Origin of the sequence: Paenibacillus rhizosphaerae (genome assembly GCF_014192015.1) — a bacterium.
Classification (GTDB): domain Bacteria; phylum Bacillota; class Bacilli; order Paenibacillales; family Paenibacillaceae; genus Paenibacillus_AQ; species Paenibacillus_AQ rhizosphaerae.
The window spans coordinates 57,672-115,342 of the sequence record NZ_JACHXJ010000007.1 but is presented as its reverse complement, the minus strand read 5'-3'; the positions used below and the strand labels follow the sequence as shown (position 1 = coordinate 115,342).

Here is a 57,671-nt window from a genome sequence, read left to right as displayed (position 1 = left end):
GATCATATTTTCCGGTACAGTGGCGGAGGACCTACGGATTTTAGGGACGGTCAAGTATTCTATTCGACAACTGAGACTTCGGACGGCGGTTTTTGGGTGGTGGGGAGATACTATGATTCCTCTACATCCTATCCTTTATTGGTCAAATATAATGCCTCAGGAAAACTGATATCCAAGCGCATAAAAGAGAGTTTGGACTGGGGGAGGCTGGATTACAAGCAGATCATGCCCTCTGCCGATGGAAAGGGCTATATCATGCTGAATGCCGAAGGCCTCTGGGAAATCGACCGTTCCGGAAATACGCTGTGGAACCTGAGATTAACCGATTCTTCGCCGGAACTGAACAATATTTCGTTCTTGCAAATGAACCGGGTCGACGACGGTTATCTTGTCTTCGGCAAGGATCAAACGAGCGATGACCATGTGATCCTGAAGCTTAACGCCGAAGGGAAAACTGTGGATGTCCTTCACCAGGAGATCCCCGGGTATACGGGAAATTTCAATGTTGCCTCCCTTCTTCAAAGCGGTGGATTGGCCTATTTAAATAGTATCGAGTCCTCCGCTTATCTTCAGCTCACGAAGTTCAAGCTCGTTTCTCAAGGCGAGCAGCCCGTCGAAGGCGAATTTTTTCTGGATGACAGCGAGTACTCCGTGACGGTAAACGACATGATTGATATCGTCGCCTTGTATAAAAAACCGGACGGAACCGTACTCCCGGTCACCAAAGAGACCCGGTTTTCAATCGAAAACCCCGAGATCGCATCGATTGATGAAGAGGGTAACATTATCGGGCTGGCACCGGGCCTAACGAGCGTGAATGCCGAATATAACGGACAGACTGCCGCCGCCTCCCTGCTGGTCGTCAAACCATACGTCCCAAAACCGGTTGACATCCTTAGCGAAGAGACCCGTCCAGCCGAGCCGGAGCCGACCGATCCGGGTTCCGTTGTTCCGGGCAGCACGGATCCAGACTCCTCCAAACCGGCCCCGGCCGAGCCGGACGATTCTTCTCCAAGCACGCCCAATCCAGAAAATGTTGATCTTGACTCGTCCGAGCCAAGCACGCCCGATCCGGCAAGCGCCGAGCCTGGCACAACTCAGCCATAAGGGATCCCGCATCCCGGCGATAAGACCAACCTATTGTGTACCATCATGACTTTCTCACCGCGCTTCAGCTGCTTCTATTTAAAAAGACTGGATCCTCGTGGCTTTCCCACAGATCCAGTCTTTTTTACTATCCAGCCGAAGATGCTTTTCCATCCCCCGTATGTTACAATAATGGAAATTAAATGTAATTTTAAACAATAAAGGAGCTGACCCCCATGGACCCTAACCGCCCCCGTTCCGCCAGTCCGCAAGGAAAGCCCGCAATTCACGAGACGAAGCCCGCAAACGAAACCGCTGCGGCCCTCGAACACGAGGTTTTTACCGATGAGCAGCTCAGAAATATCCAAACCATCGAAAGCGGCGGCCCGCCCAAAAAGGTGAATATGGACCAGCTCCCCGCCCCGATCCGGTATTTCGGCTACTTTTGTATGTCGGGTATCGCCCTGTTTGTCGTGATCTCCATCTTGATCAGCATTTTCAAATAGAAGCTATTTCTTATCCATCTGCCTCAAACCAAGTTTTTGCCGTAATAAATCTCGTCCATTTCCAGCGTAATCCGCTCCGTGATTTCTTCCTGCTCACTTTCGCTCAGCGTATCCTTCGTATAGCCGAACAAGTAATTGTCCAGGTCAAATTCCCGCAGCTTGCATTTGGTGTGAAAAATATGCTCCTGATACACATTCACGTCGATCATGTCGTACATATCCTTGACCTCATCCGGGATATAGTTCTGGATCGAATTGATATCGTGGTCGATGAACAGCTTATGGCCGCTAATATCCCGCGTAAATCCGCGAACCCGGTAGTCGATGGTCATAATATCCGTGTCAAAAGAATGAATGAGATAGTTCAGTGCCTTCAGCGGCGAAATTTCCCCGCAGGTCGATACGTCGATATCGGCCCGGAAGGTGCTGATGCCCTCGTCCGGGTGGAACTCCGGGTACGTATGAACCGTAATATGGCTTTTATCTAAAGCCATGACGACTGAATCCGGCAGCGGCCCGGGTGATTCGGAATAGGATTCCTGCGGGACCTCCACCACCGGCCCTTCGGAGACAAGAATCGTCACGCTTGCCCCCTGCGGCACGTAATCCTGTTTGGCTATATTCAGCACGTGAGCCCCGATAATATCCGACACCGTCTTCAGAATCGTCGTCAGACGCTCCGCATTATACTGCTCATCGATGTATTCCAGGTAAGCCTCGCGCTCTTCTTTGGTCCGCGTATAGCAGATATCGTACATATTAAAGCTGAGCGACTTCGTCAAGTTGTTAAACCCATGCAGCTTAACATGCTGCTCCGGTATTTCCTTCATTGCACATTCACCCCGCTGTCTTCATGTCCACTGCCTAATATTCCCTGATCATGGTGCATTATCCGTTGAACGGCAGCTTTTGTTTATTTACACTTTTTACCCTAAATGGGGTATAGGCAAACAAAGCCGGATTCGCGGATAACGAAATAAAGGAGCCCTCATTAGAGAGTCTCCTTTTGATTTATTCTCCCAAGGGAATGGCCCTTCCCTGTTCACTTCTGTACAAAATGTTGTCGTACGAATTCACACCCGCTTTTTATACGCCCTCATTGCAAAGGCATATGCCACGAGCATGATTCCGACGCACCATGCAAGGGCGACCCATATATCGTTGCCCACCGGCTGACCTGACAACAGCGAACGGATCGCTTCCACGATCGAGGTCACCGGCTGGTTGTCGGCAAAGGCCCGAACGACCCGGGGCATCGAATCGGTCGGCACAAACGCGGAGCTGATAAACGGAAGGAAGATAATCGGATAGGAAAAGGCGCTTGCGCCATCCACGGATTTGGCGGACAATCCGGCAATCGCCGCGACCCATGTTAGCGCCAGTGTAAACAGCATCAGTATGCCGGCAACGGCAAGCCATGGCAGCAAGCCTGCCGACGAACGAAAACCCATGACGAGCGCAACGAGAATGATGACAACCACCGATATGGCGTTGGATACCAGCGAGCTGATCACATGTCCCCACAGCATGGTGGAACGTGCGATCGGCATGGAGTGGAACCGCTCAAATATGCCCCGCTGCACATCGATAAACAGGCGGTAAGCCGTATATGAAATACCGCTTGCAATCGCAATAAGCAAAATGCCGGGCAGCAAATAATTCACATAGTTATCCGTGCCGGTTTGAATGGCGCCTCCGAACACATAAACGAACAGCAGCATAAATGCGATTGGCATAATCGTGACCGTAATGATCGTGTCCCAGCTGCGGAAAATATGGCGCATGGAACGTCCGAGCATGACACCCATATCGCTGAAGTAGTGCTTTTTTACCGCTTCCATTTACTTCTCCTCCTATTTGCCAACGATGGCAAGAAATATTTCTTCCAATGACGGCTGCTTTTCAACATACTCCACCTTTGCAGGCGGGAACAGCATTTTCAGCTCCGCGAGCGTGCCGCCCGCAATAATCTTGCCTTCATGCAAAATGGCGATTCGATCGGCAAGCTGTTCAGCTTCCTCCAAATACTGCGTGGTCAGGAATACCGTTGTGCCGCCGTCGGCAAGTTCTTTGACGATCTTCCAGACCTCGATGCGCGCCTCGGGATCAAGCCCGGTCGTCGGCTCGTCAAGGAAAATGATCTGCGGTTTTCCGATCAGGCTCATGGCGAGGTCGAGCCTGCGGCGCATGCCTCCCGAATAAGCGGATACTCTCCGGTTCGCGGCATCCGTTAAGCCAAAGCGGAGAAGCAAATCGCGTGCAATCACACGCGGAGCTGTGAGATGGCGCAGCTTGGCGATCATGATGAGATTTTCCTGCCCGGTCAAATTCTCGTCCACGGCGGCAAACTGACCGGTCAAACTGATCGACTGCCGTACATGGTCCGGCTTTGAGGCGACATCGAATCCGTTGACGGTGGCGGTTCCGCCGTCAGGCTTAAGCAGCGTGGTAAGGATTTTTACGGTTGTCGTCTTTCCCGCCCCATTGGAGCCGAGCAGGGCGAAAATGCTTCCCTGATCCACCTCTAAATCCACACCTTTTAGGACCTGCTGCTGCTTGTAGGATTTTTGCAGTCCTTTAACTTGAATCGACTTGTTTGGCATATTCCTCTCCTCCTTTTTAGATCACCGTAACTTTTGACAAATTGGCTTCCATGCCCTTAAGTGCGGCAAAGGTTAACTTATCCATCGCTGCCCCGTCAAAGCAGATCGTTTTAATGGCACGGTAATATTTCTTGGACAACATGGACCCTTGGAAAGACACGTTTTTGAGCGTCGCGCCCTTGAACGAAACTGCCTTCAACCCCGCTCTGTCGAACTTGACACCAATGAAGATTTGACCGTCAAAACGCTGCCCTGTCAGATCGGAAGATGTGAAGTCCACTCCGTCGAACACACAATTTTCAAAAACGGTTTTTGTGAGAGCGGTCATCGTCATTTTAACGTCGGTCAGGTGGACGCCTGCGAATTTGGCTCCGGCCAGCCACGACTTGCTGAAGTTGGTTCGTACAAGTGTAGATTGGTTAAAGCTTGCATTCGCCAGGTCCAGGGTGGTCAGGTTGCAGTCGGTCAGGTTTGCCCCGTCGAAACGGGCATCCTTCACGTCGCTGCTCTTCAATGAGCTGCCGGTCAAGTCCGCATTCGTGAAGTCGGAACCTCGCAGCGTGCTTGATGTAAATTTTCCTTTATGTGCGGTAACGCCTGCAAAATCGCTGTCCGCCAAGTTGCTCGCGCTGAGGTTGGTCAGCACCTGCCGCTCCAGCGAACGGGAGAGGTTTGCCACCTCCAGTACGGTTTGCTCAATGTCGCCGATGCTGTCAATGGTCATCTCAAATGCCGTTTCATCGTCCCTGCCCTCGGCTTTCAGCTCACGGAACCGCTCCTGCAGATCGGAGTGCAGGTCCGCCTTCAATTCGCTGACGCTTCTTACCCCGTCGTATGCAGCAAAAGCCTCATTCAGATAGTTCGTCAATTTCTCATTCATCCCATCATCTCTCCTTATACTAAGTTTTCAAGCACGCGCTGAGCGTACTCCCAGTTGCTTTTGTTGTGTTCATAAGTTGCCTTGCCCTTCCCGGTCATCCGAAAATATTTGCGTCGTCCGCCCTGCGATTCATCGCCCCAATACCACTCGATATCTCCGTCTCCTTCAAGCCGCCGAACGCTGGAGTACATCGTGGCTTCCTTTAATTCATACTCGCCGCCCGAACGCTCGGCAATCAGCTTCACAATTTCGTAACCGTAGCGGTCGGCTTCGGATAAAAGTCGTAATATCATCGTGTCGGTATGGCCTCGCAGAAGATCGGATGTGATTTTGCTGTCGCTCATCCAATCACCTCCATATCTGCATGATACGATATACTACTATGACTGTCAAGGTAATTTGTTAATAAAAATACTTTGCCGAAAATATGTGTTGCTTGAAGAATAAGAAACGGCGCATATTCATCAATGACGGACCGCGTTTAGCGGAAGTTTTCTTACGGTTAAACGGCTCAGCCCTTCCGAAAATTGAAAACAGCGGCAATCTAAGACTTCAGTTTCAGTCCTAGTCCACCGCTGTTTTTTAGCATTAGCCTTTGTTGACAGCCTGCTGCAAAAGGGGCTGCCGCCCTTCAACTTTTCTTTGCCTGTATCAACCGACAACATATTTTCCGGGAAATGACCCATTTTTCATTCAGCCATGACCCTTCTATCGAAATCCGGAATGGAATATATATTACAAGCCTTAGTCTGAAAATCAAGCGACATCCTGAACACCACTTTCCTTTAGGAGGATCTAGGAGGAGTGTATCAATGAACGAATATATTCCGCAGGGAATGGTTCAAAAGCAGTATCGCTGGGAATGGGTCAATTATTTTCTGTACCGGCATCTACAGGAGAATAATCCGTTTCCCAAGCTGCAGGCACCGCTGGATGAATTGCTGAACAAGCAGGAAAAGCAATTGGATGCATTGAGGAAGCTCGCTGCTTCACTGGGGATATCCAGCCCTTCTGCAACGGTGAATATTCGGTATAATCCGGTTCTGGAGTGCATTAAAGAACTCCACCATCGGGAGTATGAATTATTACAGGAGTACATCAGCTACCACGATTACTTTTTGCCGGTTTCTTCGAATCGATTAGGGATCGAAGACTTGATGAAATCTCAGCTGGCGCAGGTCAATACACTAACAGCATTAAAGGAGACCTTTGGTCAGCTTTTCAAACCCCAACATGAAACGCAAAAGCCTGATTACATATTGGAAAAGGGGTACCGGTTAACGCGGATCGCCACGGGGCTAACGTTTCCGACGGTCATGACATTTGACCCGCAAGGAACCGTCTATGTTGCCGAAGCCGGGTTTGCCTACGGGACTGAACCAGGAATCGGCCGCGTGCTTCGACTGGAAACGGATGGATCCTTTACAGAAATCGCTTCAGGTTTCGGAGGTCCTGTGACAGGCATTGCCTGGCATCAGGGGGATTTGTATGTAGCTGCAGGAAATTTAGGGGAAAAGCCGGCAGACGGATGCGGAGAAATTATTCGAGTATCGCCGAATGGCACGAGGCAAACGATTGTCAGCGGGCTCCGTACATGCGGGGACCATTTTACCGGAGACATTCTGTTCGGCCCTGACGGAAAACTGTACTTTTCCGTGGGTACGGCCACGAACTCGGCTGTTGTAGGACTTGATAATATGCTGATCCTGAAGCATCACCCGCAATTTCACGATGTGCCGGCCAGAGACCTGGAATTGACCGGCACCAATTTTATTTCCCGGGATCCGCTATCTGATCAGCCAGAGGCGGCAGTAACAGGCGCATACCATGCCTTTGGAGTTCCGAGTAAAGAGGGGGAAATCGTACAAGGCCGGCTGTTGGCTAACGGGGTCATCTACCGCTGTAATCCTGACGGAAGCCACCTGCAGATCGTCGCAGACGGCTTCCGGAATACGTTCGGTCTAAGATTTTCCCCAATGAACGGGAAGCTGATCGTAACGGACCATGGCGCGGATCCGCGGGGGAGCCGGCAAATCAGGCTGGATTGGGATAAAATTTGGGAGGTCACCCCTGGGGGGTGGCACGGATTTCCGGAATTGTTTAGCGGTTTGCCCGTCACTCTCCCCCACTTTCATGCTGCGGAACAAGCGAAGCCTACCTTTCTTATCCGCAACCATCCACCGCTCGCCGCCCAACCGCTGGCCCGTCTGCAGCCGCATAGCGCTTCCATGAAATTTGATATTTGTACGAACGCTGAATTCGGCAGTCCAGGGGAGCTGTTTGTCGCTCAGTTTGGAGAGTCCGGTTTTGAAAAAACCGAAGAACTACCTGGATTCAAAGTGGTTTCAGTCAACCCGGAGACCGGGCAAATTTCAGACTTTCTGACCAATCCAAATGGCGAATCTACGAAACAAGGGCCGATCCGGCCCATTGATGTCAAATTTAATGCCGAAGGAAATGAGCTTTACCTTGTCGATTTTGGCCTGATGGGTAAGCATAACCCAACGCCTGGAACCGGGAGCCTGTGGAAGATCGTTAAAATATAACGGATCGGCTTTACTCCTCCTCGTTCCCTGTCCTGCCTCCGTACCGATGCGAATGCGGGATTCTGCCGTTAACGGTCGTGTAACCCGAAAAATCGTGGTAATGCCCGCCTCCCGGCAAAGGAATGGCCGGTCCCGTCGTCCCTTGAATATAATGAACATGCTGATCATTAAAGGATGTTTCCACATGATAACGGTGGACATGGGGAACGCCGCTGGGGGCGGGTTCCGTCGTTCCGGCGTAGTGATGATAGTGCCCCACATCAAACGAAGTATCCCCTGAAATCGGATGAACATGAACCCTGACCGGCCTTCCATCCCACGACGTAATAAGCAGACTGTGATGATGTTCGGAACCGGAACCTTCAGAATGAAACAGCAACCCTGTGATTGGGATTTCCAATAGACTAACCTCCTATTTTTCAAGTTGTATGTCCGGTAAAGCAAACTCACTTCGGCTTCCTCATACGCAGAAATCATATGGCGTTAGCCTGTTCCAATATGCAGCATTTTGTATAACTGCGAAAAATCTTACAAACGGTTGATGCGTTCAGCCAAGGCGGTCATCGATTCGATAGGTAGGCAGCAAAAAACCTGCCGATTCACGACACCAGTTTGTCGTGTATCGGCAGGTTTTTTTGTAGATTCTAGAATTCATACTTTTCAGCGGAGCTGAACCCATGCGGTCTGTCTCCGGATGAAAGTACGTCGATAGACTTCTCGAAATTATTCTATAACGTATTCGCGATATTTCTCAAAGTCCTGAAGCCGGCATTCCAGCGAGAGCCGTGTACCTTCATTTTCATACTCGGTTGCGTGGATGCTGGCATGCTCGTTCAAATAGGAAACCACCTGGCCCCGGTCATACGGGATCAGCATTTCGCAGGTGACGTAATCTTTGAACACGGAGCTGCGGATCAGATCCACCAGCTCGGTCATACCGATTCTTGGCTTGGCTGCCAAATAGACGCTTTTCTCCTTGACCTTTGGAATGTCCACGCCCGCCAGATCGCATTTGTTATAAGCAAAGATGGTGGGAATGTCCGTTACGCCGATGTCCTTCAGCGTGTTCTCCGTAATTTGGATCAACTGTTCGTACTTCGGGTTCGAGTAATCCACGACATGGATGAGCAGGTCTGCCTCGGACACTTCCTCCAGCGTCGATCGGAACGCCTTGACGAGATGGTGAGGCAGCTTGCTGACAAACCCGACCGTGTCGGTGAGCAGAAAGGACTTATGATCCTCCAGCTGTATGCTCCGCACGGACGTTTCCAGCGTGGCGAACAGCATATCCTTCTCGAATACCGCCTTCTCGCCGGTCGACCCGGCCGCAGCATAGGTCTCCAGCATGGCATTCATGATCGTCGATTTGCCCGCATTCGTATATCCGACCAGCGACACGACCGGAAGCTCGTTTTTCTTCCGCTGCTTCCGCTGCGTCTGCCGCTGAAATACCAGCGATTCCAGCTCCTTATTCAAGGCGCTGATCTTCTCCTCGATCCGGCGGCGATCCAGCTCCAGCCGGGTCTCGCCTGAGCCGCGGTTGTGCATGCCAACGCCGCCGCCCTGCCGTCCGAGGGACTCGCGCAGGCCTACGAGGCGCGGCAGCATATACTGCAGCTGAGCGACCTCCACTTGAAGCTGGGCTTCCCGCGTTTTGGCCCTTTTTTCGAAAATATCTAAAATCAGGATCGTCCGGTCAATAACCTTGCACTCGAGATCCGCTTCCAGGTTGCGGAGCTGGGACGGTGAGAGCTCGTCGTTGAAAATGATCAGATTCGCCTCGAGTCCCCGGAATAAGCCGCCCAGCTCCTCGACTTTCCCGGTCCCGATGTAATGGGATTTGTTGACGCGCTCCATATTTTGCGTCAGCTGCCCGACGACCTCCACCTCGCAGGCTTCGGCCAAATTGCCGAGCTCCTCCATGGAGTATTCGAAATCGGACTGGTTGTTCAGGTTCACGCCGACCAGTATCGCTTTTTGTTGAATGGGTTCCATATATTTTACCTCCGAGTTAGCTAGAATGGTTCGATGAAACGAAAAAACCGCAGGCTGTACCCTGTGGTTTAAAGCGAACGGATATGACAGCGCTGGAAAAGAAGAACCCCCTTGCTCGATGACAGTTGCCCGTCAAGCTTAAGGTGTCCTAAGCATTCTCCAATCAGGCTGGTTTTATGTTATTGCATGAGGAACGCCCTATGGCTGCCTGAAGACAGCAAAAAGAGGGCGGATCGCCCTCCCTCTCATACACCCGGCATACTCAAAAAATGAGCACACTCGGCACGTATATATCGGGTTCCAAAAGATATGCAGACCAATCCCGTTCGCTCCGCACAGGGGCAGAGCCTTTGAGCACTATTCAGTTAGCGGCACAAAGTGAAAAAACGGAATTTGATGTAGTACATATCTTATTACAACCCTCCGATCATTATAGGTATCCCCATGTTAACACAGCCGCACGGCGGACACAATTCCCAATTGGCAAAAAGATGAAATGTTTTTTTCGCTACCTTCCCGCCCTTGCCTGCGTAACCTTCGCTTCCCCCGACAGCGTGACCCGGTTGCGGCCTTCCGTCTTGGACCGGTACAGCGCCTCGTCCGCTTTCAGAATCAAATCGCGCGGTGAGCGCCCATGCTCGGGATATGCCGCTACGCCGGCCGAGATCGTCACCGGCACGCCGATCGGGTTCGCGGTTCTCTCCATCTCTTTTCTTAACCGCTCGGCCACCACGCCGGCTTCCCTCGGTCCGCTGTCCTGCACCAGAATCCCGAATTCCTCGCCCCCATAGCGGAAGCACAAATCCCCTTCCAAGGACACGTTTCGCATCAGCTGGGCCAAGTGCTTCAGCACCTGATCGCCGAGCACATGCCCATAAGTATCGTTGACTCCCTTGAAATGGTCAATGTCTATTAAAATGACTGCAAAGGGCACGTGGTACTCGGTCCACTGCCGCAGCACCGTATCGAGCGTCCTCCGGTTGGCCAGCCCGGTCAGCTCGTCGACGCCCGCTTCGTTCCGAAGCTGGGTTAAATCCTGATTCATGTGCTGGAACGCGATTTTGACGCTTTGCGACAGCAGCCTGACCTCATAATAAGCCGATTTAATGTCGGGAACGTTCTGCGGGCGTGCCGAGCCGAGCGTGGCCTGGTCGGAAAATTGCGCCAGCGTATTGAGCGGCTTGGCAATCCGGCTGGCCACCCACCATCCCAAAATGAGGATCAGCAGCAGGAACGGAAGGGAAGCGAGAAGCACCCTTTTGATCAAATCATGAAGCGGCTTGGAAATGACCGACGTCGGCGTCTGGGAAATAATCCCCCAGGAGCTGCTCGGTTCATAAGCATAACCCGCAAAGAATTGGCCCCCTTCGGAGTTGGTCACCTGCTGCGATCCGCTTTTTTTCATCAGGACGTTCTTCACAACGGGATTGCTGATGACCGATTCGCCGATCCGCTGCTTATTGGGATGAAAAATGATTTCCCCGTTCTTCTCCACCACATAGACGTATGACCCGTTGCCGAAAAAATGCTCCTTCAGCATCGTGCTGAGTACGTTTTTATCTTCGAGATAAATCGTTCCGCCGACAAACCCTTGATAATCGCCGGATGCATCGACGATCGGTGCCGATATGAGGATAATGTACCTCCCTGTCGTCGCCCGGTAGGGGTTCGAAATAAAAGGCGCTTTCAAAGAGACCGCCATTTTGCTCTGGGCCGAAGTCAGCTGATCCCCGACCTCAATGCCGATCGTGTGCGGACTGAGCGCCCGGATGATGCGGTTGGCGTCCGCGACGACAATCGAGTTAAAATACTGCGTGTTCTCCTGAAACAGATCGTCAAAGAGCTGGGCGTCCATCTCCTGGCTCCGCCCGGATATTTTGGCGATCGCATTGATATTTTGCTGCATTGTAACGAGAAGCTCGTTCGTATTGGAAGCCAGCTTTCTGGCATACTGCTCGTTATTCTGAAGATAATTGCCGATTAAGGAAGCGCGGTTGACTTGAACGGCTGAAGTGATACTGGTCAGCATCGTAAGAAGGATTGCGATAACCACAAGCAGGCTGATCGTGAACCGGAGCGTAAAACCTTTTTGGATCAAATATTTCAACGTTATATCCACCCTGAGTCAAAAATATAGAAAAATTTGTCGCATCATGACGCTTTACATTATACATGAACGCCGGAAGTGCATCTATAGCGTGTTGCGCCATCTGCTGTAAAAAAAAGGGCAGCCTAATCGGCTGTCCTGAGATGTCCGGAAGTAGAGCGGCGTTATGCCGCATCTTAGATTCTGAAAAAGCGCCGGGTCGTCCGGGTCGTGGCCGCGGCCAGCGCCGCAGGCTCTTCCCCTCTGCAGTCGGCGATAACCCCAAGAATGTGGGCCAGGAAAGCAGGCTCGTTCCGTCCGCCCTTCGGCTTCGGCCGCAGATCACGCGGCGTCAGATAAGGCGCATCGGTCTCGATCATCAGGCGCTCCAGCGGAATGTCCCGAACGAGCTCACGTAGATGCCCGCCCCGCCGCTCGTCGCAAATCCAGCCGGTGATGCCGATATGCAGCCCCATCTCTAGGTAGGCGTAAAGCTCTTCTGCGCTTCCCGTAAAACAATGCACGACCGCGCGCCCGATCAATGCCGGGTGGTCTCTCAGCATCGCAGCAAAATCGGCATGCGCGTCCCGTTCATGCAGAAACAGCGGCATGTCCAGCTCTTCCGCCAAACGCAGCTGCTCCTCAAACCATCGGCGCTGCACGTCGCGAGGAGAAAAATCCCGGTTGTAGTCCAGCCCGCATTCACCGATCGCCACCACCTCGGGCAGACCGGCCAGCCGACGCAGCCGCTCTATCGTATCCAGTCCGCAGTCCTTGGCGTCATGCGGGTGAACGCCTGCCGTCGAGAACAGCCTGCCGGGATACGACTTTGCGTATCGCGCCGCCTCCTCGCTGCTTTCCACGCACGTTCCGGTGATAATCATCTGTTCCACGCCCGCCTCAGCGGCCCGGGCCAGAACCTCCTCGCGGTCCCGGTCAAACGATGAATTCATCAGGTTAACACCGATATCGATGATCGGTAATGTCATAGCTGCCAAGTCCTTTCGTTATATATCTTAAAACATCTACCTTAAAGTCAAACCATAAAGTACGGCAACAATATTATATGGGACAACGACCTCCCACACAAGGAATCTGGGTATATCAAATGAAATCTTGCATGAATGTTATATGATCGAAGTTGAATTGAAAAACCGAGGAGGAAAACTTCATGGGAACGGATCATTTAGCTTTGACGCACCAGGGCTTAAAACCCGGCGATATCCTTACGTTCGGCACATATCCGCGGTCTGCAGACGGTCAAGAGCTGGCGATTCAATGGCGTGTTCTTCATCATTCAGGAAGCGAGCTGTTTGTTTTGAGCGAGTATATTTTGGACTGCAGGAGGTATCATGGCAAGAGCCCGGATCTGAAGTGGCGTGAATGCACGGAAATGACTTGGCATGACTGCGATTTGCGCGAGTGGCTGAACGGCGAATTCTATAACGCCGCATTTAGTGACGCCGAAAAACAGTTCATAAAGACGACACACTGCACGGACAATGGAGAGGGCTGCCCGGACACGGAGGACAAGGTTTTTCTGCTTAGCGTTGCCGAGTTAAAGAAATTATCTGAGGTCCACGGCAAGGGTTTGAGGTGTGCGGTCGGAACCGATTTTGCCAAAACGAAAAAGCCCGATGGATGCCGCTTATATGTATACGACAAATCGAACAAAGATAACTATATCCTCACAAACGGCGAAGAAGCCGGCTGCTCCTGGTGGTGGCTACGAACCCAAGGTAACAAGCCTTCGCGTGCTTGTTTTGTCGGGACAGGCTGCAGTATCCGCAGCTATGGGAATAACAGCATAAGCGGTTACGGCGTGCGTCCTGCCATAAATATAAATCTTTCCTAAGTTCTGTTTTCAAGGAGGTAAGACATGGATTGCATTCCATCGAAAGAAACGGCGTTAAAGATGAGACGGTGGCCTAGGCATACCATAGCGGCGGGTCCTCGCCATACCGTTGGGCTGAATTCTGACGGCACAGTGACGGCTGCGGGCGATAATAAATACGGCCAGTGTGAGGTAAGCGGCTGGCGTGATATGGTGGCGGTCGCGGCGGGTAATGTTCATATGGCGGCGAACACAGGTAACGCCCACACCATTGGTCTGAAATCGGACGGCACGGTGGCGGCTGTAGGTTGGAATAAGCATGGCCAATGCCATGTAAACGGCTGGCGCGATATGGCAGCGGTCGCGGCAGGTTGGCGGCGTTCCGTCGGTCTTCAATCGGATGGCACGGTGGTGGCCGTGGGGCACGATCATGAAGGCCAAGGCGATGTCAGCGGCTGGCGTGATATGGCGGCGGTCGCGGCGGGTGACTGGCATACCGTGGGTCTAAAATGGGACGGCACGGTGATGGCTGTGGGTAATCATCGGTATGGCCAATGCCATGTCAGCGGCTGGCTCGGCATCGTCGCGGCAGACGCGGGTTACCTTCATACCGTCGGGCTTCAATCGGACGGTACGGTAGTGGCTGTGGGTCTGGATAAGCATGGCCAATGCCATGTCAGCGGCTGGGGCGGAATTGTGGCGATTGCGGCGGGCAGTTATCATACCATCGGCCTGAAATCGGACGGCACGGTGACGGCTGTGGGACATAACGAATATGGCCAGTGCGATGTAAGCGGCTGGCGCGATATGGTCGCCGTCGCGGCGGGTTGTGCGCATACCGTCGGCCTGAAATCGGACGGCACGGTGGTGGCTGTGGGGCATAATGAATATGGCCAGTGCGATGTAAGCGGCTGGCGCGGCATCCAACTGCCCACGTCGTTATCAATATGAATAACTCGGCATTTCACGCGAAAAAAAAGAGCCGGGCTTCTAATTAAGCAAGGGACCGTGACCTTGAATCAGGTGGTTGACATCGCCCCGAGTACCCCAACCCGCCCGGTCATATAAAAAGACCGCATCCTGACGGAATGCGGTCTAACGTCATTATTTGTATACGGGTTTGCCGTATTCCGCCTTCTTCTCGAAGAGAACGGTATACGTTTCGTCTGGGCCGTCAACGGACGGGGCTACTACTTTCTTCAGCCCGCTCAGAGGCAGGATCGCCGGACTCCTAAGACCATATTTGCGAAATGTGGGTCTGTGTCGCTGACTCATGACGATTCCCCTCCTAATAAATCATGAATTGAATCCAGTAACGCTTTATTGAGATAACATATCTCCTCAAAAATCTGCTCCGTGACCTGGACGGAACCCCTCAGATGGACCGTGAACACGTATCTTCTCGCTAAAGGATAACACAAGATATATTCCTTCACAACCGATTTGCGATTTCGTTGACTAAATGTCACATTTCCGCTGGCGTGAACGTCCACCACATGGATCGGTTCTTCTCCCGGTCTCAGGTTGACATTGGCATCCAAGGAATATTCATAGCCGATTTCGCCAACCCCATCGCTGCCGACCTGCTTTATTGTACGGTCCCCGGCTTTGAAAAGTGCTGTGCCGCTGACCGTATACGGCGCGGAAATAAACGACAGCCGCAGCGCCCGGCAGATCCGGTTGTAAATTTCCGTATCGAGTGCGGGCTTATGATTCAGTTCCTCAAAAAAGCCGATAATCTTCAGCAGCCTGTCCCTCTCCTCTTCGGATTCGCGGAGCAGATCGAACGGATCGGTCTGTTTGCTGCCCCAATGCTCGATCATGCTGCCGATTTTACTGCACGAGACGCCCACGGCCGCATTCCAGTTGCGCGGGTTCATCTGATAGGTGAGCGTGGTCATACCGAACAGATCCGAAGGCGTCTTAAAGCCTTCAATCCGTTCCTCCTCTTCATCCTCCTGCTCAGGAATATGCGACGGAACGAGAAAAAATACCCGTTCTCTCCCCAGTTTACTCCAAAACAAGCCCATCTCAAACACCGTATTATCTCTGGCTGTATAATATAACTTACCCCGTACGAGCGTCACGTCATCAGGGTGGAACACAAAAACCGCAAAATCGCTCCCCTGGATCTGGGCTTCCAAGTCCTCCATCGTATAACGATTGGCGTGAAACACTCCTCTATGCCAAGGAGTCACGACCGCATAGTGCTCAAGTTCCTCCTGCACCGCATTCACGATCGGAATGGCTTCCCTGGATGAGCCGATGAAAACGAAAGGTTTGTCCATAACTCCCTCCAGAACATCCATAATCTACCTATTAACAGTATATCATAGCATGGTAGATTCAATGACTGTTACTTTTCGCGCTTACGAAAGACCGCCCATGATTTCAAAGTTTGCTATGTATGCCTGACAGAACTTGTCTATTTAAAAAGGTTACAAAAAGTAAAGGACTGCGGACAGCCCCACTGAACCGCAGCCTTCGTGTACAAGCCAAGGGACCGGGAACGGACGACCTGCCTTACCGACACATCCGCCGGATAAGGTTACGTCTCCTCCATAACCGCTTGACCGTTTATCCTTTTCCGTTATACGAGCTCAACCTCGCCCTGTATTCCTTCCGGAAAACGCACCTCGACCTCCACATCGGACGGCGACTCCACGCGCAGGGTCATTCGGTTGTCCCGAACGTTCCAGCGGACGCGGATTTCCCCGCCGCCCGGCAGCGGAACGACGCCGTTGGCCCAGCTTAGTCCGCACGGCTGGGGAGCGACCGCCACCTTGCCCCATCCGTCCTCCAGCCGTTTGACGCCGAGAATGCATTCGCCCAGAAAATATCCCGGGGCGGCGGACCAGGCATGGCAATGGCTCCGGGTGAGCTGGTTCGGGTTAGCCCGATTTTCGCTGAAGTTCGGGTACATCTCCCAGCAGGTGGTGGCGTCGTTATCGATCATCTGCCCGTAATGGGCCCGAATATCGGCGAGCAGCAGCTCGAACTGGCCGGCCTCCTCCAGCGCCTCGTAATAAAAGAACGACATGAACGGGCTGCCGATTTGCACGAAATCTGCCGGAGGAAACTTCAAATAAGCCTCCATCAGCGCTTTTCTGCCGCCGGAAGCGGCACCGCACAGGTAAGCGACCACCTGAGTCTGCATGCTGAAGGTATCGGAGCGGCGGCCGTCCGCATGGATGCAGTCCAGATAAGCGTGGCGCTCATCGGACCACAGATGCTGATTAATGGCTGCCGTCAGCCGCCTGGATGCTTCCACATATGCCGCAGAGGTCCCTTCCTGTCCGGCCGCCGCCGCAATGGCTGCCGCATCGCGCAGCGCCTTAGCCAAAAACAGGTTCTGATGGGTCACGACGCCTTCGCGAGGCTGGTCGATCGGGGCCCAGTCCAGAAAATTCCATCCCTTCATCTCCAGCAGCCCGTCCCGGTTCAGATGTTCCAAGTAAGCCTCCATGGTCAGCTGAACCGCCGGCCAGATTTCCGCCGCAAACGCCGTATCATTCGTATGGGATATCAATTCGCGGCAGGCGATGGCCCAGAAGAAAGTCCAGTTCGGAATCACGCTGTTCCAAGCGCTCGGCACCTGGTTCACATACAGCGGCGTAATGTCCGCCGATCCCGGAACCAGCCGCAGGCAGCGTTTGACGATGTCGGTCACGCCGAACACATAATAATTGACGAGCGCCTCATTGCGGCTGTCCCCGACCCAGAATACCTGCTCATAGGAAGGGCAGTCGATAAACGTGTCTTCCATGCAGAGCCGGGTCGTGTGGCGGCTGATGTCCCAAATTTCGTTCAGCCGGGCGTCCGAGCAGCGGAACGCGCCGGTCTCGGCGGCGGGATAAGTGCTCTGCCGGATGTATACTTCGTGAAGCTTCACCGGACCAAGCTGTTCGCGGATGGTCAGGATCAAGTACCGGAAGCCCCGGCGGACAGGCGACAGGTACGACTGGCGGCCGGACCGGCATATGTAACGGAACGTATTTTCGAGGCCGTAGGTATGCTGCCGGTAATCGTCCTTGATGTATTCGACCCCGTACGCATCAATGACCGTGCCTTCCGGCGCATCCAGCTCGAGGCCGATAAAACCGGACCGCTCCTTGCCCAGATCGATAACGATCTCGCAGTCACCATCGGGGAACGGCTTGAGCAGCGCGCAGTTCTGCGTCGGCAGCACTGCGAACTGCAGCTCCTGCGGCACCCGGTGCTTTTCGCTCAGCGTCCGCCACACGCTGGCCCCGAATACATCCACGGCCGAATACAGCTGCCTCGACACGGGCTGCATCCAGCGCTCATAGCCCTGAAGCTCCTGCTCTGTCCGGATCGTCTTCAGCCGTAAATAGTCCGGATGGTCCCTGCGTAGGTCCCGGCCGTCCTTGTAATCGATATACTCGACCGCATCGAAAGGGCCGACGGCCGTAAACGGATTGCCTTCCTCATTTAGTGCAGCTTGAAGCGGAGCCCGCAGCGTAAACGCCGCCTCGCTATCCACTCCGACGTGGAACACCGAACCATGGTCCCCCGACGTGATGTCCATCAGCAGCAGATGACTCCCGCTGCCCAAGGTCAGCGTGTAGTATTTTTCCGGCTGATCCACATGCGCCGGGCTGCAGCGGATACCGTCGACGTACAGATCGTCGGCCCGCGTTCCGGTCGGAAAGCCGACGGCTACTTCACCGTCCTCTTCCATGACCAGCACCGTAGCCAAGAGGCCGGTAAAGCCCACCGGGTTGGCGTGCGCGATACTGTCCTTCACCATCTGGTTCCGCAGGTCGATGGCGGCCGTGAACCTTGGCGCCTTGACGCGGGCCAGGGACAGCACCTTGGACGGGTACTTCTTCTCCTCCGTCAGGAACGGGATGTCCCTTGGAATCAGCCGCGTCCACGGCTGCGTGCCTGCCGGGCCGATTTCCGCCGCAGCACTCCAGGAGGCGTCATCGTACCCCGGCCGGTTCCATTCCTCATCCCACAGCCTGGCGTCGTACACCTCGGCAAATCCCTGCTGACAGGACATCCGTGGGGAAGTGCTGTCCTGGGCCGCCAGCTTGGCCGTTCTCCAGGTCCGGTCCGTGGCGGCGATCACCTCGTCCCCGTGCTCCACCTGGGCGATCAGTCCCCCGCGCCCGGCGAGATAATAAAAATTGGCCAGTCCAAAATGAAGGACAAGCACCGCAATCGTGTTGTCCGCCCCCGGCCGCAGCAGGTGCCCGATGCTGTATGTATCATACATCTGCTCCTTTGGCCAGGAGCGCGTCGTTCCTCTGCCGGCCAGGTAACCGTTTACAAAAAGAACGTAGCGCGAGTCTGCGGTGATGCTGAGCGATACGGGACGTCCCGGGTCCCCCTCATAGGCAAAGGTCTTGCGGAAGCATCTCCATTCATTCCGGGGGCTCGGCTCTCCCTCTCCCCAAATCCACAGCGCCTTCCAATGCTTATCCATCATAAGCCTCCTCTCTGCCCTTAGCTTTGTACAATCACCGCCCTGTTGTCAAGTAAAGCGGTGAAATTCAATTCAAGGAACATCCCCCTGACGTCTTTCCCTTCCCGTTTCACGAAAAAAAGCCCGCGCTTTGCGCGCAGGCTCTGCTTCCCGCATAAGAGCCGCCGGGTTATTCGGCCACTCTCTATTTCTTTAATGCATCCGCACGGTCCACCCAGACGGTCAAGTCCTGGTAAGGCGTGCGTTTGCCTTGAGGCGCCTGTCCTTCAGCCGGAACGCCCAGATAAATAAAGCCGAGTACCTTGTCGTTCGCGCCAAGACCGAAATGCTCGTTCATCTTGGCATGGTATGTAGGCTCACCGGTTCTCCAGATCGCTCCGAGGCCCAGGGCATGCGCTTCCAGCAGCATATTCTGGATCGCCGCGAACACCGCTCCGTATTCCTCCAGCTCAATCACCTTGGGGTGATCCTTCGGCGTGACCGTCACGGCGATGACAACCGGGGCGCGCATCGGCTTCTGCCGGGCGGATTCCGCCGCCGCTTCGGCTTCCGGGGAGCCCGGTCCGCCCGCCTGCTCCACAGCAATTTCCGCCAATGCGTTACCGAGCAGATCCCTTCCTTCCCCGCGAAGGACAAAGAAGCGCCATGGCTCGGTCATCCGGTGGTTCGGCGCCCAGGTGCCCGCCTCCAGAATTTGCTCAATGGAAGCGGCAGGCACATCCTCCTGCGTCACTTTCCCGATGCTCCGTCTGGAGCGGATCGCTTCCGATATGTTCATATCTCAATCCCCACTCTCTTTAAATGCTTTTTCCTGTCCTGTGTACTATTGTAGCAAAAAACGGGCAGCGATTTCTAACCCGGCTAATCCCCCAGGCTCCTCCAAGGCAGCGTCAAGATGGACAATCGACCCTGTTTTACCCTGCGGTGACGTTCCGATAATGATCCGTTAACACTGTAAGCGTACACTGAAGCAGATAGCTGTTTATATATATCCTTCGGGAAGGGGTTCATTACGATGACAAAAAAATGGTTCGTCTCCGCGCTCGCGGCCTTATCGGTGGGGGGCACAGCCCTGCTTCAGAGCGCATCGGCAGCACCGTCCGATGTAAAGTATTCCGTAAATGGACAGTCTTTTACGCCGTCCGTCCCTGCCGTTGAGCAGCAGGATCACCTGTATTTTCCGATCCGCGATCTCGGCAATCTGCTGGGCAAGTATGTCGACTGGGACGAAGTTCGCCAAACGGCCTCTTTTACGGACAAGCCCAAGCTGACCGGTAAATACACGCTGGATCATGCGGATCTGGCGGAGGGCATCAAGTTTGGCATCGGCTCCTCGCTGGCGCATATCCCGGGCGACCCGGATAACGTCTTCTATACGACGGCTGACCGCGGACCGAACGGGGAGATCGACGTCGACGGCGAGACTCGCCGGACGTTCCCGCTGCCGAACTACACGCCGTCCATCTATAAAATCCAGCTGGATCAAGGAAAAATCACCATTCTGGAGACCATTCCGCTAAAAATCAACGGCACAGATCCCGTGACGGGCAGCAGCAAGATTACAGGACTGCCGAACCTAAAATCCCGGGACGAGGTTCCTTATGAGACAACCGCCCAGAACGTCATCTCTTACGATCCTTATGGACTTGATGTCGAAGGGCTTGCTTATAATCCACAGGACGATACGTTCTGGATTTCCGACGAGTACGGCCCGTACCTCGTCCAGGTGAAACGCGACGGTACGCTGGTGCAGCGCCTGGCGCCCCAAGGGATCAGCGCCGAGCTGAACACGGCAGCACTGCCGCTGAAGGATACACTGCCTGCCGTTTATCTGGACCGCCGCCAGAACCGCGGTGCGGAAGCGGTCGGCATTTCGCCTGACGGCAAGTGGATGTTCATGGCGATGCAGAGCCCGCTGCAGAATCCGGACAAGAGCGTCGATAACTCGCGGGCACTCCGTATTCTGAAGATCGACCTCGCCACGCTCAAACCGGTGGCGGAATACGCTTATCTTGCCGAGGACGCCGGGCAGTTCAAGGACCTGAAGCAATCCGATATCGTTATTTCTGATCTTAACGTCATCAATGATAACACGCTGCTGATCGACGAGCGTGACAAAAATGCCGGCGATGCCGCCCAGCTTAAACGGATATATGCCGTCGACCTGACCGATGCGACCAACATTCTCGGCAAATATGACGAAGCGGGGCCAAGCGGCAAAACGCTGGAGCAGATGAGCCCAGCCGAGCTTCGCCAAGCCGGCATGATGACGCCGCTGAAGCGGACCGTGCTTGATGCGGTGGAATTCAAATACCCGAACGAGAAAATCGAAGGCATCTCGCTCGTAAACGGACATACGCTGGTCATCGTCAACGACAATGACTTTGGCGTCACCAATCCGGATGCCAAGGAAAACGGCACGGATTTGTGGACCTTCGAGCTTCCCTACGATTTAAAATAAGGCGCAAACCTATAAAAGACCGGCCATGGAGATTCCCTCCATGGCCGGTCTTTTTGGGTCCGTGTAAAGCGGGTTAGATTGGCGGAACATCTTCGCCCTTCCGTTACTGGCGGTTACTGCCGGCTGCCAACCTTCCGCTTCCGAATGACCTGCTCCAGTACGGCGAGAACAGGCTGGCTTTTGACCGGCTTGCTGATGTATTCGTCCATCCCGGCCCCAAGGCAGATATCCCGGTCCTCCTTCAGAGCGTTGGCCGTGACCGCTACAATCATCGGACAGCTGTCCTTCGGCAGCGTCGCCCGGAGCTTGCGGGTTGTCTCCAGACCGTTCATACCAGGCATCTGGACGTCCATGAAGATGATGTCATACGTCGTATTCTCCGCCGCCCGCAGCACATCGTGGCCGTTGGTGACGACGGTCACCGCATGACCCTGCTTCTCCAGCATTTTGCGCAGCACGATCTGGTTGATCTCATTGTCCTCCGCGATCAGAATGTTGAGCGGATCGGCGTCCGACGATTCCTTTGGTTCGCAGCGCTTGGCATGCTCAGGCTCCTGCCGGTTTTTGAGAAGGACCGTAAACACAAAGGTCGTTCCGGGTCCTTCCTTTTTCTCTACCCATATATTGCCGCCCATGACGTTCACGAGCTTCTTGCTGATGGCCAGCCCCAGCCCGGTTCCTTCATAATTGCGGGTCATGAAATTGTCCACCTGGGAGAACGGTTCGAAAATCGCTTCCAGCTTGTTATCCGGAATGCCGATGCCCGTATCCGAAACCTTGAATTCCAGATCGATCAGCTCGTCCTCCTCGAACACCTTCCGCACGCCGACCGTAATCCCTCCATGAAGCGTAAACTTCACCGCATTGCCCACAAGGTTCATCAGAACCTGCTTGAGCCGCTTGGGATCCCCGAAGAGCATCTCCGGAATGTCATCCTCGACGGTAAAAGACATCTCCAGCTGCTTGGCGCTCGCCTTGGCGGACACCATATCGAACGTTTCCTGGATGCACTGCTTCAGATCGAACAGATCCTCCTGCAGATCCGTCATACCGGCTTCCACCTTGGAAAAATCCAGAATATCATTGATGATGGCCAGCAGCGTTTCACCGCTCTTGCGGATAATCTCGATATATTCCTTCTGCTCATCGTCGAGATCCGTCGTCGTCTCCAGCAAATCCGTCATTCCGATAACACCATTCATCGGCGTCCGGATCTCGTGGCTCATCATCGCCAGAAACTCGCTTTTCGCTTTATTTGTACTTTCCGCCAGTTCCTTGGCCATAATGAGCTGCCGCTGCTCGGTGAAATCCTTGGCAATGATATAGAAGCCCACATTTTTGTTGTTAATGATGATGGGTGCCAGCGTCGTGATGACCTCCACCATGTGGCCGTCCTTATGCCGGAGCGTCTTGATATCCCGCTCTACGGCCGGGTTGTTCAGCGCTTCCTTCAACACCCGCTGCAGGTTCCGTTCCCCGATAAAGCGCGCAATGCTCCTGCCCGCCATCTCGCTGACCTTGCAGCCGGTCATCTGCTCGGCTCGGGTATTGGCATTCAAGATATTTCCATTTAAATCGAGTGAAATGATCGCGTCGTGGTTATATCTTTTTAGGGAGGTATACCGCTCAACGGTCTCCTGGAGCTTCTGCTCCGCAGCCTTGGTATGGGAAATATCGTTCAAGACGACGATGTAATGTCCTGGATTTCCCTCCGCGTCCGGCATAATGGAAATATGCACGGCCGCCCACACGGTTCTCTCATCCTTCCGGATGTAGCGGCCTTCGATTTCGACGGAAGTCTGCTCGGGATAGTTTTGAATAAGCGTCTTCACCTGGCTCAAATTGGTTTCCAGATCCTCGCGGTAAATCAGCCTTTCGAACCGCTGTTTCTGAAGCTCCTCCCAGGAATATCCCAGAATGCGGGTGAGCGCCGGGTTTGCTTGAACCCATTCTCCCCGGACGGTAATCACGGCAACACCAAAAGGAGCATTGCGGTACACATGCTGTAAGTAGGAATACTCCTCATTCTGTACTCTGTTCATTTTGCGCCTCCTGCCCATGGTAGTACAGCCTGGTTATTGTATCTTCTCTCCATCATGTTTATATCCTAAAGGATCTGTAATCCAATCACTGACACAACAAAATAAGCATAAGCATGCTTATAAAGAAATATAAACAAAATTGACGATTTTGAAACCTCTATAACGATAATTATGACAGAAATGTGGCCAAATTTATAGTTCCAACCTTTGCCGGAAGGCACGGTATAGCGAACATAATGATGAACCGGCAAAAGAAAAAGCCTGCAGCTCTGCAGGCTTTCCTCGTGTCTATTCGGATTTCATCTGCGCGGCCAGCTCGTCAAGGGATCGGACGACATGCTCCAGCAACCCCGGCAGATCCTCCATCTGTTCCTCGTCGATCCTACGGTCAAACCGGATTTCCGCCGTATTCGACAAGCGTTTCGTTTCATCGCCATAACGCCAGCTGAGCGTCTGGGACACCGACTGCTCCGGCCACAGCTGCTCCAGCAGGCGCTGGATAGCGGCACATTCCTCGCCCTGTGGACCGACCTCCATATAAAAGCGGACGCGGACTGTGCACCCTGGCTGTGCCTCCTTCCGTTCGAGCAGCTCCGCGGCCAAATCGGCCAGCGAGGCGGCAAGGCCGATCTCCGCGGTCACCGCTTCATTCCCGCTGCGCACGAACCGAATGGCGAATTCCCTCGACATGACCGACATTTCCATCCGGTCGTCGCGGCCGGTTACGCGAACCGCACCGTCCAGGTTGTCCAGGTCGTAGACCTGGTTCTCCACCGCCACCTTCAGGTTGTCGAAAATGCTCGGATCAAACATTACCATACGTCCGCCGCATACTTGAGACCGATCTGGCGTCTCGCATCCTCCATAATTTCCGCCACGATGAAGGAGCTCTCCAAAGAATTGATCTTGCTGTCGCGTTTGCCGCGTTCGATCAGCCGGATAAACTCGTCCAGCTCGTAGTACATCGATTCATGGGTCTGCAGCTGGGTGAGGTCCTCCACCGTGCCGTCCCTGTACTGGATTTTCACTTCGTAAGGCTGGTTGATCCGATCGATGACCATCGTTCCGTTCTCACCCTGAATTTCGGCGGGCAGGAAGGAGTCGGATATTTTCGAATACATGATGACCGCGTCCATCTCCGGATAGCGCAGCACCATGCTGCCTTCCCCATCCACGCCCGAGGACAGCATGATGCCAGTCGCCTTCACGTATTCAGGCCGGCCGAAGAGCGAAACCATCGGATAGATGCAGTAAATGCCCAAATCCATGAGTGAACCGTTGGAAAACTCGGGATTGAAGGCGTTCAGCACCGTCCCCGATTTAAATGCGTCATAGCGCGAGGAGTATTGGCAATAGCTGGCAAAATACCGCCGGATCTGACCGATTTTGTACAGGTTGTCCTTCATGATTCTGAAGTTCGGCATCAGCGTGGATTTCATCGCTTCCATCAGCAGCACGTCATTGCTGCGGGCCGCCTCGATCATCCGCTTCAGTTCGGCGCTGTTCGAAGCGATCGGCTTCTCGCACAGCACATGCTTCCCGTGGTTCATACACCGGATCGCCTGGTCCGCGTGAAATGAGTTCGGGCTGGCGATGTAGACTGCATCCACTACCCCGCCCGTGAGCATCGCCTCGAGATCCGTGAATACCCGCGGAGATCCGTGCTCCGCGGCAAAAGCCTCTCCCTTTTCCAAGGTCCGGGAATATACTGCGGCAAGCTGAAACTGGTCATTCTCCGCGGCAGCCTGCAGAAACCGCTCCGTAATCCAGTTGGTTCCGATTACCCCGAATCGTATCATCTTCTCGCTTCCTCTCCTAACATGTCAGTTCTGTCTTTGTGAATACTCACGATGACTATATTGTCTCATTCCCCAAAGAAGCTGTCCACTTCGGAATCCATGTCATGAACGGCCTCGCCCACCATGGACTGGATATCTTCAGAGCTGATGTTAATATACTCGTAGCCCTCTTCCTGCTGCTTCTTCAAGGCTCTCTCCTTATAAAATCTGCCTGTGCCCTCGCCCGCATCCTCGTCATACACGAGCACGATGCCGTCCGTCTTCCGGAACAGCAGATCATCCCTGGCCGCAAACTGCCACGGGCCGCTGTAAGGCTGATTGCTGACGACGCCGTAATAGTCGATCTCTCTGAGGATTTGCCGGTAATACTCCTGTTTATCCTCCTTCCACTTCTCTTCCGGGCTGGCAAAGGCTGAAATGATCGAGCATTTGAGCTCTGGATACTGCTCTCTCAGCGCAATTGCCGCTTCGATCCCCCACAGGTCCACGCCGTACTGTCCCGGGGTGATGACCCACTCCAGCCCTTCTTCCAGGAGCGGAATCAGCTTGGCGGTGATCGCCTGCTTAATATACGGAATGCCCGGATGCTTCTGGCCGAAGATATTCAGCTCATGCGCCCGGTATCCGGTGACCAGACAATTTTTCATACCATCAACACCTTAACTAAGTTGGAATGTCTTCTTCACGGATGATCCACGGATAATTCATTCCTTCTATCATACCTTGTTTTGCCTTGCGGCTTCCACCCGCAGATTCCGATTGCGTTCAGTCCAGCTCACTTCCCGTCTTGAAGGGGTGGCGGCAAGGGACAGCCAAAAGGGCACCCACCGCCAATCCATCAATGGCGGGCAGGTACCCCTTTACAGAAATCTATATAAGTTGGACAAAAATATACGATGCAAGCAAGGGAGTAAAAATGATTTCGAAGAAGCGATGCGGTCGTAAAAGCTTTCAAATTTTATAACTTATATTTTACAACTTCAATAGATTACAAAGAAATTTTCACTTCGGCGTTCATGCCTGGAAGCACTTTATCCGAAGGCTGGTTGATCGAAATTTTGACCGGCACCTTCTGGGTGACCTTGGTGTAGCTGCCGGTTGAGCTTTGCTGCGGAAGCACCGAAAACACCGAAGTCGTCGCATAGCCGATTTCGTCGACTGTTCCGCTGAACGTTTTGCCCGAGTCCCCGTCCACGTTAATATCGACGCTTTGGCCGACCTTCAGGTCCTTCAGGTTCTTCTCCTTGATGTTGGCGATGATATACATGTGATCCATGTCGGCTTCCTGTGCGAGCACCTGTCCCGCCTGAACCAGCTCGTTCTTCCGCGCATCGCTTTTGATGATTTTACCGTTCATCCGGGTGCTGACCGGTACGGCCTTCGTTCCGTCGGATACGGTGCCGACGACGTCCTTATCGGTCACGTCCGTCCCGGTCTTGACATGCCAGTCGGTCAGCACGCCGCTGTATGTGGATACGACGGGCATCATATCCGCAGACACGACAGCGTCGCTTGTTTTGATGTAGTTTTCATTTTGGTAATAAACGTAGGCGCCGGCTGCGATCAGTATAAACACAACCAGCACGCCCACAATGTTTCCGATGATTAAACGTATGTTCATCTTGACTGTTCTCCTCCATATCGCTTCAGTTTCTGAATTCATATTAAGAATGGGATTCCGTTGTGACTCTTTCCTTGGGACCCGGCAGGGCCAGCGGCTTCTTCGGCTTTTGCACAAGCGAAATGCCTTTGCCTGTCACGATTTTTCCGATCGACGCCAGCAAAATAATGACCGCAAGAACCAGCATCATCGTAAACAAGTGATGATACGCTCCGAGGATCGCCGCCCTCTTCGTATTGGCGATCAGCTCATATGATGCGGTGCTCTGCGCCTGAGCCGCCGTCATCCCCGATCCCATCAGCTTCCGGGTCATCTGCGCCAGCTCCAGCTTCGTTTCGGCATCAAACTCACCCAGATGGGAGCGGATATGCTCATAATTGATGGCGTTCTCCCGGCTCAAATACCAGCCCAGCAGCGGAGAAAGCACCGCGCCGACGATATTCCGCATCGTATGCAGCGTCGTGGAACGCATGGAAGCTTTGTGAATATCCCCCGCGAGGGCGGTGCCGAGCGCGCCGCTGACCAGGGCCATACTAACGCCGCCGCCAAGGCAGGCGGCCTGAAAGTAAAGCTTAGGCAGGGTTACCGCCGGCACCAGGTTCCGCCAGCTGAGGCAGACATAAATGATGGCCAGCGATCCGATGAAGCCCAGGACCCCGGCGCCAAGCCGGTCATACAGCAGGGTTTTCAGAAATGGCCGTGATCAGAATGCCGACGAAGAACCACAGGAAGAAGTGGGACAAATATCGCGGCGACAAGCTGACGTTGTTTTTCAGGAAGCCGGTGATCCCCGCTATCGCAAAGATGAGCACCGCATGGGACGCGATCGCCATGATCGTGCCCGTAATCGGCTTAGGCGCCTTCAGCGTACGGAAAGGGACGAGCGGCGTCTTGGCCCTGAGGTCGACGGTGACGAACAGGACCGCCAATATGACGGCGACGGCCAAAAACGGCCAAACCTCATACGAAGTAAATCCCTTTTGCATCAAATTGCACAGTGGAACCACCAGCGAAATCATCGTCAATACGAACAAAAACACTCCCGTTTTATCCAATGGCTCGTGCTCGCCGTGATGCTCCTCCGTCTTTGGCAGGCCGTAATAGCCGACGGCCATGCAGAGGATGGCGGAGACGATGTTCAGCACGTACAGCCAGCGCCAGGCGTCCAGGCTGAGCGAGACGGCTCCGAAATAGGCTCCGACGGCACTGGCCCCAAACAGGCCCGTGATGACCATAAACAGGAAGGTGTTGCGGATCTTGTTCGGAAATGAACGGAGGCTCACCGGTAAAATCGCCAGAAACAGCGTACCGGCGCTGAGGCCCTGAATCACCTTCCCGATCATCAAAGCGGCGACATCGGTGGATACGGCGTTGATTAACGAGCCGCACAAAAAAATAAACACCATCGTCAGATAGTGCGCCTTGAGGCCGAATCTGCGGGCCAGCACGGGGCCAAACGGCACTCCGAGCGCAAAGGCCAGGTTCGACAGCGTGGACGGCAGCTGCAGATCGTTCGAGCTCATATCCAGTCCGTTCTGAATGATCACCTGGTTGATCGTATAAGCCAGATTGCTGAAGTATTGGGGCCCGATCGCAAAAATCGTCAGCAGCGATATGATCAAATACTGCGGAACGGACACCCTTTCTTTCTCCGACATCGGAGTGCTGATGAGTTGACTCATCCGGATTCCTCCTTTCATCTTGTATATAATTACGTCCGTATGTGAACAACTTGTAAATAGCAAGTTGTATTATACAATATATACGGATCAGCTGGCAACGGGAATTTTGCAGGCAGCGAGAAAAAGCTATTGGATAGATCCACAGCTTTTTCCTGGTCTACTTATGCCGTTTTTTCAAATCCCGGTTAAGCCGGGTCAGGCTGTCCTCCAAGTGCTGCAGCTCATCGCCGTCCCATTCCTTAAGCATGTCCGCGTACGCATCATGTCTCGCCTTCTGGACCTTGTGAAGAATATCCAGCCCGCCGGGCGTAATCTCAATCAGGCTGATTCGCCCATTGTTCGTGTCCGGATACCGCTTGACGTAATCTTTCGATTCCAGCACCGCAATTTGCCTGCTGGCCGTGGACAGGTTCAGCAGCAGATGCTCTGCCAGCGCGTTGATCGCCAGCGGGCCCGCGTGCTCCAGCTCGCTGAGCAGAAGATACTCCGACCGGTCCAGGTTGCCGAATCTGGGGCTGAGTGCCGTCGTCAGCCGGACCAGCAGGGCGATCTGGTACTCGATCATATCCAGTCGATCTTTGTTCAACTTCCTCCCCCTCTTCTCTCGCTAAACCGCTCTCATAAATATATCATACCACTGCGCGAAGGGACTTTGCATCCGGGGCTCTGGGTAAATAAGAGGAACGTCTACCCCCTTATTGAAGTCAGTTCAGCAATGGCCACGTAACCCATCGCGTACAACCAACAGGATGCGCTCCGCTAATCCGGAATCATCATTGTATTCAAGAGTCCGCATAACACCGAATAGAATAGCTGTTATATCGGTTACTTGAATGTCATTGCGAACTGAACCCGCTTGCTGCGCGCAATTCAGCAGTTCCCCTAGTGCATTTTGAAAATCCAGGGAGATGCCGGAGAGCGGACGACGGATGTCCGCACCAGAACGGGCCAGGGCGGCGATAAGCGCTTTGTTTCCTGTGCCCTCTCTCACAATTAGCGACAGAAAGTGAAAAAAAGCCTGACCTGGATCTTGCTCAAGCATTTCCCTTGCTTTCTCGATGAGACGTTGCTTAAAACTGAAAACCACTGCTTCAATTAACTCTTCTTTCGTCGGAAAGTGACGATATACTGTTCCAATCCCTATCCCGGCACGATTGGCAATTTCATCGATTGGAACCTCCAATCCCTCAGTGGCGAAGACTTTCGTCGCGACGTCGAGTATACGCTCTCTGTTACGTCTGGCGTCCGCCCGTAATGATTTTCCCGTTGTAACGGCACCGGTTGAATTTGTACCTTTATCTTCTCGAGCTTGCGAAGGCTCTTTTTCTGGCATATGAACGCCCCCCTCTCACAAACACATTATACATCAAATTGACAACCGGAGTTTCGGTTCCGTATAATAAACGGAGTAATGGTTCCGTTTTTTTGTAACATCAATCTATCTATATTGGAGGTATGAAACATGTCATTGCAAAATCATCGAGCCGTAATCGTAGGCGGTACTTCGGGTATTGGTTTGGCTACCGCGAAATTATTTCTTTCTCAAGGTGCTCAAGTCATCGTTGCCAGTCGCTCACAAAAGAAAGTAGACGCGGCAGTGAAGGAGATTGGGGCAGTTCAAGGGTACGTCCTAGATTTCCAGGATGAAAGCCAGATGAAACCGTTCTTTGAAAAGATTGGTGACTTCGATCACCTCGTCGTTACTGCTGCTGGTGGAGCGACTTCCCACGGCCCCTTTGGTTCTATGGGAATCGATGTTGCAAGGACTGAGTTTGACAGCAAGTTCTGGGGGCAGTATGCAACAGTGAAAGCCGCCTTGCCTTTCATCCGGAAGTCCGGGTCAATTACGCTGACTTCCGGTGCTGCTGCCGCACGACCGATGAAGGGCGCCTCGACGCTGGTTGCACTGAACTCAGCCATTGAGGGCCTTGCCCGTGTTTTGGCAATGGATTTGGCGCCGATACGAGTCAACGTAGTGTCGCCAGGGGTAGTGGATACACCGGTCTTCAGTGGGATGGACGCCGAGAGTCGTGCAGCGATGTTCCAGCAGATTGCTGAGTCACTTTTAGTACAGCACGTTGCAAAACCCGAAGAGATCGCAGAGGCGTATGTGTACTTGGCGAAAAGCACATACATGACCGGGTCCGTACTCCAGGTCGAGGGTGGTGCAATCCTGTCTGGTCTGTAAAATATAGAGGATCCGCGTTCCTCAAAAATCCGAGCACCCCAAATTTATAACACCATAAACTTAAAAGAGCCTGCAGCCAAGCTGCAGACTCTTTGCAAATATTATTTCCCGCCAAAAATCACCGGGCTCCGTCTTTCACCGGAACCCCGAAATTCGGCGTTCCGTCCTCATTCCAGCCGAACACCTGCATCCGCGTATGCCGGTTCGGATCGTACAGCGGATCGCCGGTAATTTCTTTATAATTCCGGGCATGATAGACGATGACATCTTCCCCGTCCTTGGACACCGTAAAGCTGTTATGTCCCGGCCCATACTGCCCGTTCTCCTCGTTGGTGGCGAATACCGGTTCCGGCGACTTCACCCACGAGGCCGGATCCAGCAGATCCGCCGATTCGTCGGCATAGAGCAGTCCCATGCAGTAATTGTGATCGGTGGCGCTGGCCGAATAGCTGATGAAGATGCGTCCGTTCCGCTTCAGCACGGCCGCCCCTTCGTTGACCTTAAAGCCGATCACTTCCCATGGATACTCCGGCGTCGAGATCATGGCCTGCTTGCCCTGCAGCGTCCATGGATTGCTCATTTCCGAAATGTACAGATTTGAATTGCCCTCGATGTCCGGATCTTTCTGAGCCCATACATAGTACAGGACTCCGTTATGCTCAAAGGTGGTCGCGTCCAGCGCAAAGGACTCCCACCGGGTGCGGATCTTTCCCTTCTCCGTCCAGCTTCCTTCCAGCGGATTGGCCGAGTCGTTCTCCAGGACATACATCCGGTGGTCGAACAATCCGTCATTCGTTTCGGTCGTCCGCGCCGCCGCAAAGTAGATGTACCATTTTCCCTGAATAAAATGGATCTCCGGTGCCCAGATGTTCGCGCTGAGCGGTCCGGTCTCGTATTTGCGCCATGCCACGACCGGCTCGGCTTCGCCCAATCCCTGCAAGGTCTGGGAACGGCGGATTTCGATCCGGTCGTATTCCGGTACGGAAGCCGTGAAATAATAATAACCGTCCGTATGCTTGTATACCCATGGATCGGCGCGCTGCACCACGACCGGGTTGTTGTAAGTTTCGTTTCTCTCCATATCAGCTTCTCCTTTATGTCTATGTCTTCATGCCAAAATCAAATGATTCTAGCTCCATTTTGGGGCAAAAGGATAAGGACAAGCGGATTCCAGCAGCCGGGTCTTCACCTCAACGAGACAGCCGCAGTATTGGCAGGTCGTTCCGTATTGAAGCCCCGGACACTGTTCGCACTGCCCGATCCGCCGGCGGTATACCTCTTCGGATGCCGTCTCCCTGCCGCGGGTCGCGATCTCCACGAGCCGCTGCAGTTTTTCCGGCGATACCTGGACGCTCTCGCTGCACCCTTTGCAGCCTTCCTGACGATCCATGACATCTCACCCTCCCTATTTGCTGTAACTGTAATGGCGCTGCACGCAGCCAACCTTCGATTAATGAATGACCAGCGTAACGACGGACATCGGCGGCAGCTTCACGCTCAGACGCCCGCCCTCGACATTGGCGCCTTCAAACGCTCTCGGAGCCACGGTGTCCGGCTGCTCGAACGTATTGTGCGCGTTCATCCGGTCGGCCGTCAGAATCATGCCGGAAGCCTGCACGCTTTCGGCAGCAAGGCCGCGAAGGTCGACGCTGATATCGGCTTTACCGGCATGGTCCATATTGACCAGGCTGACATGCACCTTGCCGTCGGCATCCTTGGAGGCCGATACGGTCACCTGCGGCAGCGTCTCTCCTCCCATTTCATAGCTTCCGACCGCGGACTCGACCGCCAGCACCTCGGCATCCTGATGGACCTTGAACATATCAAACACATGATATGTCGGCGTCAGAATCATCTTCTCGCCTTCGGTCAAAATCATCGCCTGCAGGACGTTCACCGTCTGGGCGATGTTCGTCATCTGGACACGGTCCGCATGGTTGTGGAAAATGTTGAAATGCACGCCCGCCACCAGCGCGTCGCGGATCGAGTTCTGCTGGTACAAAAATCCCGGATTCGTGCCCGGCTCTACGTCAAACCAGGTGCCCCACTCATCGATGATCATGCCGACGCGCTTCTCCGGATCGTATTTGTCCATGATCGTGCTGTGCTTCGTGATCAATTCGTCCATATGCAGCGCCTTCTTCATGGTGACGAACCATTCGCCTTCTTCAAAATCGAGCGCCGAGCCTTTGCCCAGCCAGAAATCACCCGGAATCGTATAGTAGTGCAGGCTCAGACCGTCCATCAGCCAGCCGGCGTTTTTCATCAGCACTTCCGTCCAGTTATAATCGTCCACATTGGCGCCTCCGGCGATTTTGTAAATTTTGTTGTCGCCATAATTGCGCACGTAAGTCTGATAACGGCGGTACAGATCAGCGTAATATTCGGGACGCATGTTGCCGCCGCAGCCCCAGTTTTCGTTGCCGACACCAAAATACTTCAGCTTCCACGGTTGCTCCCTGCCGTTCTCCTTGCGCCAGTTGGCCATCGGCGATTCGCCGTCAAACGTCATGTACTCCACCCACTCGGACATCTCCTGAACCGTGCCGCTGCCGACGTTGCCGCAGATATACGGCTCGCATTCCAGCAGTTCGCAGAGCAGCATAAATTCGTGGGTGCCGAAATGGTTGTTTTCGACGACGCCGCCCCAGTGCGTGTTGACCATCCGTTTGCGGCTTTCCCTTGGGCCGATACCGTCTTTCCAATGGTACTCATCGGCAAAGCAGCCGCCTGGCCAGCGCAGAACCGGCACCTTGATGTTCTTGAGGGCCGCCAGCACGTCGTCGCGGATCCCCTTCGTGTTCGGAATCGGCGAATCCTCGCCGACCCAAATCCCTTCATAAATGCAGCGGCCCAGATGCTCCGCAAAATGGCCGTATATGTTTTTATTGATTTTCCCTTTGGAAATATCCGTATTGACGATCACGTTATGCATAGCTGAATCCTCCCATGAGATGCTAAGTCTTTTATTTAGATAAAAACCTCAAATTATCCTTTAATGCCTGAGTTCAAATTGATCGACTGAATGAAATATTTCTGGGCGAATGCGAATAGGAGCAGCGTCGGAATGATCGCCAGCATCGCCGAGCCCATCAGCTGCCCGATCATGCGGTAGTTGCCATAAATATCCTGAAGCAGCAGCAAGCCCGCCGTAATCGGCATTTTATCTACGTCCGTATATACGATAACCGGCCACAGGAAGTCGTTCCACGATCCGACGAAGGAAAACAGGCCGCACACGATGAGGACCGGCTTGATAAGCGGCAGGATGACCGAAAAATAAATCCGGAAATCCCCTGCGCCGTCCACGCGCGCCGATTCGTCCAGCTCGCCCGGAATGCCTTTCATGAACTGCCGGACCAGAAAAATGTTGCCCATGCCTGCGAGACCGGGGATGATCATGGCCCAAGTGTTCACCCAGCCGAATGCGTCGATGATTTTATAGGAAGGGATGATGTTGACGACGCCCGGAAAAAATGATATGCCCAGCAGCGTGAAGAACAGCGTGTCTCTCCCTTTGAATTTCATGCGGGAATACCCGTAACCCGTAATCTTGTCTTCCCATGAACCCCTCCCCACTTGTACGTACATGTTGGCGCACATCAAGGCCATGTTGAGTGGATGCCGTCATCCCCGCCGCCGAATCGTTTCGTTCCACCAAAAACATCTGCCGTTCCCTCTTGGCACGATCTTTTCTTTGCCAAACATCAAAAGGGAATCGGCAGATGCATCTCAGGAGTCTATGGAAATTTCGGGACGATGCGTTCAAACGATAACGGCCGCCGGAACTCAGCCGGTTAACCCGGCAGGGAGGAAACGCTTGCTCCGATTATGCCTTCTTCAACCGGATCACGTTCCAGGAGGCCTTGGACAGGCGGGTGTTCACAAATCCGTCTTTCAATACGGCACTTCCGTGCGAATGCGGTTTAACGCGCTCTTCGGCCGCGGTATTGACCGCTTTCAAATCGTCGTTCTCCAGAACGATATGTTCGGCAACCTGATATCCTTCAAAGCCCCTGACGTCGCATTCCACGTCGAGCGCCTCTTCCAGATGGCGGTTCAGCGCAAAGATAGTCAACTCTTCTTCCTCTTCGTTATACACGACCGCCGTCTCCAAATAAGGCACGTCGGTATAATCCTTGGCGTCGTATTTCGGCGAGTCCACGATCGGTTGCAGGGATACCCCGCGGCCGTAGCGTGAAGCGTGCAGGTATGGATAAAAAATCGTCTGCTTCCAGGAGCGCCCTCCGGTCTCAGTCATGATCGGGGCGATCACGTTCACCAGCTGCGCAAGGCAGGCCATCTTTACCCGGTCCGCATGCTTCAGGAAGGTAATGAGCATCCCTCCGACGAGCAGCGCGTCTTCAAAGTTGTAGACATCCTCGAGCTGCGGCGGACCGACGGTCCAAGGTTCGATCTTCGTATCCGCATCGTTCGAATGGTACCAGACGTTCCACTCGTCGAAGCTCAGGTACATCGTCTTCTTGCTCCGCTTCTTCGCCTTCACGTAGTCGCAGGTGGAAATGACGGTGCGGATAAAATGGTCCATGTCCATCGTCCGCGCCAGGAAGTTCGCCGAATCGCCGTCCCGGTTGCCGTAGTACTGGTGCAGGGATACGAAGTCGGCTACGTCATATGTATGATCCAGTGTAATGGCTTCCCATTCCGGGAAGGTCGGCATTCCCGTGCTGGAGCTGCCGCATGATACCAGCTCGATATCGGGATCCACCAGCTTCATGGCCTTGCCGGTCTCATAAGCCAGCCGTCCGTACTCCTGCGGCGTCTTCTGGCCGATCTGCCAAGGTCCGTCCATTTCGTTGCCGAGGCACCAGGTCTTGACCTTATGGGGCTGATCATAACCGTGGCTGCGCCGCAGATCGCTCCAGTAGCTTCCGCTCGGATGGTTGCAGTACTCGAGCAGGTTCCTGGCCGCATCCACACCCCGCGTACCCAGGTTGACCGCCATCATGACCTCGGAGCCGATCTCCTTGGCCCATGTCATGAACTCGTTTGTTCCGACTTCGTTCGGCTCCACGGTGCGCCAGGCCAGCTCCAGCCTTTTGGGACGCGACTCGCGCGGACCGACGCCATCTTCCCAATTGTAGCCGGACACAAAATTACCCCCGGGATAACGGATAATGGGAACGCTCAACTCCTGGACCAGCTGCTTTACATCCTCCCGGAAACCAAGGCCGTCCGCCTCGGGATGGGACGGGTCATATATACCGCCGTATACGGCGCGGCCTAAATGCTCAATAAACGAGCCGTAGATGCGCTTATCCACTTCGGCGATCCGAAACGCCTTGTCCACGACCACCCTGGCCTTATTTGCTGCTGATGCCACTGATATCACCTTCCGTTTTAGAAAATAATAAAATAATTTGATATAAATTGAATGAATCCGTTTACAAGTATAAAATAACATAGATGAGGTTTTCTGTAAATAAATAAATATAAAACTATTTATATTTTTTTAAACTAAAATGAAGTTTCGGTGTCAGAATCTATGTACATACTTTAAGAACCTTATGAAACCAAGGAAAACTCTTGTTTATTTTACTTTAGAAACAACTGAAAATCCCTCTGTGTTTTGTAGAATATGCTATGACGATTTCGTATATATCTACAAAAAAGGATAGCATGCTTTCATTAACGATTTAGTTAGTTTATAATTATTTAAAATAAAAGAACACTACCTCTACAATCGGAAGAAGGTATTCAATTCCATGATCTATATTAAAAATCTGATGGACGGAGTCGACATTTTCAAGGCACTTAGCTCGGAAATACGGATCCAGATCCTCGAACTGCTCGCGAAAAATCAGGCGCTGAATCTGAACGACCTGGCTACCAGGCTGAACCTCAGTAACGGGGCGATCACCATGCACATCAGGAAGCTGGAGGAAAGCGGTCTGATTGAGATCAATACCAGCGTAGGCAAACACGGGATTCAAAAGATCTGCTATTTGAACAAGGACAAACTGATGGTCGACCTGCGCAGCAGAGACGTGGAGAATCTGTACGAAGTGGAAATTCAAGTCGGCCACTACAGCAACTATCAGGCGATTCCCACCTGCGGTCTGGCCACCAAGGACAGTATTGTCGGCGACTTTGACGACCCGCGTTATTTTGCGGATCCGCAGCGGATTGACGCGGAGATCATTTGGCTGGCAGAAGGGTTTTTGGAGTACCGGATCCCTAACTATTTGAAGCCGAACCAGACGTTCCGCGAAATCCAGTTTTCCATGGAACTTGGCTCGGAGGCTCCGGGATATAACGATAACTATCCGTCGGACATTTACTTTCACTTAAACGGGATCGAAATCGGCTCATGGACCAGCCCGGGGGACTTCGGGGATGCCCGCGGCACGTTTAACCCGGATTGGTGGCCGCCGCATCTGAACCAATACGGCATGCTGAAGCTGATCCGCATCAACAACGATGGCAGCTTTATCGACGGCTGCCGGATATCCGACGTGACGCTGGACCAAATTCAGCTGGATTACAAGAGCGAGCTTACCTTCCGCATCTCGGTCACCGAGCAGTCGGTCAACAAGCGCGGCCTGACCATCTTCGGCAAAAACTTCGGCAACTACAGCCAGGATTTGCTCGCCCGCGTCCTGTATGATGTTAAGGTAGACTAATGTCTGCCAGCTCTTCAATTTACGCGCTAAGCCAAATGTTTCGCATGAAATATGGATATCGTGTAAAATGTAATGAAGAGGAGTTGTGAACTATGTCCAATGACGAAATTATTTTGACCCCCGAAGGGCTGGCCCAACTGGAGGCCGAGCTTGAGGAACTGAAGACCGTCAAGCGCAAGGAGCTCGCCGCACGCATCAAGCTGGCGATCAGCTACGGGGACCTGAAGGAGAACAGCGAATATCACTCCGCCAAAGATGACCAAGCTTTTATGGAGACCCGCATTTTGCAGCTGGAGAAAATGCTGACCAAAGCCCGCATTGCCGATCAGGCAGACTCATCCGCCGTCAGCGTCGGCTCGTTCGTTAAGCTGCACGACATCGAGTTTAAGGAAGATCTCGAGTACCGCGTGGTCGGCCCGGCGGAAGCGGACGTCTACCAGAACAAAATCTCGTATGAAAGCCCGCTGGGCAAAGAGCTGATCGGTAAAACGGTCGGGGATGTCGTTACCGTCGACGCGCCGATGGGGCTGATCAAATATGAGGTGCTGGAGATCCGTTCTTCCTAAAGGCGGCTGCAGGTTACAGGTTACCTGATAGGCCATATGTCTAAACAAGGACCGTTCCTGAATACAGGACGGTCCTTTGTTTAAGAGATCATAAAGTATAAGTTTCGGAGCCTTTCGTTTCCGGATCTCGCAAGAAAAACTCTCGCTAAATTATGACCGGACGGGATTCAGTCCCGCTTCCGTGGACAGCTTGATCTTCTTCAGCCGCTTCATCACGTCGTTTTCGCCGCGGCCAAAGTAATCGTGCAGCAGGTTGTATTCCTGGTACAGCTTCTCGTATACTTCGACGTTCTCCGGAATCGGCTTGAACGTCTCTTCCTTAACGCGCGCCATCTGCTGCGCCGCAGTCACGACATCGTCGTAGCCGCCGGCTTCCTTGCCTGCAGCCACCGCGGCGAAAATCGCCGCCCCGAGCGCCGGCGTCTGCTTGGAATCCGCCACGAAAATCTCGCGTTTGGTTACGTCGGCGTAAATCTGCATCAGCAGGCGATTTTTCTGCGGCAGGCCGCCGCAGGCGTAGAGCGCATCCACATCGACACCGCTCTCCTGGAACGCATCGACGATTTTCCGGGTGCCGAAGGCGGTCGCTTCAAGCAGGGCACGATATACTTCCTGCGGCTTCGTCAGCAGCGTCATGCCAAGGATCATCCCCGTCAGGTCAGTATCGACCAGAACGGAGCGGTTGCCGTTCCACCAGTCGAGCGCGAGCAGGCCCGATTGGCCCGGTTTGTAGGCCGAGGCTTCCCTTTCCAGCCATTGGTGGACACTAAGGCCTTCCTTCGACGCAGCTTCCTTCACATAGGCAGGCAAGGACTCTTCCACGTACCATTCAAAAATATCCCCGACCGCCGACTGCCCGGCTTCGTATCCGAAGAGCCCCGGGATGATGCCGTCCTCCACGACGCCGCACATGCCTTCGACTTCCTTTTCTTCCGTGCCGAGCACCATATGGCAGATCGACGTGCCCATCGCCATGACGAGCTTGCCCGGCGTCACGACGCCGACCGCCGGCACGGCCGCATGAGCGTCCACGTTGCCTGCAGCCACCGCGATGCCCGGCTTGAGGCCCATCATCTCCGCCATGGCCGGCTGCAGCCCTCCGGCATTGCTTCCAAGCGGAATGACCTCGCCGCGCAGCTTCGTGTCGGTCAGATGCTCCAGGCGCGGATCGAGCGCTTTGAAGTATTCCTTCGACGGATAACCGTCGCGCTTATGCCAGATGGCTTTATAGCCCGCCGTACAGCTGTTGCGGACGATGTTGCCGGTCATTTGTGAGATGACCCAGTCTGTCGCTTCCAAAAACATGTTCGTCTTCTCATAGATGTCCGGTGCCTCGTCCAGGATTTGCCAAATCTTGGCGATCATCCACTCGGACGAAATTTTGCCGCCGTACCGGGCCAAAAACGCCTCGCCGCGCTCTTCGGCGATCCGGTTGATCTTGTCGGCTTCCGGCTGCGCCGCGTGATGCTTCCACAGCTTCACCCAGCTGTGCGGCTGGTCCGCCAGCTCGGCCTGGAAGCACAGAGGCTCGCCGGCTTCGTCAACCGGCAGCATCGTACAGGCCGTAAAATCGATGCCGATGCCGATGATGTCCTCGGGATGGACGCCCGATTCACGCACGACGGCCGGCACGGAAGTTCTCAGCACCTCCAGATAATCGTCCGGATGCTGCAGCGCCCAATCATATTCCAGCTTGATGCCCGATCCAGGGAGCCGCTCGTCAATGACATGGTGCGGATACGGCGTCACATGGTCGGCGATTTCATGGCCGTTCGACAAATCCACCAGTACAGCACGTCCGGACTGGGTCCCATAATCCACTCCGATGGTATACTTTTTCCCCATTTTGGATTCCTCCGCATTTCAAATTTATAAGTGCTGCTATATCACTTCTGTCCGTAGTAAGCATTAACCCCATGCTTCCGCAAAAAGTGGCGGTCCAGCAGGCTCTGATCCATCGGCGGCGTGTCCGGGTTCAGCTGGAGCATCCGGGCCGTAATCTTGGCCACTTCCTCCAGCACCACCGCATTGTGCACCGCATTATGCGCATCCTTGCCCCAGACGAACGGGGCATGCGCATGCACGAGAATCCCCGGCACCTCCAGCGGGTCCAGTCCCAGCTCGTGAAAACGTTCCACGATTACGTTGCCGGTCTCCAGCTCGTAAGCGCCTTCAATCTCCACCTTCGTCATCGGTCTGGTGACCGGAATCTCACCGTAGAAATAGTCGGCATGCGTCGTCCCGCAAGCAGGCAGCGCCCGCCCGGCTTGCGCCCAGCTCGTGCCCCACGGGGAGTGGGTATGCACCACGCCGCCGATTTCCGGGAAGGAGCGGTACAGCACCATATGCGTCGGCGTATCGGACGAAGGGCGCAAATCCCCTTCAACCACCCGGCCTTCCAGGTCAACGACGACCATGTCCTCCGCCTTCAGATCCTCGTAAGGCACACCGCTCGGCTTGATGACGAACAGCCCGCTCTCACGGTCAATGCCGCTGACATTTCCCCAGGTAAACGTGACGAGCCCGTGTTTGGGCAGATCCAAATTCGCTTCCAGCACCTGCTGTTTCAGTGCTTCCAGCATTGCAGACACTTCCTCTCCCACTATAGTTGTACGTACAAGTTGTATGATGAAAGTCCGCTAAACCGGACTTTCATCTGCCTTTTTACACGTTAACGTTCAGGTTTACAACCGAATCCCGCTCCACCAGCTCGGGTTCGTACAGGGTATCTCCGGGAGCCACTCCCTCTTCGATCATCGCGATCAGCTGGCTGGCCGCATCCCGGCCCATGGCCGTCTTGGGATGGGTCAGCGTCGTCAGCTTCGTTCCGGAAGCCGAGGCCAGCATCGAGTCGTCGAAGCCGACGAACGACACGTCCTCCGGCACGCGCAGTCCGTGCTGCAGCGCGGCCTCCATCAGGCTGACCGCCAGCTCGTCGTTGTAGCAGACGAATGCGGTCGGCCGCTCCTCCACCGCTCCGCTCAACAGCTGCAGCGCCTGCTGGTACGGCAGGTCGTTCTTCTGCTCGGTCGTATACGTGACGACCCGCTTGGGAGCTACGGCGACGCCGCGCGCTTTGTGGGCGGCCAGAAAGCCCTTCAACCGGTTGACGCCCTGCAGGTCGTCCCGCTTGAAGAACCCGGCGATACGCGTATGCCCGTTCGCCAGCAGGTGGTCGGCCGCCTTGTATCCGCCCAGCTCATCGTCGACCCGGAGCAGCGGGCACTCCAGTTCCCGGTACTTCTCGTTGATCATCAGGTAAGGAATGCCCTTTTCCTGCAGCTCCAAATAATAGCCAAGGTTCGGGTTGCCCTCCGCGCTCTTCGTCGGCTCGATGATCAGTCCGCTGAGCGGCTGGCTGGTCATCAGCTTCAGGCTCTCCATTTCCTTCTCCTTGTTGTTGTCCGTGCTGGACAGCAGCAGCCGGTAGCCCCTGCTCCGCAGCTCGGCTTCCGCCCCCCGTACGATATGCGGGAAGATGTAATCCGATATATAAGTCGTCATGATGCCGATCGTCTTGACCAGCTCGCATTCGCGGCGTCCCGGAAACCGGGCGAAGGTGCCCTTGCCCTGGATCCGTTCGAGCCAGCCTTCCTTCTCCAGCTCGCTGAACGTCTGACGCACCGTCTGGCGGCTCAGTCCGAACTGTTCGGCTATTTCATTTTCGGATGGAACCTGCTGCCCGGCCTTCAGCTTGCCCGATTCAAACCAGGACAGCAGCTCGTTCTTCAGTAGAATATATTTGGGAATCCGTCTGTTATTCATCATTCACCTCAGCGGCATGCTCTGTATTTCGGCCTTGCGGGCTGGATCTGCCGATTCATCCCGGAAGGCTTAGTTCTCTTTGTGTATTGTAACACAAGGCCGGGTGAACACAGACATCGGTCCGGTTATCTCAAGCGGTAAGCCGCCTCGCTCCAGCGGAGTTCGTTCTTCAGGCGCTGCACGGACGTGTCCTTGTCGATGACCACCGCTTCGATGCCGGCCATTTCGGCGAAGTCCGTCAGGTTCTCGGCTGTCATGGCATAGGACAGTACCGTGTGATGCGCGCCGCCGGCCAGGATCCAGGCTTCGGCCGATTCGCGGAGCGACGGCTGCGGCTTCCACAGCACGCGGGCCACCGGAAGCTGCGGCATCGGCTTGTCGACCTTCACGCCGTCCACTACGTTCACCAGAAGGCGGAAGCGGTGTCCGAGGTCGACGAGGGAAGCGTTGACCGCCGGGCCGTCCTGGCCGTCGAACACGATGCGGGCCGGATCCTCTTTGCCGCCGATGCCCAGCGGATGCACTTCAATCGTCGGCTTCGTGGCCGCGATCGTCGGGCAAACTTCCAGCATGTGCGCCCCGAGAATCATATGGTTGCCCGGCTCGAAATGGTACGTGTAATCTTCCATGAACGACGTGCTCTTGTTGTTGGCAAGAACCTTAAGGACGCGGGTTAACGCAGCCGTCTTCCAGTCGCCTTCGCCGCCGAAGCCGTATCCGGATTCCATCAGCCGCTGCACGGCAAGACCCGGAAGCTGCCGGAGTCCGTGAAGATCTTCGAACGTCGTCGTAAAGGCCCCGAATCCGCCTTCCTCCAGGAAGCGGCGCATCGCGATTTCGATCCGCGCCTGGTAGGCGATCGCGTCGCGCACCGGACCGTCGGACAAGCCCGCCTGCGTAATGCTGTACTGCTCTGCGTACTCTTTCAGGAGCGCCTCTACTTCGCTGTCCTGCACTTCGTTCAGCACCTGGACCAGATCACCAACGCCGTAGCCGTTGACCGACCAGCCGAATTGAATTTGCGCTTCAACCTTGTCGCCTTCCGTAACGGCTACTTCACGCATGTTGTCGCCAAAGCGCGCTACCTTCAGGCTGCGGCTCTCCGCGAAGGCTGCCGCCGTACGCATCCAACCGCCGATACTTCGGCGCACATCCGCGTCTTCCCAGTGGCCGACGACCACCTTGCGGGCGATGCCCAGTCTGGCTCCGATATGACCGTATTCGCGGTCACCGTGGGCAGCCTGGTTGAGGTTCATAAAGTCCATGTCGATCGTTTCCCAAGGGATATCGCGGTTAAACTGCGTATGCAGGTGAAGCAGCGGCTTCTGAAGCTGCGTCAGGCCGCGGATCCACATTTTTGCCGGCGAGAACGTGTGCATCCACGTAATAATGCCGGCACAGGATTCATCGCTGTTCGCCGCGACGATCAGCTGGTAAATCTCGTCGGACGTCTTCACGATCGGTTTAAAAACGACCGGATACGGAATCGCAGCGGTATCCTGCCCGAGCTGCTCCGCGATAATCCGGGAATGATCGGCTACCTGTTCCAGCGTTTCGGGTCCGTATAAGTGCTGGCTGCCGGTTACAAACCAAAATGAATGCGGTTTCAATTTCATCATTATAGCCTCCCATGTTTTGGTTTCGTCCACTTGCTGCGCGTAAACTAATATTTTTACTTGTACATACTTATATATAGTAATAAACAATTTAACAGAACATGTACGTACAAGTTGTATGGGTTCATTGTATCCCCGCCATGTAAAAAAGGCAAGAACAATTTTGCCTGATTTGTGCCGTTGACTTGAAGAAAAAAAAGGAGCATAATCGGTTTGAAAATAAGTTAGTAAGTACTTACTTTTTTCGACTTGCTGGAAGATTTCTGCACTTATTATGCTGCATGGACAGCTCTTATTTAAGCCGGCGGGCAGTCCTGGCGGCAATCCACGCGGGGCCCGCTCTACCTAAGGGTCTTGCGTATGAACTGGTTACCTGAAGACGACAATAACCACAAATAAGAAAGGGAGCAATGGATCATGAATTTCAAACATATTACGGTTGCCGGCAGCGGCGTGCTGGGCAGCCAAATTGCATTTCAAACCGCCTTCAAGGGCTTTGAAGTCACCGTATACGATATTAACAATGAGGCACTGGACCGGGCCAAAAGCCGGATCCACGATCTGATGCCCCATTACCGGCACGATCTTGGCGCCTCGGAGGAAGAATTGGCTGCTGCTTTTAAGCGTCTCTCCTTCAAAAGCGACCTCGCTCAAGCGGCTGCACAGGCCGATCTGGTTATCGAAGCGATTCCGGAAGTGGTGCAAATCAAAACCGATTTTTACCAGGAGCTGGGCAAGGTCGCCCCGGAACGGACCGTGTTTGCCACAAACTCTTCCACCCTGCTGCCGAGCCAGTTCGCCGAAGCGACCGGGCGGCCGGAGAAGTTTTTGGCGCTGCATTTTGCCAATGAAATCTGGAAAAACAACACCGGCGAAATTATGAAGCATCCCGGTACGGATACGACCGTGTTCAACGACGTCATCGAATTCGCCAAGGCGATCGGCATGGTGGCCCTGCCGCTGCATAAGGAGCAGCCAGGCTACATCCTGAACTCCCTGCTGGTCCCGCTGCTTGAAGCCGCCCAGCTGCTGCTGGTCAAAGAAGTGGCCGACCCGGAAACGATCGACAAAACGTGGATGGTGGCAACTGGAGCTCCGATGGGACCGTTCGCCATACTGGATGTGGTGGGCATCAATACCGCCTACAACATCGGCCTGGCCAAAGCCAGGGCAACCGGTGATCCTGAATTCGAAAAGATCGCGAACCTCCTGAAAACCGAATACCTCGACAAAGGCAAGGTTGGCCGCGCCGCCGGCGAAGGCTTCTACAAATATCCGAATCCAAGCTTTGCTAAGCCTGGATTTTTAAAAAGTTAACCTGATATAATCATCTAAAAAGGCGCACAGAAAAAAGACCAGCTTACATGCTGGTCTTCTTTGTCACTTCTATTATAATTTTAACTACACGGACACCCTTTTCACGAAACTGAAGGAGATCGATATGAACAAAGGTGAACAGACCAAGCAGCGGATCATCCAGCAGGCAAGGACCCTTTTCTCCACGACGGGCTATGATGCCACGAAGACAAGCGACATCGCTAAAGCCTGCGGCATTTCCGAAGCGACCATGTATAAATATTTCAGCAGCAAAATGGAGCTGCTCAAAGCCTGCGTTGTCACCGCCGAGCCCGCTGAAGAGACTATGGCGCACACGGATTTGAGCCAGTGCACGAATGAAGATTTGATCGAGCTTTACGTGAATAAACGGATCACGATGATCGAGCGCAACCATGAGCAGTACAACATTCTATTTGCCGAATCCTCGCGCTACCCCGAGCTCTCCCAGTACTTTGACCAATCCCTGTACCGGCAAAGCGCCGAAATCAAGGAGATCAAGCGGCGGATCGAGGAAGGAAGCATGAACGGGATCCGGGAGATTTTCACTCTGGAGCTGGGCCTGACGTCAGGCATATGCTCCATTCTCCAGCACGATCAAATGAACCAGAGCGCACTCCTGCAAAATCTGTCCGAATTCCGGGACGAAATGATCCGGTTTATGAAATACGGTTTGATCGGCAAGCCATGATTTTTTTATTCAAAAGCGTTTGATTTACATGCGCTCAGCCGCGGCCGGCAGAAGTCAACCGCACCCCTATATTCCAAGGATCCCTGACGAGAAAGGCGTCTTCTTCCTGCTCTTCCACAGCAATTCCCGCCTCACGGACCCGCTGGACAAGCTCCTCCACCTCACGCGCTCCCGGCAGCACGACCGTCATATAATCGATTCCGGCGGCATTAGCCGGAACCGGCGGCGCACCGGCGCCGGCCCAAATATTCAGACCGACATGGTGATGGTAACCTCCGGCCGAGATGAACAGCGCGCGCATCTGTGCATAATCGCCAACCACGTCAAACCCCAGCATATCGCAGTAAAAACGCCTCGCTTCGGGCAGGCTTCCGACATGGAAATGAACATGCCCGATCACCGTTCCCGCAGGCAGCCCCTGCCATTCCAGCCCGGCCGACTGCTCCAGCAGGCCGCGGATGTCCACCGCTTCGGTGACCATAACGTAATTTCCGTTCGGCTCCCTGCGCCACGTATCTCTTGAACGGTCCGCGTAGACTTCGATCCCGTTCTGATCCGGGTCGCTCAAATAAATCGCTTCGCTGACCGCGTGATCCCCTTGGCCAAACGGTGTGCCGGTCTGGATGAAATGGCGGACGACCACTCCAAGATGTTCCCGGCTCGGCAGCAGGATCGCAAAATGGTACAGTCCCGCATGCGAACGCTCCGGCACGATGACGGCGTTCTCCAATTCCTCGAGGATCAGAATCGGGCTTGCGGATCCCCTGGGGCCCAGCTCCGCCGTACTCCCCTCTCTTTTCAACACTTCCAGTCCGATAATCTCTGTATAAAAGGCGATGGAACGGTCCAGCCGGCTGATCTTCAGTTTAACCGGTCCAAGCTTCATTTCAGGATGCATGTCGGCACTCCCCTAACTTTTTATTTAATTACTTTTTGTAAGTAAGTATATTTTTATAATGAGTTCTTGTCAAGCGAAAGCTCTTGCAGCACAAATCGGAAGATCGATTGAATATTTTAGAAGAAACCATCCGGCTTCTGGCCCGTATACTTTATCTATATGGCATGTAAGGAGGAATCGAGATGAAGTGTCCGATATGCGAAGACTCACGCATGAAGGAAGTGGAGAAAGACGGGATTCTGATCGACATTTGCCCGACTTGCAAAGGAGTGTGGCTGGACCGCGGAGAACTAGACAAGCTAATGGCCGACGTCCGTGAAGCCCGCGGCGACTATAACGAATGGTATTACGGGGATGCTGACCGAAGCCAGAGGCCGAGGGACAGCCACCCTTCCGGTCAGCCCTATCCGCCGCAGCAGCAATCCTATGACAAATATGACAAGCATGGGCATTCCTCTTACCCGCACCATAAGAAAAAGAAAAAAAGCGTGCTTGACGTGTTCGGGGACTTGTTCGACTAACGCCCGTACACACAAAAACCCCTGGCTCCGCGCGGAGCCGGGGGTTTCGTTATGTTCTGCTCCTTATTCGTCTTCTTTGAAAACTGGACGCAACTGGATGGTAAATTCGAATTCCCGCTCATCGAGCCGGTACTTCTCCAACAGCTCCGGACCGCAGGAATTGGAACCGACGCCGCTCATTTTATAGTCAAGATGTACGATCGTTTCCTTCCGCTTGACCAGCTGATGCAGGTGCGCGGCTTCTTCCAGGTCTTCCGGCACGTAGTGGGAGGCGTTAAACGAAAACGGCGCATTTCCGCGGAAAGCAAGCCCCATGCCCAGCTCGCTTGTCACCATCGCCCATTCCGTCCCGTAGCGGGAGCCGTTCTCCTGCGGCATGATGTACGGCTCGAACATGTCGTCGACGCGAAGAAGGTATTTGCCTATCCGCACGCTTTGGCGCTTGTCGACATAGCTGGCATGCGGCCCCAGACCGAAATACTCGACCTCCTCGCTGCCAGCCGGCATGACGGCCTGCAGCCCGAAGCGGGGCAAAAACGGCAGCCCTTCCCGGAGCTTGACGCTCGTCGTCAGCGCAATTTCTCCGGAACCGTCCACCCGCCATACGGCCTGTCCATGAAGGACAGGATGCTTCATGTAGCCGCCGAGCGAAAAATCCACGGTCATCTCGATCGCATCATCTTGCGGCTCGCTGACCCGGACCTGGTATACTTTCGTGTCTGCACGGTGGTAACCTGCATCCTTCCATTGACGCTGGACGTTGCGGTCATTGTCCGTCGGCGCCCGCCAGATGCTAAAGGTTAGCGGCGCCGCGATCATATCCACTCCCTGCTTGGAGACGCGGACGAAGGTTCCCAGGGTCCGGTCGAACACGTGCTGGAAGTCCATCCCGGTTACGATCAGCTGAGCCCCGTCCTCCGCAACGTGCACGGGACGTGCGCGCAGGGCGGTCAGCCATCCTTGCTCCGGCTGGGCAGCGGAACCTTCTGCTGCCATTTCGAACTGGGCAAACGCGATTTCCTCCCCACGCTCGGCCCATTCCGTGGATTCGCAGAGCGAGGCGGTCAGTGTCAAGAAGCAGCGCCCGTCGGGAAAGGCCTTTTGAAACGGAATGATGACCGTAACACTCTCCTGCGGCCCCGCTTGGATCGTCCCCAGACTTCCCTGCTCCACAATTTCTCCGCACCGCTCCAGCGTCCAGTCGAAGGTCAGATGGGACAGGTTCGAAAAATCGTAAAGATTCGTAATGATCAGCGTGCCGCGGGACAAATCCTCGGCTTCCATGCGAACCGGCGCAATGACCTGCTTGAGCTCCAGCAATCCGGCATGCGGAACCCGGTCCGGCGACACGAGACCGTCGATGCAGAAGTTACCGTCGTTCGGATGGTCCCCGAAATTCCCGCCGTATCCGAAATATTCGCGTCCGTCCGGCGTCTTGGTGCGGATACCGTGATCGTTCCATTCCCACACGCACCCGCCCATCAGATTCGGGTACGCGTAGAACAAATCCCAGTACTCTTTCAGATCGCCGGGCCCGTTGCCCATGGCATGGCTGTATTCGCACAGGAACAGCGGCTTCGCGTGATCCGGATTTTGTCCGTAGCTCTCCACGTATTCCAGCGTCGGATACATCTCGCTTTCGATGTCGAGCGCCTCGGTATCGGCGTCGCCGTGGTAACGCCGGGAGGCGCCCTCATAATGGACCAGCCTGCTGCCATCCCGGGTACGGGTCCATTCGGCCATAGCGATATGATTCCGCCCGTATCCCGATTCGTTGCCCATGGACCAGATAATGACGCAAGGATGGTTTTTGTCGCGCTCCACCAGCCGGATGGCCCGGTCCACAAACGCCTTTTCCCAATCAGGATCACGGGTCAGCTGATGGAAATCGCCGGATACGGCCAGCCCGTGGCATTCCAGATCGGCTTCGTCGACCACGTAGAAGCCCATCCGGTCACACAGCTCCAAAAACCGCGGATCGTTCGGATAGTGGGAAGTCCGGACCGTATTGACGTTATGCCGCTTCATCAGCTTCAGGTCCCGGATCATGTGGTTCAGCGGCACCGTCTGTCCCAAATCCGGATGGGAATCGTGGCGGTTCACGCCCTTCAGCTTGACGGCTTGGCCGTTAATTCGGAACACGCTGTCTACGATGTCGATCCGGCGGAATCCGACCGGAAAACGGAGCACTTCCCTTCCGTCCTGCACAAACAGCTCGTACAGATAAGGCTGTTCCGCGTTCCACAGCACCGGATTTTCGATCTCCAGCGTGATGACGCTCCGCCCGTCTGCCCGCACCGCCCCTTTGGCGACGGTCGTCCCATCCGCATCCTGCAGCAGCGCCAGCGCATCCAGGGCGCCGGTCGTCTCGAGCTCGCACAGAAGCTTCGCTGAGGCATGATCCGGCGAAATGTCCTGTTTGATAAATACGTCACGGACATGAGCCTCATCCCGGGCGAGCAGGTACACATCCCGAAAAATCCCGGAGAAGCGCCAGACGTCCTGATCTTCTAGATAAGTGCCGTCGCACCATTTCAGGACCATGACGGCGATGCGGTTCGTTCCCGGCCGGATCAGCCCGGAAATGTTAAACTCGGCCGGAATCCGGCTGCCTTGGCTGTATCCGGCGAACTGCCCGTTGATCCACAGGTAGAAGCAGGAATTGACTCCCTCGAACATGGTGTAGACCTGCTTGCCCGTCCAATCTTCCCGTACCGTGAATTCTCTGACGTAAAGCCCCGCCGGATTGGCATCCGGAACATAGGGCGGATCCACCGGAATCGGATAATTGACGTTCGTATAATGGAGCTGGTCATAGCCTTCGGTCTGCCAGCACGATGGGACGACGAGTTCATCCCATGAAGAAGCATTGAACGACTCCTCATAGAACGGGTCCGTCACGTCCTGCACGCTTGCATGGTACCGGAAATTCCAGGCTCCGTTTAATGTTTGGAACAAAGGCGATCTGGAGCGCTTGCCGGAACGCGCCGAAGGGGCGTCGGCATAAGGAATGTAATAGGATCTCGGCTCCTCGCGGTGAATATGAAGAACGCTTGCGTCTTCCCAAACCCGGTCAAGCTTTATCATTCGATCATCTCCTCTATTTACCGTTAACGTATCGCAGATAACCCGCCAAGCCGTGAACGTTACCTGTATCAAGGCATCAGCTGGCCGTACGGTTTTATATCGTTAATACAATATCTTTAAAACAAAGAACCCGCTGCTGCGCATCAAGCCCTGATATGGGACAGGACAGCCGCCTGCTTCCGGCCGGCGATGAGCCGCTCCCCGTCGGTATAGCCTTCCTCCCGCCCCTCCAGCTCGCGGATGAGAATGGAACGCCAATGATCGATCCGTTCCTTGCAGGCTTCGTCGGAAATGGCGTTGTGCAGCTCCATGGGGTCTTCCGCCAGGTTGAAGATCTGTTCTTCGCCGGTTTGCGTATACCAGATGAACTTTTCGGTCCCGTCCGTGACCCATTGGGTAGACTGATGACCGTATGCGTGCTCCCCATGCAGATAGCTCCGCCATGCCGGCGATGCTGAATCCGCATTGTCCCCGGCCGCTGCCAGCCGCCAGATGCTCTCCCCTTCCACGCCTTCCGGGATCTGAACCCCGGCCGCATCGAGGAGCGACGGCATGATGTCACGCAGCTCCACGACCTTATCGGCCACGGTGCCCCGCTTGAGATGGAGCCGGCCGCCAGGGTCGTTCACGATCAACGGCACGTGGGCACTTCCTTCATAGGGCAGCGCTTTCCGGAACAAGTGATGGTCGCCAAGCAGCTCCCCATGATCCGAGGTGAACATGATCACCGTGTTATGGAGCTCTCCGTACTCGTTCAGAGCCTGCAGGAACCGGCCGATTTGGTGGTCCAGATGGGTGATCAGCGCATAATAGGCAGCCATCGCCCGGTGCAGCCTGCGTTTGGGGACGAGCCCCTTGCCCGTTGTCGGCGCCAAACCTTCCAGGGTTGGGTCATCCCCTTGCGCCCAGTCTCCGACCGGCGGGTCCGGAATATCCGCATCTTTGTACAGGTCCAGATACGCCTGCGGCGGATCGAACGGCGGGTGCGGACGGACGAAAGACATCCACAGGAAGAACGGCTTGCCCGGGTCTCTCCGGCGCAGGAAGTCAATCGACTGGGTCACGACCCAGTTCGTCGGATGCTTCATTTCGTCCAGATGCCATGGCCGCGCGACGGTCGATGCGTTGCAGTCCAGGCCCGTGTCGATCAGATCGGCTCCGGGCACCCGTTCCCGGAGCCACTGCAGGTAGTCGTCCACCTGATCGTAATGCTCCTGCATCGGGATGCCGTGAAAATTGCGGTTGTGATGAAGGTAACCGTCATGCAGCACAACGTTGTGAAAGCCCATCAGGTTTCGGGCGGGATATACATGCATTTTACCGATGCACTGCGTATGGTATCCCGCTTTGGCCAGCTCCCCGGGCAGCGTGACCGGATAATTCCACGGTACCCGGTCCTGATACCCGACGCGTCCGTGCGTCCGCTGGGACTGGCCCGTAAAGATGGCTGCCCGCGCCGGCACGCAGGTCGGGGTGGCCGAATAGGCGCGGCTGAACCTCACGCCGGTCCGGGCAAGCTCGTCCAGATTCGGCGTTTCCACGACGGGGTGGCCGGCGATGCTGAGGCAGTCGAATCGCATCTGGTCCACGGTAATCAGCAGTACATTGGGCCTTCCTTGCTCTTCGTTCCTATTCATCGGCTCTCCTCCTTGAATCCAGCGGATATGATCAGTAACCTAAGAGAATCCTTGAACATGCCTGTTCCCCCTTATTAAACCCTTCACGTGATGAAAAGTAAATGAAATTATTCGTTTTTTCGTGCAGATTACCCCGATGGGAAAACGATGAAAACGGATTACTCCAATTACTTTATTTCAAAAAGAAATTAAGATCGGTATAATGGGGGTTAACACCTCACAGATGAGGGGCAAGCCCGGTTGCCACTTGTTGGGGCCGTGTGTATGATAATCATGAAGCAGCCTGTTCGTATGATTGTAGAAAAACCATTGCCAGCAGAGCCCTTCCGGCGCTTGCCGCCGGATCATTTTGCGGGGCATCAGCCACTGGTCTCAACGGTTCAGAATAGTGAGGATAAAGACGATATGCAAGAATTCAAGGAAGAGAGATGGAATGTCAAAGAACGCATTCCTTCACCGAAAGCCAAGGAGCTGTTCTATGATATCCGGCGCAAGCAGGAAATTTCCAAGAGCGACCTGCTGGCGTCAAGCGGGCTGACCATCAGCACGCTGACCCGCGTCCTCGACGAGCTTGTCTCCATCGGCGTCATTACCGAGAGCGGCCTCGGCGCTTCGACCGGAGGACGGCGTCCGATTCTGTATCAGGTCCGGGGCAAGTACGGATATGCGTTCGGCTTGGACGTCTCCCGCGTCGTCTCCCGCCTCATTTTACTGGATTTAGCCGGGCAGACGCTGGAAACCGCCGAATGGGACATGACGGGCGACATGACGCCCGAACGGCTGATCGGCGAGGTTATCGGCCGAGCCCGGGAATGGATTGCCGCGCACGGCATCCCGCTGGATCAAGTCATCGGCATGGGCATCGGCGCCGTCGGCCCGCTCGACCGCGAGGCGGGTGTCATCGAGGAGCCGGAGTGGTTTGCCGCGCCGGGCTGGCAGCATGTCGAGATCGTGCGCCTCATCGAGGAGGCGCTGCACGTTCCGGTGCTGCTCGACAACGGCGCCAATGCCGCCATCGTCGCCGAAGCATGGGCGAACCGCGGCAAGGATTTCCGCCACATGCTGTATGTACATGGCGGTACGGGCCTGCGGCTGTCCATGATGTCGGACAGCAAGCTGATCTATGGGGCAGCCGATATGGAAGGCTCGTTCGGGCAGATGATCATCCAGGCGGATGGCATCCCTTACCGAACCGCCAAAGGCAACCACGGCTGCCTCGATTCCTACGCGTCGGTCCATGCGATCGAACGCGAGGTGAATTCCCGGCTGCGGATCGGCCGGAGCAGCCGGCTGCAGCAGATGCTGGAGCCGGGCGAGCCGGCCCGCTTCAGCCACATCATGCAAGCGCTGAAGCTGATGGATCCGATGGTCACCGAGGTCGTGACCCAGGCGGCAACGTACTTCGGCATCGGCCTGGCCAACCTGCTGAACATTTTATATCCCGAGAAGGTCGTACTCGGCGGACCGCTGATGACGGATTCGAACCTGTTCTTCTATACGGCGACCCAGACCGCTATCCGCAAAACGTATCATTACCCGAAATATCAGGTCATTTTCAGCAAAGGCAGCTATGGCGAAGAAGCGATCGCCGTCGGGGCGGCGCTCCTGATGCTGGAGCAACTGACCTGCTGAACTGCTGAGCAGTTGAGCCTGTCGAGCACGTTAAGCCTGCTAAGCCTGGTGAGCCTTAGAGCGGCCGGGCCAGACCTGCTGGCTATGATGCGGACGCGGGTTACATCCAATAGGCCTAGAACATGAAATAAAGATCGTCTCCACCAAGAAAGGAGCAAGGACCGATAATGACCCATGAGACCTCCTCCACCGTTCCAACGTCGGAAAGTCCCGGGAAGGCCCAAACTCCGTCCTGCTGCTGTTCAGCCGGGCGGGCCGACGCTTTGCAGGCTTCGGCCTGCGGAACGCCTGCAGCCGGAGAATTAAACGCGCCTGAAACGAAGGTGTTTCATGAAGAGGAAATAGGGGCCGCGAGCAGCCGTCCGGAGCTTCAAGAATCCAGCGTAGCAGAGACCGGCCCGGAATCGGTCACATCGGCGGCATCACCGGCGGATCCCAAGGAGGATTCGCCGGCTCATGCCGGCTCTGCAGCCGAACGTTTCCACAGCTCAGCCATCCAGCAAGAGACAAGCCCGGCGGGAACTCCGGCACGGCCCGATTCCTCCCCGTGGCCGGTCATCCCCGAGGGCACTTATATCCTCGGAACCGATGACGGAGAAGGCTTCGCCTCGGACGCCGAACGGCCTTCGCGGCCGGTGCACATCCCGGCGTTCCGCATATCGCCTTATGCCGTCACGAACGCCGAGTTCGCCGCTTTCGTCCAGGCGACCGGCTACGTTACCGAAGCCGAGAAATTCGGCTGGTCATACGTATTCCACCTGCTGATCCCGGATCCCCAGCAGGTGAAGGTTGTCGGCTCTCCGGAGCGGACGCCATGGTGGCTCGGCGTCGAAGGCGCTACCTGGCGGGAGCCGGAAGGCCCCGGCAGCGGCATTGGTGACCGCATGGACCATCCCGTGGTCCACGTCTCCTGGAATGACGCTGCCGCTTACTGCGCCTGGGCCGGCGTCCGGCTGCCCACCGAAGTCGAGTGGGAAGCCGCGGCCCGCGGCGGCCTGGAGCGCAAGCGCTACCCTTGGGGCGACGTGCTGCGCCCCGGCGGCGAACACCGCTGCAACATTTGGCAGGGCGTATTCCCTGCCAAAAACCATGCCAGTGACGGCTACCTCGGCACCGCTCCCGTGGACGTCTATCTTCCGAACGGATACGGGCTGTACAACATGTCGGGCAACGTATGGGAATGGTGCGGGGACTGGTTTACGTCCGACCCGGCACAGCGCGGCTCTTCGGACCGGCCGGAAGGGCCTGCCCAGGGAAACGCCCGCCTCATGAAAGGCGGATCGTACTTATGCCATCAATCCTACTGCAACCGGTACCGTGTCGCTGCGCGCAGCGGCAATACGCCTGACAGTTCGACAGGCAACATCGGATTCCGTGTGGCCGCGGATCTGTAATGAAACGCCCGAAAAGGCACCGCTACTCATGAGAAGCGGTGCCTTTTCGGCGTTTGGTTATAAACAGAAGGAAACGGACTAGCGTAATGTCAGACGCTAGTCCGTTTCTATTTGATCATTATTCTTCATTTTGCGCTGCTTACGGTCGACATGGGCCAATCCCCATTGATGTAACGATTCCAAAATCGGAGACAGGCTCTTGCCGTATTCCGTGATGGAGTATTCCACTTTCGGCGGGACTTGCGGATAAACGACTCGTTTAACGATCTCCTCTTCCTCCAACTCGCGCAGATGGAGCGTAAGCATCCTTTGCGTGATATCGGGCAGTAATCTTCTAAGCTCATTGAACCGCAAAGGCTTACCTTGAAGCAAATGATACAGGATACTCGGCTTCCATTTGCCGACGATCGAATCCAGCGCCACGACGAATTGACATTGGACAGGGTTCTTTTGCATAGGCTCGCCTCCGATACAGTACCTTTTTTGTTACTATACCACATTATTGTGCCTTCTTACCATAAGTAAGTTAATATTATATGATCAGCATTGTAAGTGTTCTTAACCTAATTACAGAAGGGAAGTTTGAATGATGGCAACGGTATTATACATCACCGCACATCCCCTCAATCCTGAGGAATCTTATAGCCTGGCGGTGGGCAAGGAATTTATTGATGCGTACCGTGAAGCAAATCCAACAGAAGAAGTTGTTCATTTGGATCTGTATAAAGAAAATATCCCGCAAATCGATGCTGACGTTCTACGGGGGTGGGGAAAGCTTCGGTCGGGTTCATCTTTCGATCGACTGTCCGAAGCCGAGAGATCAAAGGTAGCCCGTCTTGAGGAGATTCTGAATCAATTCGTGGCAGCCGATAAATACGTTTTTGTCTCCCCGATGTGGAATTTTTCGGTGCCGCCGGTTTTGAAAGCATATACGGATGCGACTTCCATTCCGGGCAGAACTTTCAAATATACCGAAAATGGCCCTGTAGGTCTGCTGCCCGGCAAGAAAGCCCTGCACATTCAAGCTAGCGGTTCTGTTTATTCGGAAGGTTCTTTGGCTCCGATTGAGATGGGGCACAGCTATATGAAAAAGATTTTACAGTTCTACGGGATTGAATCCGAGGCCATATTTGTTGAAGGAACGGCGGTGTCAGAGCATGCTCCCTTTGTAAAAGAAAAAGCGATTGCACAGGCTAAGGAAGCTGCCAAACGTTTCTAATGGAGGGGCGCCATCGTTCTCGAACCGGAATCCGCAAGAGCCTGAATGATAAAGAGCCCGTTGAAGTTTTTTCAACAGGCAGAAGGCACCGCTTCTTATGAGAAGCGGTGCCTTTTTAACCATGATGCCGCATAATCCACGGCCGCCCTGACGGGCAGCAGCCGGCATTCCGCCATGCCCACCGTGCCGACGGCGGCATGTCCCTGCGCTTCAAAGTCCTGCCCCAGCCGGTCAAAGTCGTCGGAATCGTAGGCGTAGTCTTCAAACCATTTCCACGTTCTCGCGCCGTCCTCCAGAATAGCGGCCCCCATTCTTTTCCGCGGCATCTCCGCGATCTGCGTCTCCGCCATATGAAAGGTCGTGCAAGAATCGTACCCGACCCCAAGCAGCAGGACCTTTGCATCCAGCCGGTACAGGGCGCCCAGCGGCGAGTCCTGGCCGAACTGCGGCGTCAGCGCGTGTACACCCGTAATTTCCGCCGCATGCGGTCCCCTGGCCGCAAACGACACCTGCGGATGGTATGAGCGGAGGGTTCCCGGCAGCGAACGGAACTGCTCCGCGATTCTCCCCATCGCCCGGGTCGCCGTGTAATCCGGGTCAAACGCCGGCATATGCTCGTAAATTTCCTCCAGCCATGCGGATGGTACGGGCGGGTTGGCCCATTCCGCCGGATCGGAATTCTGGCCGCTGTGGGCCGGCATCACCAGCGTCCCGGTACTGCCGAGCGCCTGCTGCAGCGCCAGAATGACGGCTTCCGCATCGCCGCACACCCAGCCGATTTGGGATAGCGAAGAATGTACCAGCAAGGTATCGCCCTTCCGGACGCCGAGACGGCCGAGATCCGCCCGGATCGACTCCACCGTGTTCAGCTTCGCCGAAGCGTCAATGACCTTTCGTTCTCCCATGTCAATCCACCTCCATGGTTCCATTGTGGCAAACCGAGGCGGCTTTGATCAAGTATGAACTGAACATCGGAATCCCGCCAGGAAAGCGTCATGCCATGAAGCAAACGGGTACGAAATCAGACTATAGAAATCATCCCTGCACGAAACCGGTATTGAGTAAGCACCTGCCCGAAACCACCGTTTGATAAGCAAAAATGCATCCTTCCCTTGGTCCAAGGAAAGGATGCATGAAATTCGAGGCGTTAGACAACGCCTCGTGGCCTAGCAAGCACACCCGTTAAATCGCGGGTTCTTTTATTTAGCTATTCTCGTAGATATTCCCGGCTTGTGCACATCTTTACTTGGTGCCGAGCCCTTCGTGCATCGCGCCCAGCAGGCGGTGCGTCCGGTCGCAGCCGTATTCCCAGAACATGATGCCGGCCAGTCCCTGCTCCTTCACGTACTCGCATTTATGCCGGATGGATTCCTCGTCGTCGTAGGAGATCAGGCTCGACCCGTTAAACAGGAACGGCGCGCGTGCTTCCTCATCCCAGTAGCGCGTATAGCCGTTTTTATCGATGTAATCGGCAGCCAGCTCCGTAAAGGATGGGCCGTATCCGCCCGTCGTGCCCGCCATTTGGTACAGCCCGTGGTTGCGGTCCGGGACCTCGTTCCAGATTCGGGAGTAAAACGCCGCTCCGATGACGATTTTTTCCCGCGGCACACCCGCGCGGACAAAGATGTTCGCGGATGCGTCCGTACTGATGCGGAACAAATCGCCCGTTCCGGTGTACAGGTTCGTATGATGACCCGTCAGCACCTGAAAGCCGCCCCGCATGTCGTAGGTCATCAGCTGCACGAAATCGAGATACTTTTGCACCTGGTCCATCTCCGTGCCGTCCACGTAATATTGGTCCGCCCCTGCCGCGATTGTCAGCAGGTAGTGGCGGCCGTCCGCAGCGCCTTTCGCATCTAGCGCTTCCCGAATCGCCGCCAGCAGC

At 54.7% G+C, this 57,671-nt stretch carries 51 protein-coding genes and 1 pseudogene (2 of these 52 cut by a window edge); 15 read left to right on the top strand and 37 right to left on the bottom strand.

Annotated features, from left to right (window positions below; all coding sequences use genetic code 11):
- Both FHS19_RS30675 and FHS19_RS30670 read left to right on the top strand, forming a co-directional pair.
- Window positions 1-1,107, top strand: the 3' portion of a protein-coding gene (locus FHS19_RS30675) for a hypothetical protein (RefSeq protein WP_183586577.1). It extends 606 nt beyond the left edge of the window; the window shows 1,107 of its 1,713 coding nt (coding positions 607-1,713); its start codon lies beyond the left edge, outside the window; its stop codon occupies window positions 1,105-1,107.
- Window positions 1,108-1,322: 215 nt separating this feature from the next.
- Entirely contained in the window at window positions 1,323-1,592 is a 270-nt protein-coding gene (locus FHS19_RS30670; RefSeq protein ID WP_183586575.1) for a hypothetical protein, read from the top strand.
- Window positions 1,593-1,615: 23 nt separating this feature from the next.
- Here FHS19_RS30670 and speD read toward each other — a convergent pair whose 3' ends face one another.
- The 5 genes from speD to FHS19_RS30645 form a co-directional block, all read right to left on the bottom strand.
- Window positions 1,616-2,422: an adenosylmethionine decarboxylase gene (gene speD, locus FHS19_RS30665; protein WP_183586573.1), complete on the bottom strand. Its 807-nt coding sequence runs from the start codon at window positions 2,420-2,422 to the stop codon at window positions 1,616-1,618.
- A 243-nt stretch (window positions 2,423-2,665) separates the two neighbouring features.
- The gene (locus FHS19_RS30660) at window positions 2,666-3,433 is read right to left on the bottom strand and encodes an ABC transporter permease (RefSeq protein ID WP_183586571.1); all 768 of its coding nucleotides are present in this window, start codon (window positions 3,431-3,433) and stop codon (window positions 2,666-2,668) included.
- A 12-nt stretch (window positions 3,434-3,445) separates the two neighbouring features.
- Complete coding sequence (locus FHS19_RS30655; RefSeq protein ID WP_183586569.1) at window positions 3,446-4,195, bottom strand: ABC transporter ATP-binding protein; 750 nt, start codon at window positions 4,193-4,195, stop codon at window positions 3,446-3,448.
- Between the two features lie 16 nt (window positions 4,196-4,211).
- Window positions 4,212-5,075 carry a pentapeptide repeat-containing protein gene (locus FHS19_RS30650; protein ID WP_183586560.1) on the bottom strand — a complete coding sequence of 288 codons (864 nt, stop codon included), beginning with the start codon at window positions 5,073-5,075 and terminating at the stop codon, window positions 4,212-4,214.
- Between the two features lie 14 nt (window positions 5,076-5,089).
- The gene (locus tag FHS19_RS30645) at window positions 5,090-5,419 is read right to left on the bottom strand and encodes a PadR family transcriptional regulator (RefSeq protein ID WP_183586558.1); all 330 of its coding nucleotides are present in this window, start codon (window positions 5,417-5,419) and stop codon (window positions 5,090-5,092) included.
- Window positions 5,420-5,887: 468 nt separating this feature from the next.
- Between FHS19_RS30645 and FHS19_RS30640 the strand changes: the two genes are divergently transcribed.
- Complete coding sequence (locus FHS19_RS30640) at window positions 5,888-7,621, top strand: PQQ-dependent sugar dehydrogenase (RefSeq protein ID WP_183586556.1); 1,734 nt, start codon at window positions 5,888-5,890, stop codon at window positions 7,619-7,621.
- A gap of 10 nt (window positions 7,622-7,631) precedes the next feature.
- Here FHS19_RS30640 and FHS19_RS30635 read toward each other — a convergent pair whose 3' ends face one another.
- From FHS19_RS30635 to FHS19_RS30620, 4 genes are all read right to left on the bottom strand, one after another.
- Window positions 7,632-8,021, bottom strand: a complete 390-nt coding sequence (locus FHS19_RS30635; RefSeq protein ID WP_183586554.1) for a YmaF family protein — start codon at window positions 8,019-8,021, stop codon at window positions 7,632-7,634.
- Window positions 8,022-8,344: 323 nt separating this feature from the next.
- Window positions 8,345-9,616, bottom strand: coding sequence for a GTPase HflX (gene hflX / locus FHS19_RS30630; protein ID WP_183586552.1), 1,272 nt, complete (start codon window positions 9,614-9,616; stop codon window positions 8,345-8,347).
- A 508-nt stretch (window positions 9,617-10,124) separates the two neighbouring features.
- Window positions 10,125-11,723, bottom strand: a complete 1,599-nt coding sequence (locus tag FHS19_RS30625; RefSeq protein ID WP_221224166.1) for a sensor domain-containing diguanylate cyclase — start codon at window positions 11,721-11,723, stop codon at window positions 10,125-10,127.
- Window positions 11,724-11,899: 176 nt separating this feature from the next.
- Complete coding sequence (locus tag FHS19_RS30620; RefSeq protein ID WP_183586545.1) at window positions 11,900-12,691, bottom strand: TatD family hydrolase; 792 nt, start codon at window positions 12,689-12,691, stop codon at window positions 11,900-11,902.
- A gap of 182 nt (window positions 12,692-12,873) precedes the next feature.
- On the opposite strand from FHS19_RS30620, the gene FHS19_RS30615 reads away from it, so the two are divergent.
- Window positions 12,874-13,557, top strand: a complete 684-nt coding sequence (locus FHS19_RS30615; RefSeq protein ID WP_183586535.1) for a DUF6273 domain-containing protein — start codon at window positions 12,874-12,876, stop codon at window positions 13,555-13,557.
- A 24-nt stretch (window positions 13,558-13,581) separates the two neighbouring features.
- The gene (locus FHS19_RS30610; protein ID WP_183586533.1) at window positions 13,582-14,487 is read left to right on the top strand and encodes an RCC1 domain-containing protein; all 906 of its coding nucleotides are present in this window, start codon (window positions 13,582-13,584) and stop codon (window positions 14,485-14,487) included.
- Between the two features lie 153 nt (window positions 14,488-14,640).
- On the opposite strand, the gene FHS19_RS30605 is transcribed toward FHS19_RS30610, so the two are convergent.
- The 4 genes from FHS19_RS30605 to FHS19_RS30590 all read right to left on the bottom strand — a co-directional run bounded on the left by FHS19_RS30605 (window position 14,641) and on the right by FHS19_RS30590 (window position 19,766).
- Window positions 14,641-14,811, bottom strand: coding sequence for a hypothetical protein (locus FHS19_RS30605; RefSeq protein WP_167372905.1), 171 nt, complete (start codon window positions 14,809-14,811; stop codon window positions 14,641-14,643).
- On the bottom strand, window positions 14,808-15,824 hold the full coding sequence (locus tag FHS19_RS30600; protein ID WP_183586530.1) for a TIR domain-containing protein: 1,017 nt from the start codon (window positions 15,822-15,824) through the stop codon (window positions 14,808-14,810). Before FHS19_RS30600 ends, FHS19_RS30605 begins: the two co-directional genes overlap by 4 nt.
- A gap of 302 nt (window positions 15,825-16,126) precedes the next feature.
- Window positions 16,127-18,991 carry a family 78 glycoside hydrolase catalytic domain gene (locus FHS19_RS30595; RefSeq protein ID WP_246426917.1) on the bottom strand — a complete coding sequence of 955 codons (2,865 nt, stop codon included), beginning with the start codon at window positions 18,989-18,991 and terminating at the stop codon, window positions 16,127-16,129.
- A gap of 181 nt (window positions 18,992-19,172) precedes the next feature.
- Window positions 19,173-19,766, bottom strand: a complete 594-nt coding sequence (locus FHS19_RS30590) for a nitroreductase family protein (protein WP_183586528.1) — start codon at window positions 19,764-19,766, stop codon at window positions 19,173-19,175.
- Between the two features lie 237 nt (window positions 19,767-20,003).
- Between FHS19_RS30590 and FHS19_RS30585 the strand changes: the two genes are divergently transcribed.
- Window positions 20,004-21,449, top strand: a complete 1,446-nt coding sequence (locus FHS19_RS30585) for an esterase-like activity of phytase family protein (protein ID WP_183586518.1) — start codon at window positions 20,004-20,006, stop codon at window positions 21,447-21,449.
- A 113-nt stretch (window positions 21,450-21,562) separates the two neighbouring features.
- Here the strand turns inward: FHS19_RS30585 and FHS19_RS30580 are convergent, their stop codons facing one another.
- The 9 genes from FHS19_RS30580 to FHS19_RS30545 all read right to left on the bottom strand — a co-directional run bounded on the left by FHS19_RS30580 (window position 21,563) and on the right by FHS19_RS30545 (window position 29,926).
- A complete protein-coding gene (locus FHS19_RS30580) occupies window positions 21,563-23,491 on the bottom strand; it encodes a PAS domain S-box protein (protein WP_183586516.1) in 1,929 nt (642 codons plus the stop codon).
- Window positions 23,492-23,779: 288 nt separating this feature from the next.
- The gene (locus FHS19_RS30575) at window positions 23,780-24,304 is read right to left on the bottom strand and encodes a hypothetical protein (RefSeq protein WP_183586514.1); all 525 of its coding nucleotides are present in this window, start codon (window positions 24,302-24,304) and stop codon (window positions 23,780-23,782) included.
- Window positions 24,304-25,290, bottom strand: coding sequence for a Gfo/Idh/MocA family protein (locus FHS19_RS30570; RefSeq protein ID WP_183586512.1), 987 nt, complete (start codon window positions 25,288-25,290; stop codon window positions 24,304-24,306). The genes FHS19_RS30575 and FHS19_RS30570 overlap by 1 nt, the downstream gene beginning before the upstream one ends.
- Before the next feature lie 65 nt (window positions 25,291-25,355).
- Window positions 25,356-25,937, bottom strand: a complete 582-nt coding sequence (locus tag FHS19_RS30565) for an SLOG family protein (protein WP_183586510.1) — start codon at window positions 25,935-25,937, stop codon at window positions 25,356-25,358.
- Window positions 25,938-26,278: 341 nt separating this feature from the next.
- The gene (locus tag FHS19_RS30560) at window positions 26,279-26,911 is read right to left on the bottom strand and encodes an HlyD family secretion protein (protein ID WP_183586508.1); all 633 of its coding nucleotides are present in this window, start codon (window positions 26,909-26,911) and stop codon (window positions 26,279-26,281) included.
- A gap of 43 nt (window positions 26,912-26,954) precedes the next feature.
- Entirely contained in the window at window positions 26,955-27,506 is a 552-nt protein-coding gene (locus FHS19_RS35135) for a hypothetical protein (protein ID WP_246426916.1), read from the bottom strand.
- Window positions 27,507-27,582: 76 nt separating this feature from the next.
- Window positions 27,583-28,593 carry an MFS transporter gene (locus FHS19_RS35130; protein WP_246426915.1) on the bottom strand — a complete coding sequence of 337 codons (1,011 nt, stop codon included), beginning with the start codon at window positions 28,591-28,593 and terminating at the stop codon, window positions 27,583-27,585.
- Between the two features lie 157 nt (window positions 28,594-28,750).
- Complete coding sequence (locus FHS19_RS30550) at window positions 28,751-29,179, bottom strand: MarR family winged helix-turn-helix transcriptional regulator (protein WP_246426914.1); 429 nt, start codon at window positions 29,177-29,179, stop codon at window positions 28,751-28,753.
- 123 nt (window positions 29,180-29,302) lie between these two features.
- A complete protein-coding gene (locus FHS19_RS30545; RefSeq protein ID WP_183586506.1) occupies window positions 29,303-29,926 on the bottom strand; it encodes a TetR/AcrR family transcriptional regulator in 624 nt (207 codons plus the stop codon).
- Window positions 29,927-30,055: 129 nt separating this feature from the next.
- Between FHS19_RS30545 and FHS19_RS30540 the strand changes: the two genes are divergently transcribed.
- The gene (locus tag FHS19_RS30540; RefSeq protein WP_183586504.1) at window positions 30,056-30,781 is read left to right on the top strand and encodes an SDR family oxidoreductase; all 726 of its coding nucleotides are present in this window, start codon (window positions 30,056-30,058) and stop codon (window positions 30,779-30,781) included.
- A 118-nt stretch (window positions 30,782-30,899) separates the two neighbouring features.
- Here FHS19_RS30540 and FHS19_RS30535 read toward each other — a convergent pair whose 3' ends face one another.
- The 5 genes and pseudogenes from FHS19_RS30535 to arfA all read right to left on the bottom strand — a co-directional run bounded on the left by FHS19_RS30535 (window position 30,900) and on the right by arfA (window position 36,206).
- Entirely contained in the window at window positions 30,900-31,862 is a 963-nt protein-coding gene (locus tag FHS19_RS30535) for a glycoside hydrolase family 43 protein (protein WP_183586502.1), read from the bottom strand.
- A gap of 48 nt (window positions 31,863-31,910) precedes the next feature.
- A complete protein-coding gene (locus tag FHS19_RS30530; RefSeq protein WP_105444976.1) occupies window positions 31,911-32,171 on the bottom strand; it encodes a DUF6171 family protein in 261 nt (86 codons plus the stop codon).
- A gap of 60 nt (window positions 32,172-32,231) precedes the next feature.
- Complete coding sequence (locus FHS19_RS30525) at window positions 32,232-33,716, bottom strand: alpha-N-arabinofuranosidase (protein ID WP_183586500.1); 1,485 nt, start codon at window positions 33,714-33,716, stop codon at window positions 32,232-32,234.
- A gap of 53 nt (window positions 33,717-33,769) precedes the next feature.
- Window positions 33,770-34,333, bottom strand: a pseudogene (locus FHS19_RS30520) (carbohydrate ABC transporter permease); the annotation flags it as partial.
- A 277-nt stretch (window positions 34,334-34,610) separates the two neighbouring features.
- The gene (gene arfA, locus FHS19_RS30515) at window positions 34,611-36,206 is read right to left on the bottom strand and encodes an arabinosylfuranosidase ArfA (RefSeq protein WP_183586498.1); all 1,596 of its coding nucleotides are present in this window, start codon (window positions 36,204-36,206) and stop codon (window positions 34,611-34,613) included.
- A 301-nt stretch (window positions 36,207-36,507) separates the two neighbouring features.
- On the opposite strand from arfA, the gene FHS19_RS30510 reads away from it, so the two are divergent.
- A complete protein-coding gene (locus tag FHS19_RS30510; protein ID WP_183586496.1) occupies window positions 36,508-37,425 on the top strand; it encodes an ArsR/SmtB family transcription factor in 918 nt (305 codons plus the stop codon).
- A gap of 92 nt (window positions 37,426-37,517) precedes the next feature.
- Window positions 37,518-37,991, top strand: a complete 474-nt coding sequence (gene greA, locus FHS19_RS30505) for a transcription elongation factor GreA (protein ID WP_183586494.1) — start codon at window positions 37,518-37,520, stop codon at window positions 37,989-37,991.
- Between the two features lie 150 nt (window positions 37,992-38,141).
- Here the strand turns inward: greA and FHS19_RS30500 are convergent, their stop codons facing one another.
- The 4 genes from FHS19_RS30500 to araA all read right to left on the bottom strand — a co-directional run bounded on the left by FHS19_RS30500 (window position 38,142) and on the right by araA (window position 43,375).
- On the bottom strand, window positions 38,142-39,836 hold the full coding sequence (locus FHS19_RS30500; protein ID WP_183586492.1) for a ribulokinase: 1,695 nt from the start codon (window positions 39,834-39,836) through the stop codon (window positions 38,142-38,144).
- Between the two features lie 41 nt (window positions 39,837-39,877).
- On the bottom strand, window positions 39,878-40,573 hold the full coding sequence (araD, locus tag FHS19_RS30495; protein WP_281382612.1) for an L-ribulose-5-phosphate 4-epimerase: 696 nt from the start codon (window positions 40,571-40,573) through the stop codon (window positions 39,878-39,880).
- An 82-nt stretch (window positions 40,574-40,655) separates the two neighbouring features.
- The gene (locus FHS19_RS30490) at window positions 40,656-41,756 is read right to left on the bottom strand and encodes a GntR family transcriptional regulator (protein WP_183587001.1); all 1,101 of its coding nucleotides are present in this window, start codon (window positions 41,754-41,756) and stop codon (window positions 40,656-40,658) included.
- 125 nt (window positions 41,757-41,881) lie between these two features.
- Window positions 41,882-43,375 carry an L-arabinose isomerase gene (gene araA, locus FHS19_RS30485; RefSeq protein WP_183586490.1) on the bottom strand — a complete coding sequence of 498 codons (1,494 nt, stop codon included), beginning with the start codon at window positions 43,373-43,375 and terminating at the stop codon, window positions 41,882-41,884.
- Between the two features lie 414 nt (window positions 43,376-43,789).
- On the opposite strand from araA, the gene FHS19_RS30480 reads away from it, so the two are divergent.
- Window positions 43,790-44,689 (top strand): 3-hydroxyacyl-CoA dehydrogenase, encoded by a 900-nt coding sequence (locus FHS19_RS30480; RefSeq protein ID WP_183586488.1) that lies wholly within the window; start codon window positions 43,790-43,792, stop codon window positions 44,687-44,689.
- 124 nt (window positions 44,690-44,813) lie between these two features.
- The gene (locus FHS19_RS30475; RefSeq protein WP_183586486.1) at window positions 44,814-45,398 is read left to right on the top strand and encodes a TetR/AcrR family transcriptional regulator; all 585 of its coding nucleotides are present in this window, start codon (window positions 44,814-44,816) and stop codon (window positions 45,396-45,398) included.
- A 34-nt stretch (window positions 45,399-45,432) separates the two neighbouring features.
- On the opposite strand, the gene FHS19_RS30470 is transcribed toward FHS19_RS30475, so the two are convergent.
- The gene (locus FHS19_RS30470) at window positions 45,433-46,296 is read right to left on the bottom strand and encodes a VOC family protein (protein WP_183586484.1); all 864 of its coding nucleotides are present in this window, start codon (window positions 46,294-46,296) and stop codon (window positions 45,433-45,435) included.
- 182 nt (window positions 46,297-46,478) lie between these two features.
- Between FHS19_RS30470 and FHS19_RS30465 the strand changes: the two genes are divergently transcribed.
- A complete protein-coding gene (locus tag FHS19_RS30465; RefSeq protein WP_183586482.1) occupies window positions 46,479-46,817 on the top strand; it encodes a TFIIB-type zinc ribbon-containing protein in 339 nt (112 codons plus the stop codon).
- Between the two features lie 63 nt (window positions 46,818-46,880).
- Here FHS19_RS30465 and FHS19_RS30460 read toward each other — a convergent pair whose 3' ends face one another.
- Together FHS19_RS30460 and FHS19_RS30455 are read right to left on the bottom strand one after the other, a co-directional pair.
- Window positions 46,881-49,904, bottom strand: coding sequence for a glycoside hydrolase family 2 TIM barrel-domain containing protein (locus FHS19_RS30460; protein ID WP_183586480.1), 3,024 nt, complete (start codon window positions 49,902-49,904; stop codon window positions 46,881-46,883).
- 143 nt (window positions 49,905-50,047) lie between these two features.
- Entirely contained in the window at window positions 50,048-51,541 is a 1,494-nt protein-coding gene (locus FHS19_RS30455; RefSeq protein WP_183586478.1) for an arylsulfatase, read from the bottom strand.
- 405 nt (window positions 51,542-51,946) lie between these two features.
- Between FHS19_RS30455 and FHS19_RS30450 the strand changes: the two genes are divergently transcribed.
- Together FHS19_RS30450 and FHS19_RS30445 are read left to right on the top strand one after the other, a co-directional pair.
- A complete protein-coding gene (locus FHS19_RS30450; protein ID WP_183586477.1) occupies window positions 51,947-53,173 on the top strand; it encodes an ROK family protein in 1,227 nt (408 codons plus the stop codon).
- Between the two features lie 167 nt (window positions 53,174-53,340).
- Window positions 53,341-54,567 carry a formylglycine-generating enzyme family protein gene (locus tag FHS19_RS30445; protein ID WP_183586475.1) on the top strand — a complete coding sequence of 409 codons (1,227 nt, stop codon included), beginning with the start codon at window positions 53,341-53,343 and terminating at the stop codon, window positions 54,565-54,567.
- A gap of 96 nt (window positions 54,568-54,663) precedes the next feature.
- Here the strand turns inward: FHS19_RS30445 and FHS19_RS30440 are convergent, their stop codons facing one another.
- Window positions 54,664-55,023, bottom strand: a complete 360-nt coding sequence (locus FHS19_RS30440; RefSeq protein WP_183586473.1) for a winged helix-turn-helix transcriptional regulator — start codon at window positions 55,021-55,023, stop codon at window positions 54,664-54,666.
- A 133-nt stretch (window positions 55,024-55,156) separates the two neighbouring features.
- Here FHS19_RS30440 and FHS19_RS30435 point away from each other — a divergent pair, with 133 nt between their 5' ends.
- Window positions 55,157-55,786, top strand: coding sequence for an NAD(P)H-dependent oxidoreductase (locus FHS19_RS30435; protein WP_183586999.1), 630 nt, complete (start codon window positions 55,157-55,159; stop codon window positions 55,784-55,786).
- Window positions 55,787-55,881: 95 nt separating this feature from the next.
- Here FHS19_RS30435 and FHS19_RS30430 read toward each other — a convergent pair whose 3' ends face one another.
- Window positions 55,882-56,691, bottom strand: coding sequence for an AAC(3) family N-acetyltransferase (locus tag FHS19_RS30430; protein ID WP_183586471.1), 810 nt, complete (start codon window positions 56,689-56,691; stop codon window positions 55,882-55,884).
- A gap of 337 nt (window positions 56,692-57,028) precedes the next feature.
- Window positions 57,029-57,671, bottom strand: the 3' portion of a protein-coding gene (locus tag FHS19_RS30425) for a glycoside hydrolase family 18 protein (protein WP_183586469.1). The gene runs 395 nt beyond the window's last position; only the last 643 of its 1,038 coding nucleotides appear in the window; its start codon lies off the right edge, out of view — the gene reads right to left on this strand; it ends in the stop codon at window positions 57,029-57,031.

What these genes read in the sequence shown, in the direction of transcription:
- FHS19_RS30670 (WP_183586575.1), top strand. Translation starts at nt 1,323, where the DNA reads ATGGACCCTAACCGCCCCCGTTCCGCCAGTCCGCAAGGAAAGCCCGCA.
- speD (WP_183586573.1), bottom strand. Translation starts at nt 2,422, where the DNA reads ATGAAGGAAATACCGGAGCAGCATGTTAAGCTGCATGGGTTTAACAAC.
- FHS19_RS30660 (WP_183586571.1), bottom strand. Translation starts at nt 3,433, where the DNA reads ATGGAAGCGGTAAAAAAGCACTACTTCAGCGATATGGGTGTCATGCTC.
- FHS19_RS30655 (WP_183586569.1), bottom strand. Translation starts at nt 4,195, where the DNA reads ATGCCAAACAAGTCGATTCAAGTTAAAGGACTGCAAAAATCCTACAAG.
- FHS19_RS30650 (WP_183586560.1), bottom strand. Translation starts at nt 5,075, where the DNA reads ATGAATGAGAAATTGACGAACTATCTGAATGAGGCTTTTGCTGCATAC.
- FHS19_RS30645 (WP_183586558.1), bottom strand. Translation starts at nt 5,419, where the DNA reads ATGAGCGACAGCAAAATCACATCCGATCTTCTGCGAGGCCATACCGAC.
- FHS19_RS30640 (WP_183586556.1), top strand. Translation starts at nt 5,888, where the DNA reads ATGAACGAATATATTCCGCAGGGAATGGTTCAAAAGCAGTATCGCTGG.
- hflX (WP_183586552.1), bottom strand. Translation starts at nt 9,616, where the DNA reads ATGGAACCCATTCAACAAAAAGCGATACTGGTCGGCGTGAACCTGAAC.
- FHS19_RS30620 (WP_183586545.1), bottom strand. Translation starts at nt 12,691, where the DNA reads ATGACATTACCGATCATCGATATCGGTGTTAACCTGATGAATTCATCG.
- FHS19_RS30615 (WP_183586535.1), top strand. Translation starts at nt 12,874, where the DNA reads ATGGGAACGGATCATTTAGCTTTGACGCACCAGGGCTTAAAACCCGGC.
- FHS19_RS30610 (WP_183586533.1), top strand. Translation starts at nt 13,582, where the DNA reads ATGGATTGCATTCCATCGAAAGAAACGGCGTTAAAGATGAGACGGTGG.
- FHS19_RS30605 (WP_167372905.1), bottom strand. Translation starts at nt 14,811, where the DNA reads ATGAGTCAGCGACACAGACCCACATTTCGCAAATATGGTCTTAGGAGT.
- FHS19_RS30600 (WP_183586530.1), bottom strand. Translation starts at nt 15,824, where the DNA reads ATGGACAAACCTTTCGTTTTCATCGGCTCATCCAGGGAAGCCATTCCG.
- FHS19_RS30595 (WP_246426917.1), bottom strand. Translation starts at nt 18,991, where the DNA reads ATGATGGATAAGCATTGGAAGGCGCTGTGGATTTGGGGAGAGGGAGAG.
- FHS19_RS30590 (WP_183586528.1), bottom strand. Translation starts at nt 19,766, where the DNA reads ATGAACATATCGGAAGCGATCCGCTCCAGACGGAGCATCGGGAAAGTG.
- FHS19_RS30585 (WP_183586518.1), top strand. Translation starts at nt 20,004, where the DNA reads ATGACAAAAAAATGGTTCGTCTCCGCGCTCGCGGCCTTATCGGTGGGG.
- FHS19_RS30580 (WP_183586516.1), bottom strand. Translation starts at nt 23,491, where the DNA reads ATGAACAGAGTACAGAATGAGGAGTATTCCTACTTACAGCATGTGTAC.
- FHS19_RS30575 (WP_183586514.1), bottom strand. Translation starts at nt 24,304, where the DNA reads ATGTTTGATCCGAGCATTTTCGACAACCTGAAGGTGGCGGTGGAGAAC.
- FHS19_RS30570 (WP_183586512.1), bottom strand. Translation starts at nt 25,290, where the DNA reads ATGATACGATTCGGGGTAATCGGAACCAACTGGATTACGGAGCGGTTT.
- FHS19_RS30565 (WP_183586510.1), bottom strand. Translation starts at nt 25,937, where the DNA reads ATGAAAAATTGTCTGGTCACCGGATACCGGGCGCATGAGCTGAATATC.
- FHS19_RS30560 (WP_183586508.1), bottom strand. Translation starts at nt 26,911, where the DNA reads ATGAACATACGTTTAATCATCGGAAACATTGTGGGCGTGCTGGTTGTG.
- FHS19_RS35130 (WP_246426915.1), bottom strand. Translation starts at nt 28,593, where the DNA reads ATGAGTCAACTCATCAGCACTCCGATGTCGGAGAAAGAAAGGGTGTCC.
- FHS19_RS30545 (WP_183586506.1), bottom strand. Translation starts at nt 29,926, where the DNA reads ATGCCAGAAAAAGAGCCTTCGCAAGCTCGAGAAGATAAAGGTACAAAT.
- FHS19_RS30540 (WP_183586504.1), top strand. Translation starts at nt 30,056, where the DNA reads ATGTCATTGCAAAATCATCGAGCCGTAATCGTAGGCGGTACTTCGGGT.
- FHS19_RS30535 (WP_183586502.1), bottom strand. Translation starts at nt 31,862, where the DNA reads ATGGAGAGAAACGAAACTTACAACAACCCGGTCGTGGTGCAGCGCGCC.
- FHS19_RS30530 (WP_105444976.1), bottom strand. Translation starts at nt 32,171, where the DNA reads ATGGATCGTCAGGAAGGCTGCAAAGGGTGCAGCGAGAGCGTCCAGGTA.
- FHS19_RS30525 (WP_183586500.1), bottom strand. Translation starts at nt 33,716, where the DNA reads ATGCATAACGTGATCGTCAATACGGATATTTCCAAAGGGAAAATCAAT.
- arfA (WP_183586498.1), bottom strand. Translation starts at nt 36,206, where the DNA reads ATGTTATTTTATACTTGTAAACGGATTCATTCAATTTATATCAAATTA.
- FHS19_RS30510 (WP_183586496.1), top strand. Translation starts at nt 36,508, where the DNA reads ATGATCTATATTAAAAATCTGATGGACGGAGTCGACATTTTCAAGGCA.
- greA (WP_183586494.1), top strand. Translation starts at nt 37,518, where the DNA reads ATGTCCAATGACGAAATTATTTTGACCCCCGAAGGGCTGGCCCAACTG.
- FHS19_RS30500 (WP_183586492.1), bottom strand. Translation starts at nt 39,836, where the DNA reads ATGGGGAAAAAGTATACCATCGGAGTGGATTATGGGACCCAGTCCGGA.
- araD (WP_281382612.1), bottom strand. Translation starts at nt 40,573, where the DNA reads ATGCTGGAAGCACTGAAACAGCAGGTGCTGGAAGCGAATTTGGATCTG.
- FHS19_RS30490 (WP_183587001.1), bottom strand. Translation starts at nt 41,756, where the DNA reads ATGAATAACAGACGGATTCCCAAATATATTCTACTGAAGAACGAGCTG.
- araA (WP_183586490.1), bottom strand. Translation starts at nt 43,375, where the DNA reads ATGATGAAATTGAAACCGCATTCATTTTGGTTTGTAACCGGCAGCCAG.
- FHS19_RS30480 (WP_183586488.1), top strand. Translation starts at nt 43,790, where the DNA reads ATGAATTTCAAACATATTACGGTTGCCGGCAGCGGCGTGCTGGGCAGC.
- FHS19_RS30475 (WP_183586486.1), top strand. Translation starts at nt 44,814, where the DNA reads ATGAACAAAGGTGAACAGACCAAGCAGCGGATCATCCAGCAGGCAAGG.
- FHS19_RS30470 (WP_183586484.1), bottom strand. Translation starts at nt 46,296, where the DNA reads ATGCATCCTGAAATGAAGCTTGGACCGGTTAAACTGAAGATCAGCCGG.
- FHS19_RS30465 (WP_183586482.1), top strand. Translation starts at nt 46,479, where the DNA reads ATGAAGTGTCCGATATGCGAAGACTCACGCATGAAGGAAGTGGAGAAA.
- FHS19_RS30460 (WP_183586480.1), bottom strand. Translation starts at nt 49,904, where the DNA reads ATGATAAAGCTTGACCGGGTTTGGGAAGACGCAAGCGTTCTTCATATT.
- FHS19_RS30455 (WP_183586478.1), bottom strand. Translation starts at nt 51,541, where the DNA reads ATGAATAGGAACGAAGAGCAAGGAAGGCCCAATGTACTGCTGATTACC.
- FHS19_RS30450 (WP_183586477.1), top strand. Translation starts at nt 51,947, where the DNA reads ATGCAAGAATTCAAGGAAGAGAGATGGAATGTCAAAGAACGCATTCCT.
- FHS19_RS30445 (WP_183586475.1), top strand. Translation starts at nt 53,341, where the DNA reads ATGACCCATGAGACCTCCTCCACCGTTCCAACGTCGGAAAGTCCCGGG.
- FHS19_RS30440 (WP_183586473.1), bottom strand. Translation starts at nt 55,023, where the DNA reads ATGCAAAAGAACCCTGTCCAATGTCAATTCGTCGTGGCGCTGGATTCG.
- FHS19_RS30435 (WP_183586999.1), top strand. Translation starts at nt 55,157, where the DNA reads ATGGCAACGGTATTATACATCACCGCACATCCCCTCAATCCTGAGGAA.
- FHS19_RS30430 (WP_183586471.1), bottom strand. Translation starts at nt 56,691, where the DNA reads ATGGGAGAACGAAAGGTCATTGACGCTTCGGCGAAGCTGAACACGGTG.